General features: G+C 53.9%; 58 protein-coding genes. 32 read left to right on the top strand and 26 right to left on the bottom strand.

Features of this window, described 5'->3' with window-relative positions:
* The first annotated feature begins 200 nt into the window (after positions 1–200).
* From ACOTXL_RS14380 to ACOTXL_RS14365, 4 genes are all read left to right on the top strand, one after another.
* Positions 201–386, top strand: a complete 186-nt coding sequence (locus ACOTXL_RS14380) for a hypothetical protein (RefSeq protein WP_045350893.1) — start codon at positions 201–203, stop codon at positions 384–386.
* Positions 387–707: 321 nt separating this feature from the next.
* Complete coding sequence (locus ACOTXL_RS14375; RefSeq protein WP_045350892.1) at positions 708–1,166, top strand: Panacea domain-containing protein; 459 nt, start codon at positions 708–710, stop codon at positions 1,164–1,166.
* Between the two features lie 2 nt (positions 1,167–1,168).
* Positions 1,169–1,606: a hypothetical protein gene (locus ACOTXL_RS14370; RefSeq protein WP_045350891.1), complete on the top strand. Its 438-nt coding sequence runs from the start codon at positions 1,169–1,171 to the stop codon at positions 1,604–1,606.
* Positions 1,607–1,649: 43 nt separating this feature from the next.
* Positions 1,650–2,192: a plasmid pRiA4b ORF-3 family protein gene (locus ACOTXL_RS14365; protein WP_045350890.1), complete on the top strand. Its 543-nt coding sequence runs from the start codon at positions 1,650–1,652 to the stop codon at positions 2,190–2,192.
* On the opposite strand, the gene ACOTXL_RS14360 is transcribed toward ACOTXL_RS14365, so the two are convergent.
* Complete coding sequence (locus ACOTXL_RS14360) at positions 2,185–2,544, bottom strand: hypothetical protein (RefSeq protein WP_045350889.1); 360 nt, start codon at positions 2,542–2,544, stop codon at positions 2,185–2,187. The two genes, ACOTXL_RS14365 and ACOTXL_RS14360, sit on opposite strands and share 8 nt — an antisense overlap.
* A gap of 748 nt (positions 2,545–3,292) precedes the next feature.
* On the opposite strand from ACOTXL_RS14360, the gene ACOTXL_RS14355 reads away from it, so the two are divergent.
* The gene (locus ACOTXL_RS14355) at positions 3,293–3,607 is read left to right on the top strand and encodes a hypothetical protein (RefSeq protein ID WP_003862882.1); all 315 of its coding nucleotides are present in this window, start codon (positions 3,293–3,295) and stop codon (positions 3,605–3,607) included.
* Here ACOTXL_RS14355 and ACOTXL_RS14350 read toward each other — a convergent pair.
* Positions 3,604–4,413: a DUF4225 domain-containing protein gene (locus tag ACOTXL_RS14350; RefSeq protein ID WP_045350888.1), complete on the bottom strand. Its 810-nt coding sequence runs from the start codon at positions 4,411–4,413 to the stop codon at positions 3,604–3,606. The two genes, ACOTXL_RS14355 and ACOTXL_RS14350, sit on opposite strands and share 4 nt — an antisense overlap.
* A gap of 412 nt (positions 4,414–4,825) precedes the next feature.
* On the opposite strand from ACOTXL_RS14350, the gene ACOTXL_RS14345 reads away from it, so the two are divergent.
* The 5 genes from ACOTXL_RS14345 (at position 4,826) to ACOTXL_RS14325 (ending at position 8,701) form a co-directional block, all read left to right on the top strand.
* The gene (locus ACOTXL_RS14345) at positions 4,826–4,969 is read left to right on the top strand and encodes a hypothetical protein (RefSeq protein WP_015571788.1); all 144 of its coding nucleotides are present in this window, start codon (positions 4,826–4,828) and stop codon (positions 4,967–4,969) included.
* 259 nt (positions 4,970–5,228) lie between these two features.
* Positions 5,229–5,897 carry an isochorismatase family protein gene (locus tag ACOTXL_RS14340; RefSeq protein WP_017382881.1) on the top strand — a complete coding sequence of 223 codons (669 nt, stop codon included), beginning with the start codon at positions 5,229–5,231 and terminating at the stop codon, positions 5,895–5,897.
* A 223-nt stretch (positions 5,898–6,120) separates the two neighbouring features.
* Complete coding sequence (locus ACOTXL_RS14335) at positions 6,121–7,296, top strand: OmpP1/FadL family transporter (RefSeq protein WP_045350887.1); 1,176 nt, start codon at positions 6,121–6,123, stop codon at positions 7,294–7,296.
* Positions 7,297–7,359: 63 nt separating this feature from the next.
* A complete protein-coding gene (locus tag ACOTXL_RS14330) occupies positions 7,360–7,989 on the top strand; it encodes a helix-turn-helix domain-containing protein (RefSeq protein WP_045350886.1) in 630 nt (209 codons plus the stop codon).
* A 100-nt stretch (positions 7,990–8,089) separates the two neighbouring features.
* Entirely contained in the window at positions 8,090–8,701 is a 612-nt protein-coding gene (locus tag ACOTXL_RS14325; protein WP_045350885.1) for an outer membrane beta-barrel protein, read from the top strand.
* A 59-nt stretch (positions 8,702–8,760) separates the two neighbouring features.
* Here the strand turns inward: ACOTXL_RS14325 and ACOTXL_RS14320 are convergent, their stop codons facing one another.
* Positions 8,761–9,159, bottom strand: a complete 399-nt coding sequence (locus tag ACOTXL_RS14320) for a hypothetical protein (protein ID WP_023323707.1) — start codon at positions 9,157–9,159, stop codon at positions 8,761–8,763.
* A gap of 171 nt (positions 9,160–9,330) precedes the next feature.
* Between ACOTXL_RS14320 and ACOTXL_RS14315 the strand changes: the two genes are divergently transcribed.
* Positions 9,331–11,313, top strand: coding sequence for an alkyl/aryl-sulfatase (locus ACOTXL_RS14315; RefSeq protein WP_045350884.1), 1,983 nt, complete (start codon positions 9,331–9,333; stop codon positions 11,311–11,313).
* Between the two features lie 33 nt (positions 11,314–11,346).
* On the opposite strand, the gene ACOTXL_RS14310 is transcribed toward ACOTXL_RS14315, so the two are convergent.
* The gene (locus ACOTXL_RS14310) at positions 11,347–12,231 is read right to left on the bottom strand and encodes an SDR family oxidoreductase (protein WP_003862870.1); all 885 of its coding nucleotides are present in this window, start codon (positions 12,229–12,231) and stop codon (positions 11,347–11,349) included.
* Positions 12,232–12,292: 61 nt separating this feature from the next.
* On the bottom strand, positions 12,293–12,682 hold the full coding sequence (locus ACOTXL_RS14305; RefSeq protein ID WP_003862868.1) for a YdeI family stress tolerance OB fold protein: 390 nt from the start codon (positions 12,680–12,682) through the stop codon (positions 12,293–12,295).
* Between the two features lie 139 nt (positions 12,683–12,821).
* Here ACOTXL_RS14305 and ACOTXL_RS14300 point away from each other — a divergent pair, with 139 nt between their 5' ends.
* Genes ACOTXL_RS14300 through ACOTXL_RS14285 form a run of 4 tightly spaced genes read left to right on the top strand, consistent with a single transcriptional unit; the run spans position 12,822 to position 15,313 of the window.
* Entirely contained in the window at positions 12,822–13,325 is a 504-nt protein-coding gene (locus ACOTXL_RS14300) for a hypothetical protein (protein WP_045337139.1), read from the top strand.
* 9 nt (positions 13,326–13,334) lie between these two features.
* On the top strand, positions 13,335–13,781 hold the full coding sequence (locus ACOTXL_RS14295) for a DUF421 domain-containing protein (protein WP_006811854.1): 447 nt from the start codon (positions 13,335–13,337) through the stop codon (positions 13,779–13,781).
* Between the two features lie 10 nt (positions 13,782–13,791).
* Positions 13,792–14,310, top strand: coding sequence for a 2-oxo-tetronate isomerase (locus ACOTXL_RS14290; protein ID WP_003862863.1), 519 nt, complete (start codon positions 13,792–13,794; stop codon positions 14,308–14,310).
* Positions 14,311–14,326: 16 nt separating this feature from the next.
* Positions 14,327–15,313 carry an SDR family oxidoreductase gene (locus ACOTXL_RS14285; protein WP_023314787.1) on the top strand — a complete coding sequence of 329 codons (987 nt, stop codon included), beginning with the start codon at positions 14,327–14,329 and terminating at the stop codon, positions 15,311–15,313.
* On the opposite strand, the gene ACOTXL_RS14280 is transcribed toward ACOTXL_RS14285, so the two are convergent.
* From ACOTXL_RS14280 to ACOTXL_RS14250, 7 genes are all read right to left on the bottom strand, one after another.
* Complete coding sequence (locus tag ACOTXL_RS14280) at positions 15,314–16,939, bottom strand: alpha-amylase family protein (RefSeq protein WP_032610073.1); 1,626 nt, start codon at positions 16,937–16,939, stop codon at positions 15,314–15,316.
* A gap of 8 nt (positions 16,940–16,947) precedes the next feature.
* Entirely contained in the window at positions 16,948–17,958 is a 1,011-nt protein-coding gene (cydB, locus tag ACOTXL_RS14275; RefSeq protein WP_015571779.1) for a cytochrome d ubiquinol oxidase subunit II, read from the bottom strand.
* A complete protein-coding gene (locus tag ACOTXL_RS14270; RefSeq protein WP_003862857.1) occupies positions 17,958–19,361 on the bottom strand; it encodes a cytochrome ubiquinol oxidase subunit I in 1,404 nt (467 codons plus the stop codon). The genes cydB and ACOTXL_RS14270 overlap by 1 nt, the downstream gene beginning before the upstream one ends.
* 70 nt (positions 19,362–19,431) lie before the next feature.
* Positions 19,432–20,304 carry a manganese catalase family protein gene (locus tag ACOTXL_RS14265; protein ID WP_023314785.1) on the bottom strand — a complete coding sequence of 291 codons (873 nt, stop codon included), beginning with the start codon at positions 20,302–20,304 and terminating at the stop codon, positions 19,432–19,434.
* A gap of 17 nt (positions 20,305–20,321) precedes the next feature.
* On the bottom strand, positions 20,322–20,828 hold the full coding sequence (locus ACOTXL_RS14260; protein ID WP_003862853.1) for a ferritin-like domain-containing protein: 507 nt from the start codon (positions 20,826–20,828) through the stop codon (positions 20,322–20,324).
* A gap of 62 nt (positions 20,829–20,890) precedes the next feature.
* A complete protein-coding gene (locus ACOTXL_RS14255) occupies positions 20,891–21,388 on the bottom strand; it encodes a ferritin-like domain-containing protein (protein ID WP_003862851.1) in 498 nt (165 codons plus the stop codon).
* Positions 21,389–21,478: 90 nt separating this feature from the next.
* Positions 21,479–21,667 (bottom strand): general stress protein, encoded by a 189-nt coding sequence (locus ACOTXL_RS14250; RefSeq protein ID WP_022651794.1) that lies wholly within the window; start codon positions 21,665–21,667, stop codon positions 21,479–21,481.
* Positions 21,668–22,120: 453 nt separating this feature from the next.
* Between ACOTXL_RS14250 and yjdI the strand changes: the two genes are divergently transcribed.
* Positions 22,121–22,354, top strand: a complete 234-nt coding sequence (gene yjdI, locus ACOTXL_RS14245) for a 4Fe-4S mono-cluster protein YjdI (RefSeq protein WP_045350883.1) — start codon at positions 22,121–22,123, stop codon at positions 22,352–22,354.
* A 6-nt stretch (positions 22,355–22,360) separates the two neighbouring features.
* On the top strand, positions 22,361–22,633 hold the full coding sequence (locus ACOTXL_RS14240; protein WP_003862848.1) for a GNAT family N-acetyltransferase: 273 nt from the start codon (positions 22,361–22,363) through the stop codon (positions 22,631–22,633).
* Positions 22,634–22,666: 33 nt separating this feature from the next.
* Here ACOTXL_RS14240 and ACOTXL_RS14235 read toward each other — a convergent pair whose 3' ends face one another.
* Both ACOTXL_RS14235 and ACOTXL_RS14230 read right to left on the bottom strand, forming a co-directional pair.
* Positions 22,667–23,896, bottom strand: coding sequence for an amino acid permease (locus tag ACOTXL_RS14235; RefSeq protein ID WP_023323700.1), 1,230 nt, complete (start codon positions 23,894–23,896; stop codon positions 22,667–22,669).
* A 114-nt stretch (positions 23,897–24,010) separates the two neighbouring features.
* Positions 24,011–24,475, bottom strand: coding sequence for a multidrug/biocide efflux PACE transporter (locus ACOTXL_RS14230; protein ID WP_022651793.1), 465 nt, complete (start codon positions 24,473–24,475; stop codon positions 24,011–24,013).
* Between the two features lie 101 nt (positions 24,476–24,576).
* Between ACOTXL_RS14230 and ACOTXL_RS14225 the strand changes: the two genes are divergently transcribed.
* From ACOTXL_RS14225 to ACOTXL_RS14215, 3 genes are all read left to right on the top strand, one after another.
* Entirely contained in the window at positions 24,577–25,443 is an 867-nt protein-coding gene (locus tag ACOTXL_RS14225; protein ID WP_003862845.1) for a LysR family transcriptional regulator, read from the top strand.
* A gap of 92 nt (positions 25,444–25,535) precedes the next feature.
* Positions 25,536–26,714, top strand: a complete 1,179-nt coding sequence (locus tag ACOTXL_RS14220; protein ID WP_003862843.1) for an acetyl-CoA C-acetyltransferase — start codon at positions 25,536–25,538, stop codon at positions 26,712–26,714.
* A 318-nt stretch (positions 26,715–27,032) separates the two neighbouring features.
* A complete protein-coding gene (locus tag ACOTXL_RS14215) occupies positions 27,033–27,716 on the top strand; it encodes an oligogalacturonate-specific porin KdgM family protein (RefSeq protein WP_045350882.1) in 684 nt (227 codons plus the stop codon).
* Between the two features lie 187 nt (positions 27,717–27,903).
* On the opposite strand, the gene ACOTXL_RS14210 is transcribed toward ACOTXL_RS14215, so the two are convergent.
* A complete protein-coding gene (locus ACOTXL_RS14210; RefSeq protein ID WP_045332841.1) occupies positions 27,904–29,079 on the bottom strand; it encodes an oligogalacturonate lyase family protein in 1,176 nt (391 codons plus the stop codon).
* Positions 29,080–29,379: 300 nt separating this feature from the next.
* Between ACOTXL_RS14210 and kduI the strand changes: the two genes are divergently transcribed.
* The 3 genes from kduI (at position 29,380) to ACOTXL_RS14195 (ending at position 32,769) form a co-directional block, all read left to right on the top strand.
* Positions 29,380–30,216, top strand: a complete 837-nt coding sequence (kduI, locus tag ACOTXL_RS14205) for a 5-dehydro-4-deoxy-D-glucuronate isomerase (RefSeq protein ID WP_003862837.1) — start codon at positions 29,380–29,382, stop codon at positions 30,214–30,216.
* Between the two features lie 63 nt (positions 30,217–30,279).
* Positions 30,280–31,041, top strand: coding sequence for a 2-dehydro-3-deoxy-D-gluconate 5-dehydrogenase KduD (gene kduD, locus ACOTXL_RS14200; RefSeq protein ID WP_003862835.1), 762 nt, complete (start codon positions 30,280–30,282; stop codon positions 31,039–31,041).
* A 312-nt stretch (positions 31,042–31,353) separates the two neighbouring features.
* Positions 31,354–32,769, top strand: a complete 1,416-nt coding sequence (locus ACOTXL_RS14195) for a sugar porter family MFS transporter (protein ID WP_023314780.1) — start codon at positions 31,354–31,356, stop codon at positions 32,767–32,769.
* A gap of 82 nt (positions 32,770–32,851) precedes the next feature.
* On the opposite strand, the gene ACOTXL_RS14190 is transcribed toward ACOTXL_RS14195, so the two are convergent.
* The 4 genes from ACOTXL_RS14190 to ACOTXL_RS14175 are packed head-to-tail and all read right to left on the bottom strand — an operon-like array spanning position 32,852 to position 37,077.
* Complete coding sequence (locus ACOTXL_RS14190; RefSeq protein WP_003862832.1) at positions 32,852–34,138, bottom strand: ABC transporter substrate-binding protein; 1,287 nt, start codon at positions 34,136–34,138, stop codon at positions 32,852–32,854.
* A gap of 13 nt (positions 34,139–34,151) precedes the next feature.
* On the bottom strand, positions 34,152–35,279 hold the full coding sequence (locus ACOTXL_RS14185) for an ABC transporter ATP-binding protein (protein WP_003862829.1): 1,128 nt from the start codon (positions 35,277–35,279) through the stop codon (positions 34,152–34,154).
* Between the two features lie 12 nt (positions 35,280–35,291).
* Positions 35,292–36,194 carry a carbohydrate ABC transporter permease gene (locus tag ACOTXL_RS14180; RefSeq protein WP_003862827.1) on the bottom strand — a complete coding sequence of 301 codons (903 nt, stop codon included), beginning with the start codon at positions 36,192–36,194 and terminating at the stop codon, positions 35,292–35,294.
* On the bottom strand, positions 36,187–37,077 hold the full coding sequence (locus ACOTXL_RS14175) for a carbohydrate ABC transporter permease (RefSeq protein ID WP_003862825.1): 891 nt from the start codon (positions 37,075–37,077) through the stop codon (positions 36,187–36,189). Before ACOTXL_RS14175 ends, ACOTXL_RS14180 begins: the two co-directional genes overlap by 8 nt.
* 544 nt (positions 37,078–37,621) lie before the next feature.
* On the opposite strand from ACOTXL_RS14175, the gene wzz(fepE) reads away from it, so the two are divergent.
* Complete coding sequence (wzz(fepE), locus tag ACOTXL_RS14170) at positions 37,622–38,758, top strand: LPS O-antigen length regulator Wzz(fepE) (RefSeq protein WP_023314779.1); 1,137 nt, start codon at positions 37,622–37,624, stop codon at positions 38,756–38,758.
* 33 nt (positions 38,759–38,791) lie between these two features.
* Here the strand turns inward: wzz(fepE) and ACOTXL_RS14165 are convergent, their stop codons facing one another.
* Positions 38,792–39,115 carry a cupin domain-containing protein gene (locus ACOTXL_RS14165; protein WP_003862821.1) on the bottom strand — a complete coding sequence of 108 codons (324 nt, stop codon included), beginning with the start codon at positions 39,113–39,115 and terminating at the stop codon, positions 38,792–38,794.
* Positions 39,116–39,250: 135 nt separating this feature from the next.
* Between ACOTXL_RS14165 and ACOTXL_RS14160 the strand changes: the two genes are divergently transcribed.
* On the top strand, positions 39,251–39,943 hold the full coding sequence (locus ACOTXL_RS14160) for an aspartate/glutamate racemase (RefSeq protein WP_023323698.1): 693 nt from the start codon (positions 39,251–39,253) through the stop codon (positions 39,941–39,943).
* On the opposite strand, the gene ACOTXL_RS14155 is transcribed toward ACOTXL_RS14160, so the two are convergent.
* Positions 39,938–40,864 carry a LysR family transcriptional regulator gene (locus ACOTXL_RS14155; RefSeq protein WP_023295367.1) on the bottom strand — a complete coding sequence of 309 codons (927 nt, stop codon included), beginning with the start codon at positions 40,862–40,864 and terminating at the stop codon, positions 39,938–39,940. The two genes, ACOTXL_RS14160 and ACOTXL_RS14155, sit on opposite strands and share 6 nt — an antisense overlap.
* Before the next feature lie 120 nt (positions 40,865–40,984).
* Here ACOTXL_RS14155 and lysA point away from each other — a divergent pair, with 120 nt between their 5' ends.
* Positions 40,985–42,247, top strand: a complete 1,263-nt coding sequence (gene lysA, locus ACOTXL_RS14150; RefSeq protein ID WP_045350881.1) for a diaminopimelate decarboxylase — start codon at positions 40,985–40,987, stop codon at positions 42,245–42,247.
* Here the strand turns inward: lysA and ACOTXL_RS14145 are convergent.
* Positions 42,217–43,254: a LacI family DNA-binding transcriptional regulator gene (locus ACOTXL_RS14145; RefSeq protein WP_003862814.1), complete on the bottom strand. Its 1,038-nt coding sequence runs from the start codon at positions 43,252–43,254 to the stop codon at positions 42,217–42,219. The two genes, lysA and ACOTXL_RS14145, sit on opposite strands and share 31 nt — an antisense overlap.
* A gap of 299 nt (positions 43,255–43,553) precedes the next feature.
* On the opposite strand from ACOTXL_RS14145, the gene ACOTXL_RS14140 reads away from it, so the two are divergent.
* The 4 genes from ACOTXL_RS14140 to ACOTXL_RS14125 all read left to right on the top strand — a co-directional run bounded on the left by ACOTXL_RS14140 (position 43,554) and on the right by ACOTXL_RS14125 (position 47,639).
* Positions 43,554–44,879, top strand: a complete 1,326-nt coding sequence (locus ACOTXL_RS14140) for a PTS sugar transporter subunit IIC (RefSeq protein ID WP_003862812.1) — start codon at positions 43,554–43,556, stop codon at positions 44,877–44,879.
* A 7-nt stretch (positions 44,880–44,886) separates the two neighbouring features.
* Positions 44,887–46,314, top strand: a complete 1,428-nt coding sequence (locus ACOTXL_RS14135; protein ID WP_045350880.1) for a glycoside hydrolase family 1 protein — start codon at positions 44,887–44,889, stop codon at positions 46,312–46,314.
* 78 nt (positions 46,315–46,392) lie between these two features.
* The gene (locus ACOTXL_RS14130) at positions 46,393–47,166 is read left to right on the top strand and encodes a GntR family transcriptional regulator (protein ID WP_045350878.1); all 774 of its coding nucleotides are present in this window, start codon (positions 46,393–46,395) and stop codon (positions 47,164–47,166) included.
* Entirely contained in the window at positions 47,163–47,639 is a 477-nt protein-coding gene (locus ACOTXL_RS14125; RefSeq protein ID WP_003862808.1) for a GNAT family N-acetyltransferase, read from the top strand. The genes ACOTXL_RS14130 and ACOTXL_RS14125 overlap by 4 nt, the downstream gene beginning before the upstream one ends.
* Here ACOTXL_RS14125 and galR read toward each other — a convergent pair.
* Positions 47,594–48,616, bottom strand: coding sequence for an HTH-type transcriptional regulator GalR (gene galR / locus ACOTXL_RS14120; RefSeq protein ID WP_003862806.1), 1,023 nt, complete (start codon positions 48,614–48,616; stop codon positions 47,594–47,596). The two genes, ACOTXL_RS14125 and galR, sit on opposite strands and share 46 nt — an antisense overlap.
* Positions 48,617–49,233: 617 nt before the next feature.
* Between galR and aas the strand changes: the two genes are divergently transcribed.
* Both aas and lplT read left to right on the top strand, forming a co-directional pair.
* Entirely contained in the window at positions 49,234–51,393 is a 2,160-nt protein-coding gene (gene aas / locus ACOTXL_RS14115; RefSeq protein WP_023314771.1) for a bifunctional acyl-ACP--phospholipid O-acyltransferase/long-chain-fatty-acid--ACP ligase, read from the top strand.
* Positions 51,386–52,579, top strand: coding sequence for a lysophospholipid transporter LplT (gene lplT / locus ACOTXL_RS14110; protein WP_045350877.1), 1,194 nt, complete (start codon positions 51,386–51,388; stop codon positions 52,577–52,579). Before aas ends, lplT begins: the two co-directional genes overlap by 8 nt.
* Before the next feature lie 93 nt (positions 52,580–52,672).
* Here the strand turns inward: lplT and ACOTXL_RS14105 are convergent, their stop codons facing one another.
* The 3 genes from ACOTXL_RS14105 to mutH form a co-directional block, all read right to left on the bottom strand.
* Positions 52,673–53,713 (bottom strand): NADP(H)-dependent aldo-keto reductase, encoded by a 1,041-nt coding sequence (locus tag ACOTXL_RS14105; RefSeq protein ID WP_003862795.1) that lies wholly within the window; start codon positions 53,711–53,713, stop codon positions 52,673–52,675.
* A 132-nt stretch (positions 53,714–53,845) separates the two neighbouring features.
* Complete coding sequence (locus ACOTXL_RS14100; RefSeq protein ID WP_003862794.1) at positions 53,846–54,064, bottom strand: YgdI/YgdR family lipoprotein; 219 nt, start codon at positions 54,062–54,064, stop codon at positions 53,846–53,848.
* Positions 54,065–54,192: 128 nt separating this feature from the next.
* Positions 54,193–54,885 carry a DNA mismatch repair endonuclease MutH gene (gene mutH / locus ACOTXL_RS14095; protein ID WP_003862792.1) on the bottom strand — a complete coding sequence of 231 codons (693 nt, stop codon included), beginning with the start codon at positions 54,883–54,885 and terminating at the stop codon, positions 54,193–54,195.
* Between the last annotated feature and the right edge of the window lie 226 nt (positions 54,886–55,111).

Raw genomic sequence — 55,111 nt, 5'->3', positions numbered from 1 at the left:
CGGGATAGACTTCTGCGACAATTTGCATTCGCCGCCAACATAGCAAGCCGTCCACATCAAGCAATAAACTATCACCGGGAGGGGGAGGCCAAATCTCTGCAACCCTGAGCCTTACTGACTGCCCGCCTCATCGAATGTTTATACGCGCGAAAAATAAAATTTAATCCGGGCGTGTTTCATCCTTCCAGAGGGTATGACGTATGACACCACGCGAAATAGCTTTATTGACCACCGCCAAACTGGAGCACGAAGGCCACCAGCTTACCCCGGCAGATCAACGGGAGATAGAACGCTCAGTTAATGCCGATATAGCCCGGCGTGACAAATTCCGCGAAATGATGCGATCACCCGCCTACCAGTGGAAGAAGCCCGCGCCGCGCAGGTAGATTACCTTTATTCACCTTTATATATTCGAACAACAAAACCCCTCGCAGGTCTCGCCAATAAAGGGATATAGCAGTAACTATGACTACCGAATGGTAAAGCTACGATGCCAGTCGCTGGTTTCCAAACTTGAGGTTTCCAGGACAGTTTCAACCAAATTGCGGATTATCAGTCAAACGCACCGGGTATCTTGCGCGGTGGATGGTGAGCCATCACGCAGAATCTTTAAATGGCATTTTACGATGGGCAATACCCGTGGTTATATGCGATTATTAACGAGAGTGGACAGTTATAGACGAAAACATACGGCAGGAGATTGGATAATGGCAGTTACAACCCTTAACAGCGTAGCGGATTACCTGCTTTGCTTTGCTCAAGAGCATGGGGATGTTATGACGCCGCTGAAATTACAAAAGATGGTGTTTTATGCTGATGCCTGGTACATGGCTCTCAATGATGACAAAGAATTGATCGCTGACCAGTTTGAAGCATGGGTACATGGCCCCGTTGCACGAGATCTATACATTCGATTTGCTGACTACAAATGGCAACCGATCACCAGCGAAATAAAATGCCCGGAACTTCCGGACGATGTTTCAGAGCACCTGAGCGAAATCTATAACGTATTCGGCAGGTTTTCGGCCTATGAGCTTGAGCAGATGACCCATCAGGAAAAGCCCTGGCTAATTGCTCGTGGTGATACTCCATCTGATGCCCCGTGTCGTAACGGCATAGACAAAGGTGTCACTGCTGAATTTTACCGCAGCATGATGGATGCTTAACTATGGCTAAAGGGAAGATTAAAGCGGGGAAACTTCCGGTAGCAGATAACAAAATTGTTGCCGGAACGCCCAATCCGACGACAACAACCCTTAGCTTTTCTTTCCAGTACATTGATCCAGCACATGCGAAATTTGGTTTCTCCGGTCAGACAGCGGCTTACTTTTGTAAAGTACTTGAACGGCTTAAAGATATATCGAGCCTGACATCACTTGAGTTTACGACAAACCGGAATGCGGCGCTCAAATCCCACTGTATTGAGTGGAAAACGACCTCTGAGCCTGACGGTTTTACCCACCTTAACGAGCAATTCCAGAGTTTTACACCTTATCAGTTTGCGATATCACGTAATGAGTACGGCCGTATACATGGTTTTTTCATAGGCAACGTGTTCCATGTTGTATGGCTTGATCCTGACCATCAGCTTTATCCCGGTCAGTAGCAGCAAAACACCCACCTAAACCTACACTATTTGTTCACGACGCATGTACCAGCTAAAGATAACCATCCGAGACAGCAAACCACCAATATGGCGGCGTGTGCTGGTTCCAGAGCAAATCCCCTTTAGTAAACTTCACGCGGTGATCCAGTTGGCTTTTGGGTGGAATGACGAACACCTGTACATGTTCGAGAAAGGGCGTAAAGGTGATCCAGGTCGCGAGTATCGCGTATGGGGTGAGGATGAAAGCATGGGTAACGCGGCAATCACGCCATTATGGGCGGCGCTCCAGAACGAGGGTGACAAGCTGGTTTACACGTATGACTTTGGCGACTGGTGGGATTGCCTTATTGTACTGGAGAAGCAAACACATGATACTAGTATCCAGCCTGTTAGCTGTTTGCGCGGGAAGGGGACTACCCCGGCGGAAAATTCGGGTGGTTTGCATGGTTACAATGAATTGCTCTTACAGGCCAGAAAGTCTGATAATCCTGAACAGGCAGAGATCCACGATTTCCTGATGCTGGATATTGAACGCCGGGTTTACGACCTGAACAACATTAACGACAGATTGCAGGCTCTTAACTGACCCGCATGTATTCGCCTGATATTGCGTTATCAGCGCCGCCAGTATCGCGCATAACAGCGCACTGACCGGGTAAACCGTAGCGCACGACCATTGCGTTGGTTTCACCGCCGCGCCGTACCTGACGCGACTCATACACTGTTACACGCTCCAGCAGCCCACCAGCAACCATGCTTTCCAACGTACGCCGGGTTGATTCTAGCTGGTGGCGCTTATCGAACGACATCATGCCATGAAGCAGGTAGGCCACGCCCGACACATCGAACGGCGGCGCACCAATTTCACCTGTCACCCATTCGAGGTTATCCGGTTCAAAATAGCTGAGTATCTCTTTTTTGCGGTTGGTCATTCTCATGGCTGGCTGATTCCTTATTGTGGGATAGAGGTGTCATACAATAAGATGTGCGGCGGCAAGATTGTAGCCGTGAAGTTTAAGCCATCAATAGAGAGGGAAAGCGCCTACGAACAGCCCTAGCGAGAGATAAATGTGTATAGGAATGTGTATAGGCGCAAAAAGAAAAACTCGTGAAAGGGCTTTTGGTGTGGCTTTGCTATGGTTTGTTCTACTCCCTTCGCCGCTCCAGTCTCCTCATAAATTAACAAGTTATAATTTATCAGTTAGTTACTTTGCTCCGCTTTAGCAGGTACAACTAAAACTACCCAATGTTCTATGCCCGTATCTGGCGTCGCGTGACAGGGTCTGTAGTACAAGGAAACATATCATCCACGCTGGCGGTGGTTCCAGTTTCTTACCGCGACAGCACAACAACGAACTAAAAGCCGCATATCTGGCATAACTCCCGAAAACAGGTTTATGGTGATAACGTACCTACAAACGACATGTAGGATCTATCAGCGTTTCAGCCACGCTCCCGCAAGGGTACACGGTTATCCTGATAAGGTGTGATCCCTCTGACAGTCTGATGTTGTCGCCTAACGGCTCCACTTGTTGCTGTATCACCAACGGGGCTTTATGGCTTCTATTGTCTGAAATCTGATTCATTGGACAAACATCATGTGGATTGCTGTAAAGTTCATCAGTATGATTGCTTGCACAATCAGCGATTGGGAAAACACTTCTGGGAGATAAGGGACGAGACGATATGAAAGTGACTGATGAGGCTTTGTTACGTTCAGGGTTTACGCAGCCCGAATTGCAGAAGATAAAAAGCAACATTGAAAAATATGGAGGAACGCTTGGAGAGGCCATAAATGACCTCGCTAGGCGATTTGTTACCTTGGCGGGAGTGGTGGCTGTGTGTGCCTTAATCCTACTGCTACTTATCGTCTTCAGCTCACCTGATAGAGCAGTTGCATGGGGGCTGGCGATGATCTTTGGGGTTGCCATTATGTCCTTCGCGCAGCCGCCGGTAATTTCCTATAAATCCTGGCGTTACCGAAAAACTATCAAGGATTAACTGGTTCCATTTTCGGTTGTCAATAGATCGAAAATCACTTTTGCTTTAACACCATAACCGACAATCTTCATTGTTAGCTTAGGAGTGCTCATTGTGCTGACTTTGCGATAGTAATCGTGTGGAAGCCAGCGAAATAATCTCCAGGCTCCAGTTTTTCGAGCGAGTCCTACAATGCTGTACACACTGGCACCGAGAGTAACACCATTATAGAGAGCCAAGCCCGTGTTAGGATTAAATCCCATGAACTGGGCCGTATGCATCGCGGAGTCAGCAATGATACCTTGCGAGGGTTTATGTCCTTCTGGCTGATCAAAGTTGAGCACTTCTTTCGTTAATCCGTTCATTCCATCGGCAATCAGGACTGCCCCAGCCAGCATACCAATCGGCCCCATAGTGGATAACATCATAAAGCCACCAAAGAGAACCACGCCTGATAGCACCACGTTTACGGCGGATATAACATAACCGACGATTTTATTATTTTCCTTAACAAACTCGACCTTCGCGTAAAGCTGTGCGGCTCTGGTTCTTAACAGGCGTTCTTGTTCGTGTAGATTATCTGTTTCAGCACGCAGATTTTTGATGCATGCAATGCATTCTTCATCGGTTTTAGCTCGTCGTGCTGTTTCAAATTCTTTATCTACAACCTGTTTTATCTCTTCGACAAACTTGATACGTGTAAGACCATCTTGCAAATAGAATGCTGACAGCCGGTTTGCTGTTTCGACGAGTTTCCGGGCCTCTAGATTCACCATGGTATCTGACCATGTTCTGTTCCTGCCCCTGTTAAGCAACGCAATATCCATTAAAGACTCCTTCCCAAAATGTGTCTGGTCATTTTAGGTGCAATAAGGTCGAAGACCATAGGAAATACTTTCACAACCCACCCCCGTGGGTGTCCCGTCTCTTTATCCTCCCAGTTTACTTCCTCCTGCTTAAAATATCCCCGGCTCTATTATAGATCCGCTGAGTGGAACGATTAACCGCCTAATAATTTCACTGGATCTGCATGAAATATTCTGGTGTTGCCACTGCGTCACACCGCTTTGCTTACGTTGCAATTTGCCTCGCTTTATTGCAACAGGCACAAAGCTCTCTTTTCGTAGTAAAAAGCCTTCTTTTGCTAAACAAGGAATCACCCATGGCATAACACGCTAAGTTGCACATTTCCTGTACCCTGGATACCCTGAGATTAATCCTAATAACTCAAGGGTGAGTATGGCTACCGGGAAGAGAAAGAACCAAAAGGAATCACCTGAAGAAGAGTTAGATCGCTTGCTGGATGAGCTTGAACTCACAGAGGAGCAACGGGAGTTTATCGAATCCATGCGGGAGGATAAGGGCGATCCCAGTAGTGAGTAACGCTTGCCTTCAGCCGAACGAATACGAATGGCCGCATAACGGCATTGTAAAGATCTTTTCTCCTCACGAGGGCTTTCCGTCAGCGTCGATGGCTCAGCGTACCGTGCCAGAAATTGTCCTGAAATGATGCGGTATTCAGACCGGATCGAACTACTATTCATTATGATTTATCAATGCATTATACCCTGACCATGTGCATGTAAAATCGCGGAGCCGGGAGAGTTGACGGCAATGTAAAAGAAATCATGAGGAAAGAAATATGGCTGCTACAAACGGTATGATTGATACTGATGACGCTGTAATTTTACTCATCGACCATCAGAGTGGCTTATTCAACACGGTACGTGATGTGCCTGTACCAGACCTTCGTAATTATGTGACAGCGATAGCCAAAGTTGCCACGCTTTTAAATATCCCGGTGATCACCACGGCCTCTGTTCCTGACGGTCCCAATGGCCCGCTCATCCCGGAAATTCACAAATATGCACCCCATGCCGTGTATGTTCCACGCACCGGGCAGATTAATACCTGGGATAATCCGGCGTTTGTGAAGGAAGTGGAAAAGACGGGCAGAAAGACCCTGATTATTGCCGGCACGCTCACCAGCGTCTGCATGGCGTTCCCTGCGGTTAGCGCTGTCCAGGAGGGGTATAAGGTTTACTGTGTTGTGGATGCCTCGGGGAACTGGTCCAAAATCGCGACCGATACCACCATCGCGCGCGTGGCTCAGGCGGGGGCGATCCCTACCGATACGTTTGCCATTGTCGCTGAATTAATGAGAACCTGGAACCGCGAGGAAGGTTCTCGCTTTGCTGAGATCCTGGCAGAGCATGTCTGTCCGGAATATAAGTGCCTGATTGAAAGTTTCGGCAAAGCTCAGGAAATTGCCAGAACGGGCCCGGAAACCAATCTGGAGCATTATAAGTAAGTCCTAATAAACCTGTATAAAAGTTGCTGGATTTTATCGTCCTGTACCTGAGCGTATTACAGGTGCAGGACGTAGCGGCGTCGTATTCCGGACGTCGCTGAATTGTCAGAGATATTAAGAGGGGCTGAACCGCGCATAATTTAAAATTAAACCCTCTTTCTTTTTACGTAATCAATCGCCCCTGTTATATCTGTCGGCAAATTTTTTATTTCCCGGACCACAGATGAAAACACGACTCCTCCTGTGCGCTGGCGTATTAGCTGCCTCCAGTGCCCATGCCAGCGCCCTCTATTTTTATGAAGCCGGCACCGAAGATACCGCGCTTGCCGGAGCAGGGCAGGCGGCTCGTGCGCAGGACGCCTCGACAATCATGACCAACCCGGCTGGCATGACGCGCTTACCGGATCATATGGTCACCGGTGGGTTACAGGTTATGGATGGCTCCATCGACAACCAGCTGGATAACGATGCCCATCAAAGCCCCGGCGATGTGATGAAAACCATCCCGAATGCCAGCGCCTTTTATAGCCAGAAGATAAACGATGATCTTTATGCCGGGATCGGGCTTTACGGTAATTACGGCCTGGGGATCGACTACGGCAGCTGGGCGGGCGACAGGCTGATTAAAAAGAGTACCATGGTAGCCATGACGCTCAGCCCCTCGCTGGCCTATAAGCTTAACGACCGTCTTTCGATTGGCGCGTCCGCCAACGTTAACTACGGTTACTTCTCGCTGACTCGCAGCGTTAACGATGATGACTACCAGCGACGCGATGAAGACCTGGCCATGAGCTATCGGCTTGGGCTGCTGATGCAGCTAACTGACCAGACCCGAGCCGGTATTACCTGGAACAGCGAAACGGACTACAGCTTCAATATTGACGGCAACGCGCGTCTACAGAACGGCACCTACGACCTGCCGGTGTCGGCACAGATCAGCGCGCCGCAGCAAATCATGCTCAGTCTGGTGCATGATATTAACCCGCGGTGGTCGGTTATGGGCGATCTCGGCTGGCAGGACTGGAGCCAGTTCGGCGCGCCGAAAATCGTCGTCGGGGACCAGCAGCTGAACAACGTCAGCCGCCTGAAGGACACGTGGCACGGTGCGGTGGGCGTGCAGTATCGTCCAACGCCTCAGTGGCGACTGAATGCCGGTGTGGCGTTCGACAGCTCGCCGTATGAAAGCCAGAGTGATGTGGCCTTAACCTTACCTACCGGCGATGAGTGGCGATTTGGTACGGGAGCCCAGTATCAGATCACCCCGGCCAGCAATATTGGTATTGCCGTGTCGTATCTTCATATGCAGTCGTCGCATGTGAAATCGCCGGTGGCGTTTGCCGGAAGTTACGATCATCCTTATCTTTGGTTTGCCAGCGTCAACTACAGCTATCAGTTTTGATCGGCTAACCGCTTAAAATATATGGTCTATAATGGCAGATACTGAATGTCAGAAGGTTGTACCATGCATATTTTACCGCCTGTTCGACCCGAAAAATCCATCGAACGACTGACCGCCATCCTTGAGCCGATAGCGGAGAAAGTGCACGTTGTTCCGCGTAAGCGACTCACCTGGTTACGGAAGGGGAAACAGCAGATGTACCTCTTTCTGGAAGGGGAGTTATCCCTGCTGCGGGCTTCGGATGGACTGGTGGTAGTGACCGTTTACGAGCCGCATTTGTTTGGTATTGCAGAGATGATCCAGCCCACGCACGGGCATCTTCTCCGTGCGGAAAGGGAGTCGACTATTTTACGTCTCGATGCGGACAAGGCGGCTGAGTTGTTTCGCGCCGAGGGCGTCTGGGAGGATGTCGCCGCGCTGCTCTCATACCATACGGCCTATTTAATATTTCGTGATGCACAGGTACTTCAGCAGCGTACCTATTCCGTTATTCGTAACCACCTTCAGGAAATGATTTTGCTCCCGGAAGAGACGCGTCTGCGTACCACGATTCTGGAATATATTCAGGATCGTACGCTGCTCTCTCGCAGCAGTATACTCAATGTATTATCCGCCCTTAAGCAGGGCGAATATATTTCCTTTAAGCGCGGTGGATATCTGCTTGACGTCAGGTATTTACCCGAATCATTCTAGCGGAAGTTTAAAATTAAACAGAAATGGAATTAACGCTGCCGTTAATTTTCTATATCGTTTGCTTTCTCAGATTTAACTTTATCAAGTAAACGGTATTTTTATGAAAAAGACAGTTATCGCATTGATTATGGCTAATGTATTTACCGCCACTTCCGCCTTCGCCGCTGCGGATGCGGGCACCTGGTATAGCGGGGCGAAATTCGGCTGGTCTCACTATTTTGATACCAATATGGGTTCAAAAGCGTTTGAGAACACGCATTCCGATCACTTCGATTTTGACCATGATAATGTCGGCGGGGGTGTTTATACGGGTTATCAGATTACCCCATGGCTTGCGGTAGAAGGTGGTTATGATTATTTAGGCAACATGCAGATTAAAGGCCAGCATGGCGCAGGGGCGCAAATGAAAACTCAGGGCCTGCAACTGTCTCTGAAGGCCAGTTATGCCCTGACCAATGACTGGGATATTTACGGCCGTGCCGGCGCAATGGGCTATCGCGCTGAATCCGATGTAAGTGGTCACAATCGTTTTGAAACCGGTGTGCGCCCGCTTGCTGCCGTGGGTACTGAATACGCCTTCAATAAAAACTGGGCGGGCCGCCTGGAGTATCAGTGGGTAAGCAACGTGGGCAATGTTAACCAGATCGGCGTGAGCAGCGACCTGAGTTCCGTCACCGCAGGGCTTAGCTATCGCTTTGGTCAGTACGACTGATGCCCGTGATATGCCCATTAATAAAAACCCGGCTGCTTAAGTTGCCGGGTTTTTTGTTTTCAGCTGGTGAATAACGGTTCAAGAACGATATGAATATTTTGCAGACCCGTGACATTATTATCTTTCAGATATTGCTGATTAACCATATCTAACTGTTCCAGCTTGGTCAGCGAGGCATAGACGCGTTGAACGGCACTGTCCGCAACAAAAATTTCTTTTGCGGTGGTGTCCTGTAGATACTGTGATTTTACGCTGCGCGTTAGGGTCTCGATCTGCTGTTTATTTTCCTGATAAAGAGACGCGATATGCGATATCTGTACCTGCGGCGATTTTTCCCCCGGCAACACCAGTGGAATTTGCAGATGATTGATTTTTTCAACATTGTCTGGTTGGGGAGAACTACAGGCTGTTAATGTGCTGAGGGTTAATACAGCGAAAAAGAACGGCAGGCTCTTCATCGAATCACTCCGGGGAAATAACTGGACTCAGCATTATCCCTGAAGGCCGCAGCGACGAAAGAATTAACTTATTTATTTATAAACGTTAATTTCATAGGTTAAAGATAAGCCTGGTGATAGCCTCCTTTCCCCCCATGTACCGCCAGCGTGAATATAACTCCTCGAGGAAGTATGAAATTTAAAACTCTCGTTAGTGCGATGGCCGTTGCTGGTCTGCTATTAGTTTCGTTGACCTCATTGCCTGTCCTGGCACAAAAGGAAGGGAAGGGAGCCACTGCCCATACGAAAGAGATGAATGATGCACTTTATGGTCAACTGCCCTTCTTTGATAAGACCGATTTCCGAAATGCGCACAAAGGCTTTATTGCCCCGCTGCCAGCCGCGGTGATTAAAGACGAAAAAGGCGCCGTTATCTGGAACCCCCAGAAATACGCTTTTATCAAAGAAGGGCAAAAAGCGCCGGATACCGTCAACCCGAGCCTGTGGCGTCAGGCGCAGCTGAATAATATTGGCGGTCTGTTTGAGGTCACGGAAGGCGTCTACCAGATCCGCAACCTCGATCTGTCGAATATGACGATTATAGAGGGCAAAGAGGGGATCACGGTTATCGATCCGCTGGTGTCTGCGGAAACGGCCAAAGCGGGCATGGATCTTTACGTTCAACATCGTGGCAAACACCCGGTTGTTGCCGTTATTTATACCCATAGTCATGTCGATCATTATGGCGGCGTGCGTGGCGTGGTCGATGAAGCGGGAGTGATGACCGGCAAAGTGAAAGTCTATGCTCCAGCAGGTTTTATGGAAGAGGCAGTATCGGAAAATATCATGGCCGGAAATGCCATGAGCCGCCGTGCCAGTTATATCTACGGAAACCTGTTAAAGGCCAATGTAAAAGGTCAGATAGGGGCAGGTCTGGGGACGACCACCTCAGCGGGGACGGTCACGCTTATCGCGCCCACTCACGCCATTACCAAAGACGGGCAGAAAGAGATCATCGACGGTCTCACCTATGATTTTATGCTGGCGCCGGGGTCGGAAGCGCCGTCTGAAATGCTCTGGTATGTGGAAGAGAAAAAGCTGATTGAAGCAGCAGAGAACGTCACTCACACCCTGCACAATACTTATTCGCTGCGCGGGGCGAAAATACACGATCCGCTGGCATGGTCAAAATACATCAATAACGCTCTCGATCGTTGGGGGGATAAAGCGGAAATTATTATCGCGCAGCACCGCTGGCCCACATGGGGTAATAAGAAAGTGGTGAAGCTGATGAAAAGCCAGCGTGATATCTACCGCTATATCAACGACCAGACGCTCAGACTGGCGAATAAGGGGCTGACGAGGGATGAAATAGCCGCAAATTTCGCCCTGCCTTACGGACTGGCTAAATCCTGGGCAGGCCGTGGCTATTACGGCTCGGTAAGCAACAACGTTAAAGCCACCTATGTCTACTATCTTGGCTGGTTCGACGGCAATCCGGCGACGCTCGATGAACTGCCTCCGGTCGAGGCGGCGAAAAAGTATGTCGATTACATGGGCGGAGCCCGCGCGATCCTTGAAAAAGCCCGTGTCGATTATGCCCGGGGGAATTATCGCTGGGTGGCTCAGGTGGTCAGTAAAGTCGTTTTTGCCGATCCGAATAATAAGGCGGCGCGCGAACTGGAAGCCGATGCGTTTGAACAGCTGGGATACCATGTGGAGTCAGGGCCGTGGCGTAACGCCTACCTCACCGGTGCGCAAGAGTTGCGTAACGGCGTGAAGATAAAGCCGACGCCCAAAACCGCCAGCCCGGATGCGGTCCGTGCCATGTCGACTGAGATGATTTTTGACTACTTCGGCGTTCACCTTAACGGCGTCAGAGCGGCGAATGCCAGAGGTATTTTTAACGTTGATTTAGGCCGCGAGGGCGGCAGGTATAAGCTGGAGCTGGAGAATGGCGTGCTGAACCATAGTGCCAATATCCAGGCAGAAGATCCGGATGCAACCATTACGCTCAGCCGCGAAACGCTGAACAAAATCATCCTTAAGGAAACCACGCTGAAAAAGGCGCAACAGGCAGGAGAGGTGACGATCGTCGGCAACGCCGCGAAGGTAGACGAAATGCTGCGCTGCATGGAGAGCTTCAGTTTCTGGTTTCCTGTCGTCACCCCTTAAAAGTAAAAAAGGCTGCTTTCGCAGCCTTTTTCGTCAAATGACGCCGTCGCCGCCGTCTGAACACCAGACCTGCCCGGAGGTGTATGAACACTCATCCGAGGCCAGAGTGACATACAGCGGTGCGATCTCCACGGGCTGTCCCGGGCGTCCCAGAGGGGTACTCTCGCCAAAATGTTTCACTTTCTCCTGTGGCTGCCCACCGCTGGGCTGGAGCACGGTCCAGTAAGGTCCGGGCGCTACCGCGTTCACGCGGATCCCTTTCGGACCCAGCTGTTTCGCCAGCGCTTTGGTAAACACCGCGAGGCAGGCTTTGGTCTGCGCATAGTCAAGCAGTACGGCGCTCGGTTTTACCGCCTGAACGGAGGAGGTGTTAATAATGGATGCAGGGGCTTTCATGTGGCGCAACGCCGCCTTTGTGATCCAGAAAGGCGCATAGACGTTGGTCTTAAAGGTCGCGTCAAAATCTTCCGTAGTCAGTTCTTCCAGCGACTCACGATACTGCTGGCGGCCTGCGTTATTCACCAGGATATCCAGCCCGCCCAGTTTTGAGACGGCCTGCTCCACCAGGTTCTGACAAAAAGTTTCGTCGCGCACATCGCCCGGAAGCGCGACGGCGTTCCGTCCTTCCGCTTTAATCAGGGCGATGACTTCCGCTGCGTCTTCTTCCTCTTCCGGCAAATAGTTAATGGCGACATCTGCCCCTTCGCGGGCATAGGCAATAGCTACCGCGCGTCCGATGCCGGAATCGCCCCCGGTAATTAGCGCCTTCTTACCGGCAAGACGTCCATGCCCTTTGTAGCTCTTCTCGCCGTGGTCGGGTACGGGTTCCATTTCTGAGGACAGGCCCGGCGGCGTCTGGGGTTGCTTCGGGAAAGGTGGCGTTGGGTAAGCGTTCGTACGTTGTTCATTATCACTCATAGCTAACTCCTTGTTAGGGGTGAGATTTGATGGATAGTTACAGCGTTAACGCTTCGCTGAATTATTTTTGCAAGTGGCTGACCCGGACTACGGGTGGGGATGATTTTTTATCGAGCGAGCCGCTAATACTGATCATGTTGTCAGGTTCCACGGTTCTGTCGTCAAATACGGCTTTCGGGATAATAACGTCGATTTTCCCGGTTTTATCCTGGAATACGTATTTATCGCCATTGCCATCAATAAGATTGCCGCGCAGTGAAATAGAGGCGCCATCATGCATCTCTTTCGCCTGAGTAATGGTCATAATGCGCGCATCATCGGTACCACGATAACCGCTGTCCAGCGCATGCGGCGGTGGCGGCGCGTCACCCTTTTGTAACCCGCCGTTATTATCTGCCCAGGCAGTAGGGATAATTAATATTAACAAAGCTGAAATCACTGATAATTTCATCTGATATCCTTCATTTTGGATGTCTTGACTTATTAAGTATTGTTGCTATTTCTTTATGTGGCAAATGTGATAAGTCTTAAAAGCATTTTCACAGAGAAATCAAAAATTTCGGCAATTAAGCGAAACGGTGACGACTGCCATGGAACCAAAAAATGAAAAAGTGCCTGGGATAAAAGAGAGTTATCGTTTACTGACGTTTGAGTACGCATTTCGTCAGGTGGGTTTTATTGTGCTGTTAGCTATTATCGTGGCGGCAATTGCCGGGCTGTTTTCAAGCGGTGTGGTCAGTGACGTGGAGAAAACAAACGATGCAAAATCCCTGACCCTGAGCTATGAGCGCTTCGGTCGCCGCCAGACCGAATCGCGGATGGCGCTGACGTTTCCGGTGACGTCTGAGAGGAAATATACCCTCAGCCTGACCAGCGAAAGCAGCGACGCGTATGAGCCCGGCAGCGTCTGGCCACAACCGGACAGCATGTACAGCCGGGGGAATACCCTGTTTCTCGTCTACGATCGTTTACAACAGACCGATAAATTTACCGTTCTATTATTCATCACGCCGTCAAAAGCAGGGAAGTGGACAAACAGCATCCGCGTAAACAACGAGCCAGATATCCGTTTCTGGCAGTTTATTTACCCCTAGGAGTCGAATATGGACATGGTTTTTCGTGCCCTGGCAATTTACCTGTTTCTGGTCATTGTGTTTAAAGTTGCCGGGCGGCGCGCCCTGTTACAAATGACCAGTTTTGACCTTATTTTGCTCTTAATTATCAGTGAGGCGACACAACAGGCGCTGCTTGGCGAAGATTTTTCCGTCACCGGTGCGATGATTACAATAACAACGCTGGTGGTGGTGGATATTATTTTTGGCCTCCTGAAAAAATATTTTTCCACTGTTGAGAATATTCTTGATGGCACACCGGTGATATTGGTGGAGAACGGTGTCCCCCTTGCCGATAAACTGAAAAAGGTCGATGTATCCTGTGATGATATATTGGTATCAGCCCGCCAGAATCACGGTATTACAGAATTGAAGGAGATAAAATACGCTATTCTTGAGCGTAATGGTCATATTTCTATTATTCCTGACGAAAATTAAGGGCAACGCGATGAGCAATCTTATTCACGACAGTAACAGCACCATCAGCGAGCTGACGAAAAAGCTCGCCACTCAGCTTACGGACAGAGGTTTGCGGTTAACTACCGCAGAGTCCTGTACCGGCGGCAATCTCGCGGTTGCGCTTTGTGCCGAAGAGAACACCGCGGAATTTTATGACGTTGGCATGGTGGTGTTCAGCGATGCGGCGAAGGAGAGGATCCTCGGCGTGCGGCACGAAACCATTGAGCGCTTCACCGCCGTCAGTGAACAAACGGTGACCGAGATGGCCGCTAAAATTCGCGAAATTGCCGAGGCGGATATTGGCCTTGCCATCAGCGGCTATGCGGGACCGGAAGGCGGAGACGATGGCACCGCAGCCGGTACGGTCTGCTTCGGCTGGAATATTCGCGGACAGACGGAAACCCGCACCGTGCTGTTTTCCGGTGAATGTCAGGATGTGGTGGATAAGGCGGTGCGTTATTCCCTGTCTGAACTGATCGAAATACTCTCCGGCTGGGATAACGTCTGAAACAAGGGGAAAGGCTATGGCTGTCATCGTTATTACCGGCGGTACGGCGGGCGTGGGGAAGGCCACGGCGCTGCACTTTGCCAAAGCGGGCTACGATGTGGGCATCATTGCCCGCGATGAGCAGAGTCTGCGCTCCACAGAAGAGGAGTTGCGCCGTTTCGGGATCAACGCCTGTGCCGTTCAGGCCGACGTGGCGGACAGCAAGGCGGTGACCGATGCTGCTAACGAGATTGAATACCGGCTTGGGGCCATCGATGTGTGGATGAATAACGCCATGGGCGGGATGCTGGCGCCGTTTCGCACCATGTCGCCTGAGGAGTTTCGCCGCGTCACCGAGGTGACCTATCTGGGCTATGTTAACGGTACCCGCGCCGCGCTGGAGTTAATGACTCCTCGTGACCGGGGGACGATTATTCAGGTTGGCTCCGCGCTGGCCTACCGCTCCATTCCCTTGCAGTCAGCCTACTGTGGGGCGAAAGCCGCGATCCGCGGGTTTACTGACGCCGTGCGCACCGAGCTGATGCATGAAAACAGCCGGGTGCAGATCGCAATGGTACAGATGCCGGGCCTCAACACGCCGCAGTTCGAGTGGGCGAGGAATAAATTTTCCTGGGCGATGCGCCCGGTTCCTCCCGTGTTTCAGCCGGAAGTGGCTGCCAGCGCGATTTTCAAGGTAGCGCAAAAACCGGTGCGGGAGCTGTGGGTGGGCAGCAGCACCGTCCAGTCGATTGTCGGGCAATTTCTTTTTCCCGGCTTTCTGGATCGGCTGATGGTTAAAAAGGCCTGGGAAGGGCAGATGACCGATACGCTAAATGCGGATGACCGTCAGGACTATCTGGATCAGCCGGTTAACGATCTGCATAAAATCCACGGGCACTTCACCGACGAAGCAAAAGAGCGCGCCACCAGCGTTACCTCCGGCATGCCGGGGAAAGTGCTGCTCGGCTCCCTCGCCGTCACGGGTGCGATCGTGGCGCGTCTTCTGCTCTCGCGGAGACGATAATCAGCGCAATGCGGTACGATCGGTCCAGAACCAGCGGTAGCCATAGCCGCTGAGGTTAAGCGCGACGGTTTTGCCGCACACCAGCGCGTCGTTGTAGCGTTTGTCCGCCAGGCAGGCGGTCCAGGTCGCATGCCGGATCCCTCTGGCGGTAAAATTAACGGGCTTATCGCTAAAGTTAACGAAGGTCAGAATGCTGCGCGTGTCGGTTTCGTAATAGATCCCCAGCACCGCATCGCTGTCGATATTAATAAGACGAAACGGCGCGACGCCGATCTCAGGGAACTCCGAGCGCGTATTGGCGATATCGATAATGCAGTGCAGGAGTGAGTTGCGGTGCAACAGCGAATCCGCCACGTTGATTTTTTGATAGCGGTACGGGCCGCGGTCAATCATCGGGGCGATAAAAGTTTCCGGGTCGGCGTCTGAGAAACCGCCGCCTTGCGATCCGGCCCACTGCATCGGGGTGCGTACGGCGTAACGCTCCTCCAGTTCCAAATCATCTCCCATGCCAATCTCATCCCCGTAGCGCATGACCGGTACGCCCGGCAGCGAAAACAAGACCGCATGGCAAAAGGCCAGCCGCTTACGATCGCCATTAAGCATCGGCGCCAGACGGCGGCGGATACCTCGCTGATACACACTCATTTCTTTGTCAGGGGCAAAGGCATCAATGACGGTCTGCTTCGCTTTTTTTCCTATCCCTTCCAGATCCAGCTCATCATGATTGCGCAGCCAGTTGGCGAAGCAGCAGGAGTCAGGCGGCACAATCATCTTCTTTACCGCGTTGCGCAGCGGTCGTGCGCTTTTCTCCGCAAGGCTGACGTAGAAGTACTTATTGAGCCAGAAATTCAGCACCAGGTTGAGCCGGTCGTTCTGACCAAAATAATCTTTGTAGGCCTCGACCTCCACGTCGACTTCGCCGAGCAGGATCGCATCCGGGTTACGCTGCTCGATAAGACGGCGCAGATGCTCCAGGATCCACAGGCCGCGTTTTTCATCCCCACGTCCGGCCTGTTTTGTCAGGTGCGACGCCGCATCCAGGCGAAAGCCCGACACCCCGAGCTTTAGCCAGAAGATGATGATGTTCTCAACCTCCTTCAGCACCGCAGGGGAGGCCAGATTGAGATCCGGCTCGTGGTGATAAAACATATGCCGATAGTATTGCCCCGCCTCGTCGTCCCATGTCCAGATACTCTTCTCCACGCCGGGGAACATCGGCGGCGTATCGTCGTCGTCCGTGTCGGACCACAGGTAATAGTCACGATAGGGTGACTGAGGGTTGCGGCGGGCCTGTTGAAACCAGGGATGCGCATCCGAGGTATGCTGGATCAGCAGCTCAATAATGACCTGCATCCCCAGCTCCCGCGCCTGTTCAATAAAGGCGATGATATCGTTGAGCTTGCCGAAGCGGGGATCGACCTGCAAATGGTCGCTCACGTCATAGCCTTCATCGAGAAAAGGCGTGAGGTAAAACGGAGTGATCCAGATAACCGTCGCGCCCATCCGGCGGATGTAGCGTAGCTTCGCGGCGATCCCGGCGATGTCGCCACAGCCATCGCCGTTCAGATCGTAAAACAGGGCAGTATCTATCTGGTAAATAATGGCGCGTGTATGCCAGCCTGCCATAGTAATCCTTAGTGATAACCTTCGGTATCAGACACTTTGCCCCGGAAGACGTAATAGCTCCAGGCGGTATAAACCAGGATCACCGGGATGATTAACAGCGTGCCGATCAGCATAAACAGCTGGCTGGCAGGCGGCGCGGCGGCTTCCCACAGGGTGATGTGCGGCGGAATTATGTGTGGCCACAGGCTGATGCCCAGGCCGCTAAAGCCGAGGAAGATCAGGCCCAGCGTTAACAGGAACGGACGGGCATGGCTGTCGGGATTACGCGTCAGCCGCCAGATCCACAGGCTGAATACCGCCACAAGAACCGGAACCGGCAGGAACCAGAAGAAGTTAGGCAGAGTAAACCAGCGTTCGGCGACAAACTGCCAGCCGAGCGGGGTCCAGATACTTACCACCGCAATGACGGCAATCAGCGCCAGCAGAACGTGGCGGGTCAGCTCGCGCATCCGGTTTTGCAGCGCGCCTTCGCTTTTCATGATCAGCCACGTGGTGGCCAGCAGGGTATAGGCGACAATTAAGCCCAGCCCGCAGAACAGGTTAAACGGGGTGAACCAGTCCAGCGAGGAGCCCACAAAGCGACGCCCTTCCACGTCAAAGCCGTTGATCATCGCGCCAACCACGATCCCCTGGCTGAAGGTTGCGAGCAGGGAACCGCCAGCAAAAGAATAGTCCCAGAATTTGCGGTGGGAAGGGGTCGCCTTAAAGCGAAACTCAAATGCCACGCCGCGGAAAATAAGCCCGATCAGCATGGCCGTCAGCGGGATGGTCAGGGCATCGATTATTACCGCGTAGGCCAGCGGAAACGCGCCGAACAACCCTGCGCCGCCGAGAACCAGCCAGGTTTCATTTCCGTCCCAGACCGGGGCGACGCTGTTCACCATCACGTCGCGCTCTTTGGCATCACCCACAAAGCTGAACAGCATGCCGATACCGAGATCGAAACCGTCCATGATGATGTACATCAGCGTGGCGAAGACAATAATGGCAAACCAGATGACCGGGATATCGACGCCCATCAGATCTTCTCCTCTTCCGGAACAGACTCGGCGGCGGACAGCGGACGGGCAGGGGTACCCGATGTATTAGACGTTAGCGTGCCCACAGGCTGCGGACCTTTCTTAATCAACCGGGCGAGATACACATATCCCACGCCAAATACCGAACAGTAGACCACGATAAAGGCCAGCAGGCTGATGCTCATCTGCAACGTGCTGTGCAGAGACACCGCATCTATCGTGCGCAGATAGCCGTAAACGACCCACGGCTGGCGGCCCACTTCGGTGGTGACCCACCCGGCGAGCAGCGCGAGTAGTCCGGCAGGCCCCATGCAGAGGGCAAACCAGTGGAATGGCCGTGAGTGATAGAGTCGACGGCGATAGCGCAGCCAGACGCTCAGTACGCCAAGGGTAATCATCAGCAGCCCCATGCCGACCATAATGCGGAAGGACCAGAAGACGATGAGCGAGTTAGGGCGGTCCTCTTTCGGGAAATCCTTCAGCGCCGGGACCTGTTTATCCAGGCTGTGCGTCAGGATCAGGCTGCCGAGCGCGGGAATTTCAAGCCCGTATTTGGTGCGTTCCTCTTCCATATCCGGTACGCCAAACAACAGCAGCGGGGTGGCCTCGCCGGGCGGGTTTTCCCAGTGGCCTTCAATCGCGGCGATTTTGGCAGGCTGGTGCTCAAGCGTATTCAGCCCGTGCATATCCCCAACCACGGCCTGAATGGGCGCGACCAGCAGCGCCATCCACATGGCCATGGAGAACATCTTGCGGATCGCGGGCGTATCGTTACCGCGCAGCAGATGCCATGCCCCGGACGCGCCCACAAACAAGGCGCTGCACAGGAAGGCGGCGATGGACATATGGATCAGGCGGTAAGGGAATGAGGGGTTAAAGATAATGGCCAGCCAGTCTTCGGGAATGACCTGACCGTTCTGAATACTGAAGCCCTGCGGGGTGTGCATCCAGCTGTTAGAGGCGAGGATCCAGAAGGTGGACATCAGCGTGCCCAGCGCCACCATGCAGGTGGCAAAGAAGTGCAGGCCGGGGCCAACCTTGTTCCAGCCGAACAGCATCACGCCTAAGAAACCGGCTTCCAGGAAGAAGGCGGTTAAGACTTCATAGGTGAGCAAAGGGCCGGTTATGCTGCCCGCGAACTGGGAAAAGCCGCTCCAGTTAGTCCCAAACTGGTAAGCCATCACCAGCCCGGAAACCACGCCCATACCAAAGTTGACGGCGAAAATTTTTAGCCAGAAATGGTACAGCGAGCGCCAGACATCATTTTTTGTGCGAAGCCACATGCCTTCGAGAACCACCAGATAGCTCGCAAGCCCGATGGTGATCGCCGGGAAGAGAATATGAAAAGAGACGGTAAAGGCGAACTGTATCCTGGCCAGATGAAACGCATCAAGCTCGAACATGCTCCGTACCTCTGGAACTGATAGCGCACAAGGCATTGCCAGACAGCCTCAGGCTGCCTGGCAAAACCGGTTACGGTTTTTTCTTACCTGCGCCAAGCTCGGCACCGGTAAGCGGATCGGCGTTAGGGTCGGATTTCGTACGTGCGCACATCGCTTTGACCAGCGTGGCCTGCTCTGTCGTGAGCGTTACGCTTGCGCCGCCGTCACCGCCATCGACCGCGGGCTGAGGAGATTCCACGTAGTCGAAGTGCTTATCGCTGTTCCAGCTACCGCGAACTTCTCCCCCCTCAGACATATTGTAGTACTTATTAGTGTACTCTTCGATTGGCGGCAATTTACCCGGTGGGAAATTGTTACGGATCGACTGGAGCGCCTTCTCAAATGAGAGCTGGTGTGCTGCCTCACGCGTCATTAAAAACGCCAGCGCATCTTTAACACCCGGATCGTCCGTTACGTTAATAAGCCGTTCGTAGATAATTTTGGCGCGCGCCTCGGCCGCAATGTTAGAGCGCAGATCGGCGGTGGGCTCGCCAATAGTATCCACATACGCCGCCGTCCATGGTACGCCCCCGGAGTTGGTCAGTGGAGTACCGCCGCCGTAGAGCAGGGAGGTGATATGACTGTCGTTGCCGTTCTCGGTCATGGAGCGGTACAATTCCGCTTCATTTTCAACGCCTTCCGCCAATTCACCTTTCGCACCCTTATTCAGCATACCCACCAGGGTGCCGATAATTTCCAGGTGACTTAACTCCTCGGTCGCGATATCCATCAGCATATCTTTACGACCGGGATCGTCGTCGCTCAATCCTTGCGTAAAGTAACGACATGCCGCGGCAAGTTCGCCCTGTGGCCCGCCAAACTGCTCAAGCAGAAGATTGGCCAGGCCCGGATTCGGTTCGGCTACGCGTACCGTGTATTGCAGCTGTTTTACGTGTCGAAACATAGTTTCTCCCTCTTTCGTTATTTTTTCGCTTCAACACCGTCCGCATCGGAGCGCAGCAGGAACTGTTCCGTCGTCTGTGGAATATGCTGGAGCAGCCAGTCAGCCATCTGGCGCTCTTCTTCCAGAATGGACTCAATGGCAGGAATGGAGGCGGTATCGCCCGCTTGTTTGGCCGCAGCCAGCAGAGAGGTGTAGCAGGCAATTTCAAACTGCTCAAAAACGTAGCCGCTGATGGAGCCTTTAACAATTTCGTCGGAAGGGAACATGCCGCCAATGGACTGGCCGAGCGCCGCCATTTTGCTCATGGAATCTTTTATGACCGAACGGGAAATATCATTGCGGTCGAGAATTTCTTCCAGCACGGTAATTTGGTGTTTAGTCTCATTAACGTGTTGTTCAATTCGTGCACGTAAGTCGGGATAATTATCAATACGGCTGGCCATAGATTCCAGCATGGATTCGGCTTGCTTTTCCATCGCATGGGCATCGCGTAGCCAATCATGGTAGTGTTCTACATGATTCATAATTAACTCCTGTGATTTATTATCTGGTTAATTTTTGTTGCTGATGCTCATCAAATTAATATTTATCCTTTCTGGGCTTTTTGATTAATATTGCCGACAGCCAGATCGGTTAATTTGAGATCGGTTTCTTTTTCTTCTTCCAGCGTTTCGGCAAGAAGTTTAACGGCTTTTTTATAGCCTAATTGTTCAGCCAGGGTGGCCAGGGTGCCGTAGCTGGCAATCTCGTAATGCTCGACTTTTTGTGCTGCGGCAATTAATGCAGCGTCACGCACTTCATTTTTCTCAGTGCTCTCAATAACTTCGTTGGCTTCTTCAATTAAGCCTTCCATCGCAACGCATTTCATGCGCTTCAGTTTGAGGCCGGATTCCTGCTCAATAATCTGATCGATACGCTCGATTTGTCCCTGAGTCTCTTCGAGGTGGGCCGTGAACGCGGCACTCAACTTCTCGCTGGATGCGGCGCGAGCTAACTTGCTTAGAGCGCGGGTCAGCTGCTTCTCAGCGCTGTAGGTGTCGGATAACAGGTGAATAAATACATCTTCAACAGTTTTCATATTCATATTTTCGCTCCAGTGAAATAAAGGGAAGGTACTGCGAGCCGACGGGCCCGCAGCATGCTCTCGGTATATTTATAAGAGCTTTAAATAAGATCAGGAGTTATCAGATTTACGGCCTCCGCCGTGACTGTTCTGGCCCCCTTTCTTACCCGCTTCAGATGCGCGTTGCGGATCGTTTTTGAAATTACCGCCGCTGTGCTGGCCGCCTTTACGTCCAGCTTCTGATGCCTTTTCACGGTCTTCAGCGAAATTACCGGAACCACCACGATGTTGCTCTGCCATATATCAACCCTCATGTTGCGTTTATGTCAGGAGATACGATAAGTAATTCGTATCAGTTGTCGTTCAGGAATTAACATTAGTCGTTATGTGAGAAGAGTCAAATTTCATGTCTGGGTTGTTTTGCGGTAATTTTGCAGGTGTTCAGGAAATACCGCTTCGTTACGAACTTTAAAAACGGACGGTAAATCCACTGGTTAGGGCGAAATAAATCTGGATGTTGGGAGTTCGCTTAGCTAATAATCCTAATGTGAACGTGGCGTGAATTATTACAAGAGTTGACACAACGCAAAAATATATCGTCGCAACGGGCGCTTCTGTATTCGGAATAATCTTAAGTGTCTGGCGAAATAACGTGTTGAAAAGAGGGTGGCCAAACCTCGTTTTTGACGTGGTCAGGCGGATCGGCTGAGGGTATGCTTCTTTTGTCACCACAATAATTACAGAGGCAATATCATGGATCAGGAGCTACTGGATGCGGGGTACCGGGCCTACACCGGTGAGAAAATTGATGTTTACTTCAATACCGGGATCTGCAAACACTCGGGCAACTGCGTGCGCGGCAGCGCGGCGCTGTTCGACCTGAAGCGTAAACCATGGATCGCGCCGGATGAAGTAGATGCAGAAACGGTTGTGCGCGTAATTGATACCTGCCCGAGCGGTGCGCTGAAGTACCGCCAAAATAAGTGAGGAACCATGGAAATTCTTGAAGGCCATAACAAGTTTTACGTCAACGACGCCGAAGGCAATCAGGTAGCGGAGATTGTCTTTGTCCCGACCGGCGAGCATCTGAGCATCATTGAGCACACCGATGTTGATCCAAGCCTGAAAGGGCAGGGTGTGGGTAAGCAGCTGGTGGCGAAGGTGGTTGAGAAGATGCGCGGGGAGAACCGTAAAATTATCCCGCTGTGTCCGTTTGCGAAGCATGAGTTTGATAATACGCGGGAGTATGACGATATTCGGGCGTAAAACAGATGCCCGGCATTGCGCCGGGCAGCACACTCAACCGACAAACATCACCGACACACACAGCACACCCACAATCAGCGTCAGCAGGTTACCGATGGAGCGGTACGGTTTTAACGACGGGATCAGGTACGTCGACAGCGTCGGCATGATGAACAGGATCATGGCGATAAGCGGACCGCTGATAGCGTAAATCATTGAAATGGCGTTCGGGTTGATGCAGCAGACCGCAAAGGTAATCAGCGACACGCCGAGAATAGAAACCGCGCGGTTAAAGGCGCGACTTTTTTTCACACCCACCTGATTCAGAGACGATTTCACAATTTCCGTTGCACCTTCAATCACGCCAAAATAGGTGCCGAGGAACGATTTCGACATCGCTATAATTGCCACGATAATGCCGGAAATGCCCAGCCATGACGGGGACGAAGGCATCATCGACAGCGCGGACAGGATCGTCACCCCTTCCTCTTTTGCCGCCACGATATACGACGGTGGAATCGAAAGCAGGCAGCTGAACACAAAGAACAGCACGCTGAGGCAGATGATCAGATACGCCACTTTCATGATTTTTTTGCATTTACCCATCGCCTCTTCACCGTATTTCTCGCGACGGTCCACGGCGAAAGTCGAGATGATCGGAGTATGGCTAAAAGCGAAAACCATCACCGGGATCGAAATCCACACCTGGTGCAACGTATGCTGGTCGAAGGCCATCTGGCTCGTCAGAAGCGACGGCTGCCAGCTGCCCGTCAGATACAGCGAGACAAACAGGAAATAGGCGATCAGCGGAAAGACAAGGAAACCCATCACCTTAATGGTGATGTGCCGCCCCATCAGGAAGATCAGATTCAGAATCAGCACCACGCCAAAACTCACCAGCATCCGCATGCCGGTATCCACCGTCATCCGTTTCGCCAGCTGTTCAGTGAGTGAGTTAGTTATCGCCACCGCGTAAATCAGAACCACCACAAAGAAAGCCACAAAATAGAGCGTGGTAATGAGGTTGCCGATCTTTTTGCCGTAGTAATGGGAAACGGCACCAGTGATCCCTTCGTTGCCTTTCGTCTTCGACGACAGAATAAATTGCGCCAGCGCTTTATGCGGCCAGTAGGTTAAGGGATACGCCACAAGGGCGGTGATCAGCAGGACAATCGCGCCAGCAGAGCCGAGCTGAATGGGCAAGAACAGGGTTCCTGCGCCCACGGCAGTGCCGTAGAGGGCGAAACTCCAGAGAGTCTCTTCTTTTGACCAAATTTTCGACATTAGAGCAACGTATCAACTATAAAACGAACAAAAAGGAGTGCAATTTACCATAATTATGCGTTGAGGTCGCCGTTGCTTCGCAGGGGGGGCCGGAGCAGGTCTCCGGCCGGAAGGTTATTCGCTTGCCAGGGCGCGTCGTTGCTGGCGGCGCTTGATGATTTTCTCCCGCAGGGTGTCGTACGCCCAGTTGTAGAGCATGGTGTACGGCAGGAAGAACAGGAAGAAACCAATTTCCAGCGTAAAGGCCTGGAGCAGCGTCACGCCCAGCACGGCGGCAACGATGGTTACGCCAATCACAATAAAACCGCATTCAAAACCCAGCGCATGCAGGGCGCGCACTTTCGCCGTGCGCTTCACCCGCTGGACGGGCCAGAAACGGTCGAAGCCAAAGTTATAGATAATGTTCCAGAGCATTGCCGTGGTCGCCAGAATTATGGTGAGACCCCCCATTTCAACCACCGAGCGCTGCATTAGCCACGCGGCCGTCGGGGCGAGGATCGCCGTAGCAATGCCTTCAAAACAGACGGCATGGAAGATCCGCTCCGGCAATTTACGTTGGAGTGCATCCTGATGTTGCATATTTACCTCATATTGACGCCAGTATGGGCGTTGATGCGGTCTATTCTTATCGTTTAAGGTGATATATAAAAGATGGTATCCATCGATAAAGCAGATACATCATGCGTTATTCTCCCGAAGCACTGACCGCGTTTGTTGAAACTGTCGCCGCAGGTTCGTTTTCTGCTGCGGCACGGCGGCTGCGTAAAAGCCAGTCCACCATCAGCACCTCCATCGCCAACCTTGAAGCTGACCTTGGCTTTGAGCTGTTCGATCGCTCGGCGCGTCACCCGGTGTTGACCGCCCAGGGTGAACAGGTGCTGGGCTATGTCCAGTCGATACTCGCCGCCAGCGCGCGCCTGGATGAGCTGGCCGTATCCTTAACGGCGCAAACGGAGGCGCGTTTTACCTTTGTTCTCTCCGATACGCTTAACCCGGCCGTGCTGGAACAGATGATGAGCCAGTTCGACCAGCGTTTTCCGCACACGGAATTTGAGTGCCTGATTGGTGAAGAGGAGGACGTGATCGATCTGCTGCAAAAGGAGCGGGCGCAAATTGGCCTGACGGAAGCGCGCGACAGCTACCCGACCGATATTGGCGCGACCCGTCTGCCTATGCAGACAAGGATGGCTATTTACGTTTCTGCCGGACATCCTCTGGCAGGGCAACATGAGACGCAGGCGGACGAGCTGCATGGCTGGCGCGAGCTGCGGCTGAGTACCTATCTTGAACGGGAAGCGCCCCTTGCGCGCGGGCCGGTCTGGTCTGCGCCGAATTACCTGTTACTGCTGAGTATGGCGGTACAGGGCTTTGGCTGGTGCGCGTTACCCTGCGCGCTGGTCGACGAATTTGCCGCGTCGAAATCGCTGGTGCAGCTGAACGTGCCGGGCTGGCCGAGGTCGATTGCCATCGATCTGGTATGGAACAAACGAACCCCGCCCGGCGTCGCCGGAAGCTGGCTGCGCCAATACTTGCAGGACGCACGATAATCCTGTGACTAAACTCACTAATTTTAAACATTTGCGTCAATTGTTGATAACAATCCTCTACTATCGTCATGTCATTTTGCACAGAGGTCGTGATGAAAGATGTCGTTATAGTGGGTGCGTTACGTACGGCTATCGGCTGTTTTCAGGGAGCGCTTGCGCGTCACTCTGCGGTTGATCTCGGCAGCGTGGTGGTAAGAGCGCTGGTGGAACGCAGCGGGATTGCCGCACATGAAATTGATGAGGTGATCCTTGGCCAGGTGCTGACCGCTGGCGCGGGACAAAACCCTGCGCGCCAGGCAGCGCTGAAGGGCGGCCTGCCCAATACCGTTTCGGCAATTACCATCAACGACGTCTGTGGTTCAGGTTTGAAAGCGCTCCATCTTGCGACGCAGGCCATCCAGTGCGGTGAAGCGGACGTGGTTATTGCCGGCGGGCAGGAGAATATGAGCCGCGCCCCGCACGTCCTGACCGACAGCCGGACCGGCGCGCAGCTCGGGAACAGTCAGCTGCTTGACAGTCTGGTTCACGACGGGCTGTGGGACGCCTTCAACGACTACCATATGGGCGTAACGGCGGAAAACCTGGCGCGGGAATACGGTATCAGCCGCGAGCTTCAGGATGCATATGCCCTCAGCTCACAGCAAAAAGCGCGTGCAGCGATCGACTCCGGGCGTTTTCGCGATGAAATTGTCCCGGTCAGTACCCAGCGCCAGAACGGCGAAGCGCTCATCGTCGATACCGACGAGCAGCCGCGCACCGATGCCAGCGCAGAAGGGCTGGCAAAACTCGATCCGGCCTTTGAAACGCTCGGTTCTGTAACGGCAGGCAACGCCTCATCCATTAACGACGGTGCGGCGGCGGTGATGATGATGAGTGAAAGCAAAGCCCAGGAGCTGGCGCTGCCGGTGCTGGCGCGCATCAAAGCGTTTGCCAGCGTGGGTGTGGATCCTGCGTTAATGGGGATCGCCCCGGTCTATGCCACGCGCCGCTGCCTGGAGCGGGCGGGCTGGGAGCTGAGCGATGTGGATCTGATTGAGGTCAACGAAGCCTTTGCTGCACAGGCGATCTCGGTCGGGAAAATGCTGGAATGGGATCCGCTGCGGGTCAACGTCAACGGCGGTGCAATTGCGCTGGGTCATCCCATTGGCGCCTCCGGCTGCCGCATTCTGGTGTCGCTGGTCCACGAAATGAAAAAGCGTAACGCCCGAAAAGGGATCGCAACGCTCTGTATTGGCGGAGGGCAGGGGGTGGCCCTGGCTATCGAACGGTAGTTTCCCCTCTCTGTGCACAGAAAACCTCCCACGGGAGGTTTTTTTGTGTCCGCAGAATCCTTTTTTAACACTTCTGCGTTCTTTCTGATGCCCGCAATAATTATTGCGCGGTTAATTATTTGCTTTGTGAAGTGCTTAATGTGATCTCCACCCTGAAATTTACGGTTAATGCCCTTTTTTTGTTGATGGGGTTCACGTCGATCTTTGCCAAAAAAAATGAAACAAATAATTTCGATCCTTGTCACTAAAATAGAGGTGCATAAAAAATAAACTCAGGTTTCATAAAAACGAAACGTTATTTTAATTGAGGGTTTTTTCATGTTTAAGAAATCTCTGCTCCTTGCTTCCCTTATTAGTGCCTCTTTTGCGGCTAGCGCCGTTACCGTCGATCTGCGTCACGAATATATTGACAGCGGCTCGAATGCCGACCGTGTTGCCGTCTCGCACCGCTTTGATAATGGCTTCGGTTTTTCAGTCGAGGCGAAGTGGAAATCAGGCGGGGACAAGGTAGATCAGCCATTCGCGGATGTAGTGGGGAACGGTCACGAAGATCAGATTAGCTGGCGCTGGAAAGCGACAGACAATATCGCCCTGACCCCTGCGTTTACGATTGAAAGCACAGACAGTCGCACCATTTATAAACCGAATCTGCATGTGCAATATAGCTTCGATAATGGCTTCTACGTGGCTGCGCGTTACCGTTACGAATATACTCGCTACCCGTCAAGCTCAAATAAGGACGATGATAAAGTTAACCGAGGCGATGCGTGGGTCGGTTGGGTATTAGGTGACTGGCGTACCGAGCTGAACTATGTTTACGCGAAAAGTTCTGAAGGCGTGGCCCGAAATAATAATAAAGATTATTCCAACGAATATAACGCCAAGCTGGCCTACAAATGGGATAAAAACTGGGCACCGTATGTGGAGGTGGGGAACGTGGGGGTTAAAGACACGGACGAACGCCAGACCCGTTTCCGTTTAGGTGTGGCGTACTCCTTCTGATAATTCAGTTCCTTCGCTAAAAACCGCCGGGTGGCGCTAACGCTTACCCGGCCTACACATTCTTTCCAATCCATTTTTTCGTAGGCCGGGTAAGCGAAGCGCCACCCGGCAAAAAGCGCCGCGCAATCACCCAAAAAAAAGCCCTCCGAATCGGAGGGCAAGGCCAGTTACAGAAACACTAACTCATTCAGGCATGCAACATTTCAGGTTGCTCGGGGAGTTTCGCGATATAGAGGGCCGGTTTGCCGTCTTTATCGGAACTGTACAGCACCGCTTTTTCGTCCGGGGTGAAGGACGGATGCGGGTGGGTTACCTGGCGGCTGTTCGCCACCGTAGCCCATGAGGTGTCATGACGGGCGATGCGGTAATAAGATTTCTTCGCCACGTCAAAGGCATACAGATAAGGATCGTTATCAATGGTGTAGCCGCCGGTGTCTTTCACGTCAACAGGCGTACCGGAACCGTCGCCAACCAGCATGCTGCCGTCAACGTTGCTCATCAGATGCGAACAGGCGGGCATGTTCATTACCGCTTCATTCACGCCGGTGTCCGGGTTGAAGCGGGAGATGGTACGCCCTTGCTGACCTTTCAGATAAGAGACGTAGATCAGCGCGGACCCGTCCGGCACCCAAAATTCATGTGTACAGCTTTCACCTTCCGCGTGCGTTTTCACTTTCCGCACGTTGCTGCCATCTTCGTTGACCAGCCACATGCGGGCGTCGACCAGGTCGTGCGGCCCTTCATGACAGAAGGCCACGGTATTGTCATCGAACGGACGATAAATCGGATGTCCCAGCCAGATCTTCTCGTCATGAATGGTGGTGCTTTCACCCGTTTTCAGATCAACGCGCAGCAGGCGGCAGTGCGGCCCTTTGTGGAAGAAGTCGTGGAAAATTTTCCAGTCGTTGAGTGGCGTCCAGTCACATCTGGCAATCTCAATACCCACCAGTTTGGTGCAGTCGCTGTTCGCGACCCAGGTGCCGTAGCCGACCCACTCTTCCGGAACGCGGTACACTTCGCGCTCTGCCAGCGTCTGTAAATCCACCTCCAGCAGGGTGCGATCGTTCTTCACATAGTAGAGGGATTTATCGTCCGGAGAGAGGAACCCGCCAAAGGTATTATCGCCCGCGCCTTCGGTCAACTGTACCGCTTCGGCGTTTTTCAGATCCAACAGGTAATAGTTCCAGTGACCGTCGAACTCCCCGGCGAACAGCAGGTGGCTGCCATCGTTAAAGAAGCACTTCTGGTAAAAGTAGTTGCGATGACAGGTTACTTCCGGTGGGGTCAGGCGGGTGACTTCCACGCCTGTATCCGGATCGCGGCTGACCTCATAGTTCAGCTTGACCCGCATACCTTTAGCCATAATGCACTCCTTTGAACGCGTAATGTAGGTTGAAAACTAGGTTATAAATTATCAAAACGTTGTTTCATTATGTGTGACTGACAGCGCACTTTCTCATTTTCATTAACCAGATTGAGGGTCTTAAAGATTTATCGTGATCGAAACTCCATTTCTGGCATAAACAGGCAGAAAAAATGAAACGTTGTTTTAAATGCAATTGAAAACCCCGTTGTCAGGGGATAATATGTGTTCATCACGAAAACGGAACATTGTTTCGTTATTTATCTTTGCCTTCGGGCACGATCAATTCTGGAGGTTTACGTGGACGTCAGACAAAGCATCCACAGTGCGCACGCTAAAATGCTGGATACTCAGGGGCTGCGCAGTGAGTTTTTAGTTGAGCAAGTGTTCGAAGCCGACAAGTACACCATGGTCTACAGCCATATTGACCGCATTATTGTGGGCGGGATTATGCCGGTGGCGAAAACCGTCTCCGTGGGCGGTGAAGTGGGCAAACAGCTGGGCGTGAGCTACTTCCTCGAACGCCGTGAACTGGGCGTGATTAACATCGGCGGGCCGGGCACCATTACCGTCGATGGCCAGTGCTACGAAATTGGTCACCGCGACGCGCTGTACGTCGGCAAAGGCGCGAAAGAGGTGGTGTTCGCCAGCATTGATGCCAGCAAACCGGCGAAGTTTTACTACAACTGCGCCCCGGCTCATACGACTTACCCAACCAAAAAAGTCACGCCAGCGGACGTTGCCCCGGTGACCCTTGGCGATAACCTCACCAGCAACCGTCGCACCATCAACAAATACTTTGTTCCGGATGTGCTGGAAACCTGCCAGCTCAGCATGGGGCTGACCGAGCTTGCGCCGGGCAACCTGTGGAACACCATGCCGTGCCATACCCACGAGCGCCGCATGGAAGTCTACTTCTATTTCAACATGGATGAAGACGCCTGCGTGTTCCACATGATGGGACAGCCGCAGGAGACGCGCCATATCGTTATGCACAACGAGCAGGCAGTCATTTCGCCGAGCTGGTCCATCCACTCTGGCGTGGGAACGAAAGCCTATACCTTTATCTGGGGGATGGTCGGTGAAAACCAGGTCTTTGATGACATGGACCACGTCGCTGTTAAGGATCTGCGCTAGTCGCAGGCAGTTAAGCATACATCTGCCTGTTGCTGACAGGCGCTGAACGATTAAGGAACAAACATGATTCTGGATGCATTTTCTCTGCAAGGTAAAGTGGCTGTGGTTTCCGGTTGTGACACCGGGCTGGGGCAGGGTATGGCGTTAGGTCTGGCGGAAGCGGGCTGCGATATCGTCGGGATTAACATCGTTGAGCCAACGGAAACCATCGAGCGCGTCACCGCGCTGGGCCGCCGTTTCCTGAGCCTGACCGCGGACCTGCGCAAAATCGATGCGATCCCTGAGCTGCTGGATCGCGCGGTGGCGGAGTTTGGGCATATCGATATTCTGGTCAACAACGCCGGCCTGATCCGTCGTGAAGACGCGATTAACTTCAGCGAAACGGACTGGGACGACGTGATGAATCTGAACATCAAGAGCGTGTTCTTTATGTCCCAAGCGGCTGCGAAGCACTTCATTGCTCAGGGGAAAGGTGGCAAGATCATTAATATTGCCTCCATGCTCTCTTTCCAGGGCGGCATCCGCGTGCCGTCTTACACCGCATCGAAGAGTGCCGTGATGGGCGTGACCCGTCTGCTGGCGAACGAGTGGGCGCAGCACAACATCAACGTCAACGCGATTGCGCCGGGCTACATGGCCACCAACAATACCCAGCAGCTGCGTGCGGATGAAGAGCGCAGCGCGGCAATCCTGGAGCGTATTCCAGCGGGTCGCTGGGGTCTGCCGAGCGATCTGATGGGCCCGGTTGTATTCCTGGCGTCCCCGGCTTCGGACTACATTAACGGCTACACCGTTGCCGTAGACGGCGGCTGGCTGGCACGTTAAGTCAGCCCGAATAAAGAACCTCTGCCCTCGGGTAGAGGTTTTTTTTGCGCCAAAATTGGCTTTATCCATATCCATAAAGATGAAAAATCCATACTGAAAAGGAATGAATGACGGGTGTCACACATTTATTGCTTAAATATTAACTAATTAATCAAAAATAAGGTTAAACCATCCTGATTTGAAATTGTAATGTCCATCACAGATCGGTGTGTCGTAGCGAAATAATCCATATCTTCACCATTTCCGGCCTGACACTTTCTTCCGGTATCTCGTAATTTCACTTAACGAATTTCGCTGTTGAGGCAGGAAACAATGACATCTGTAAATGACTCTACCCTTATGCCCGCTGCGCTGCGCGATACCCGACGCATGAACCAGTTTGTTTCTGTTGCGGCCGCCGTAGCCGGTTTACTGTTTGGTCTGGATATCGGCGTTATCGCGGGCGCACTGCCCTTTATTACCGACCACTTTACGTTAAGCAACCGCCTGCAAGAGTGGGTGGTGAGCAGCATGATGCTGGGTGCGGCCATCGGCGCACTGTTTAACGGCTGGCTGTCGTTCCGTCTCGGGCGCAAATACAGCCTGATGGTCGGGGCGATCCTGTTTGTTGCTGGCTCTCTTGGTTCGGCGTTTGCCACCAACGTTGAAGTGCTGCTGCTTTCTCGCGTGCTGCTGGGCGTGGCGGTGGGTATCGCGTCCTACACCGCGCCGCTTTACCTCTCCGAAATGGCGAGCGAAAACGTGCGCGGGAAGATGATCAGCATGTACCAGCTGATGGTGACGCTCGGTATCGTGCTGGCGTTCCTGTCGGATACGTACTTCAGCTACAGCGGCAACTGGCGGGCAATGCTTGGTGTGCTGGCGCTGCCTGCGGTGCTGCTGATTGTGTTAGTCATTTTCCTGCCGAACAGCCCGCGCTGGCTGGCGCAAAAAGGGCGTCACGTGGAGGCGGAAGAGGTGCTGCGCATGCTGCGCGACACGTCTGAAAAAGCGCGTGAAGAGCTGAACGAAATCCGCGAAAGCCTGAAGCTGAAGCAGGGCGGCTGGTCCCTGTTTAAGGCAAACCGCAACGTGCGCCGCGCGGTGTTCCTCGGCATGCTGTTACAGGCGATGCAGCAGTTCACGGGGATGAACATCATCATGTATTATGCCCCACGCATCTTTAAAATGGCTGGTTTTACCACCACCGAACAACAGATGATCGCCACGCTGGTGGTGGGGCTGACCTTTATGTTCGCCACCTTTATCGCGGTGTTCACCGTCGATAAGGCCGGACGTAAACCGGCCCTGAAAATTGGCTTTAGCGTAATGGCGCTCGGCACCTTGATCCTTGGTTACTGCCTGATGCAGTTCGATAACGGCACGGCGTCAAGCGGCCTCTCCTGGCTCTCCGTTGGCATGACCATGATGTGCATCGCCGGTTACGCGATGAGCGCCGCACCGGTGGTGTGGATCCTGTGCTCTGAAATTCAGCCGCTGAAATGCCGCGACTTTGGTATCACCTGTTCCACCACCACCAACTGGGTGTCGAATATGATCATTGGCGCGACCTTCCTGACGCTGCTGGATGCGATTGGCGCGGCAGGCACCTTCTGGCTCTATACGGTGCTGAACGTGACGTTTATCGGCGTGACATTCTGGCTGATCCCGGAAACCAAAGGCGTGACCCTGGAGCATATTGAACGCAAGCTGATGAAAGGGGAGAAACTACGTAATATCGGCGTGTAATGTCATTGCCCGGTGGCGCTTCGCTTACCGGGCCTACGATACCGTGTAGGCCGGGTAAGCGAAGCGCCACCCGGCTTTGTTTTTACCGCATCGCACGTCTCAAAATACGCTCCGCCTGACGCTGGAAGTCAGCGGCCGTCTCTTCCACGGTTTTCTGCCCGTAGTCGATATACTGCAAAGAGGTACCGAACTGCGCCACAATCTGTGGGTCGTCAAAGTATGGCGAGACGGTGAGTTTCGCCGGCAGCGACTGCGCCAGGCGCAGGCCCGCCACGGAAGGATCGTCCTCTTTAATGGTGCCGTCTTCGGTCAGATACTGCACCGCCACTTTGCTCAGCGGCACGCCGCGCTCAAGACCCAGCGTATCGACCCCTTCTTTGCTGTTGAGCAGGAAGTTAATCAGCTTCGCTGCCGCCTCTGGGTTTTTGGTCGTCTTACCAATCGACAGCATCTGCGCCGGTTTGAAGAACAGACCTGCGTCGGTGGCGCCCGGCAGCATTGGGTAGTTGCCCAGCTCCAGTTTCGCCGGTGGCTTCAGGTTGTCGGAATATTTGTTGATGGTGGAGTTCCACATGTAGGTGCCGCCCCATTCACCCTGGATCCACGGCTTCATTTCATACATGTTGCTCTTACCGAACGAGGCATAGTATTTGGTGTCTGGCATGACGTGGCTGTCGATCAGCTTTTTGTAGGTCTGGAAAAACTCTACCCACTGTTCCTTTGTGTAGCTGAACTTTTTGGTTTTCTCATCCACCGCAGGAATGTTGTACTTCTGGATCATGTACGAATTCAGCAGCGCCAGCGTATCCTGATGCTCCAGGATCACCGGATAGTATTGCTTGCCGAGCTTGCTCTCGAAGGTTTTACCGGCCGCCATCAGCTCGTCCCAGGTTTTCGGGTACGCAATACCCGCTTTTTTCCAGGTTTCGTCATTGAAGTAGAACACGCGCGCCGTCACCGAGATCGGAATGCCGTTCAGCTTGCCGTCCACGGTGGTGGTTTGCAGCTCTTTGGGATCGAACTGCGACAGGTCAATCACGTCCTTCATCTTGTTCAGATCGTAGAAGCCGTCACCGGTTTTCGAGAAGATCGGCAGCCAGTTCCAGTTCGTCTGCATTACGTCCGGCTCGGTGCCGCCCGCAATCTGGGTGGTCAGACGGGAGAGGTGACCATCCCAGCCGGTGTATTCCGCTTTCACGTTGATGTCCGGGTTCTGCTTATGGAACTCTTCCAGCGCTTTCAGGGTGACCTGGTGACGGCCGTTGCCGCCCCACCAGGACATCCGTAAATCCACATTCTGCGCCATCGATGGCAAAGCGGTAAGACCCAGGGTCGCGGAGATTGCTGCGCTTAAAAGCACTTTTTTCATTTTTATCACTCCATCAGAGAGAGAGGTTCTGTTCAGTTTTTGCGTCAAAAATATGACACTTGTTCATCTCAAACGTGAAATACACCTTACGATGAAGCCCCTTATCAATCATTGGTTTAGCTTCATCGGACGGGATTCGGGCGGTCAGTTCGTAGTCCGCGACCTTCAGGTACACAAAGAATTCGTGGCCCATGTTCTCAACGCGCACCATCTCCCCGCTACAGCCGCCGTTCGGGAAGGGCTCATCAGAGAGCGACACAAATTCCGGACGCACGCCGTAGTAAATCTCCTGACCCGCGTAGGCCGCGACTTTCTCCTGCTTCTCCGCGTTCAGCGGCATGGTTTCATCGCCAATGGCGATGTGCAGCTGGCCCGCTTTTTCGACCAGCACGCTTTTGCGTATATTCATCTCCGGCGCGCCGATAAAGCCCGCCACGAACATGTTCCTCGGCCTGTGGTAGAGGTTGTCCGGCGTATCCACCTGCATGATATGGCCGAGCTTCATCACGCAGATGCGGTCGCCCATGGTCATCGCTTCGGTCTGGTCGTGTGTCACGTAAACGGTGGTCGCCGGTTTTCCTGACTTCTTCAGTTGCTTATGCAGGTCGGAAATACGAATACGCATCGAAGCGCGCAGTTTGGCGTCGAGGTTTGAAAGCGGCTCATCGAACAGGAACACATCCGGTTTTTTCACAATCGCACGGCCTACCGCCACGCGCTGCGCCTGGCCGCCGGAAAGCTGGCGCGGCAGGCGGTCGAGCAGCTCTTCCAGTTCAAGAATTTTGGCAGCTTCATTCACCTGAGACTCAATCTGATCTTTCGGCAGTTTGCTCAGCTTGAGACCAAAGGCCAGATTCTCGCGCACCGTCATGTGCGGATAGAGGGCATAGTTCTGGAACACCATTGCAATACCGCGCTCTTTCGGCGCGAGGTTGTTCACGATCTTGTCGCCAATGCGCACCTCGCCGCCGCTGATGGTTTCGAGCCCCGCCAGCATGCGCAGGGTCGTGGATTTGGCGCAGCCAGATGGGCCGACGATCACCATGAATTCCCCTTCAGCAATTTTAAGATCGATAGCGTGTACCGCTTTAAAGCCGTTGGAGTAGACCTTTTCCAGCTTGTTGAAAATAACTTCAGCCATGGTATTTCCCTCTTAACCTTTAATTCCGCTGCTGGTGACGCCCTGTACGAAGTAGCGCTGTGCCAGGAAGAAGACAATGATGGATGGCAGAATGGAGATGCTCGCCATTGCCAGAATTTCGTTCCACGGCGCGCCTTCGGTGACATCGATGGACATTTTCAGCGCCAGTGCGATGGGGTATTTATCCACGCTGTAGACGTAAATCAGCGGCCCGATAAAGTCGTTCATGGACCACATGAACTGGAACAGGGCGACGGAGATAATGGCCGGTTTCAGGATCGGCACTACCACGTACCACAGCACCTGAATGGAGTTACAGCCGTCAATCTGCGCCGCCTCTTCCATGTCACGCGGGACGCCGCGCAGGAACTGGATCAGCATGAAGACGAAGAACCCCTGAGTGGCGAAGGCCAGCGGCAGGTACAGCGGCATATAGCTGTTGAGCATGCCCATTTCACGGAACATCAGGTACTGCGGGATCAGCAGCACGGTGCTGGGCAGCAGCATGGTGGTGATGAGCGTGGCGAACCAGAACTTCTTCCACGGGATCTCGAAGCGGGCAAAGCCGTACGCCACGATGGTGGAGGAGATAATGGTCAGGATCACTTTCGGGATCACATACTTAAAGGTGTTCAGCATGTAATGGCCGAAGTTGTACTCGGTGCCGGTTTTCCAGCCGTTTACGAAACCATCCCAGGTGGCGTGGGCAGGCCACAGGCTCAATGTGGTGAAGATCTCGTGGTTCGGTTTGAACGACGCGGAGAACATCCACACCAGCGGGTAAAGCATCAGCAGGCCGACAACCAGCAGAATCACATAGCGAACGGAGGCGTTGATTTTCTCTCTGCGCAGCGTGCGGGCCACTTCGCGTTCGGCGACGCTTCTTGCCGTGGAGAGTTGTTGAATATCAGCCATTTTTGCCTCCTTTATCGGCGGAGTAGAACACCCAGTATTTCGACGACTTAAAGGCGATACCGGCGAAGACGGCCACCACCAGGAACAGGATCCACGCCAGCGCCGCGCCATAGCCCATATCGAAATACTTAAAGGCGGTGTCGTAGATGTAGAGCGAGAACAGATAGGTCGAATAGGTTGGCCCGCCGCCGGTAATCACGTACGGCCCGGTAAATTCCTGGAACGCCTGCGTGGTCTGCATGATGAAGTTGAAGAAGATCACCGGCGTAATCAGTGGCACGGTCACCTTCATGAACATCTGCCATTTCGATGCGCCATCGATCATTGCCGCTTCATACTGGGACTGCGGTACGTTTTGCAGCGCGGCCAGGAAGATGACCATCGCGGAACCGAACTGCCAGACGCGCAGCAGGGTAACGGACATCAGCGCCAGCGACGGCTCGCCCAGCCAGTTCACCGGATCAAAGCCAAAAACGCCGATAAAGCTGTTCAGCAGGCCATCGATGGCAAATAAGGCGCGCCACAATACGGCAATGGCGACGGAGCTGCCGAGGATCGACGGAATATAGTAGGCCGTTCGGAAAAAGCCGATGCCGCGTAATTTAAAGTTCAGGACAAAGGCAATTCCTAATGCAAAGGCGAGCTTTAGCGGGATGGTTAAAAATACATAGGCAAAGGTCACGCCCATGGATTTCCAGAAGAGCGTGTCTTCGGTAAACATGTAGCGATAGTTTTCGATGCCGTTAAACACCGGCGGACTCATCAAATCGTAATCCGTAAAGCTGAGGAAAAACGATGAGACGAAGGGGAATGCCGTAAAGAGTATCAGCCCGATGATATAGGGTGATATCCATGCGAGCCCCAGCAGCTTGTTTTCATTCATACATACCTACCTGGCAATCAATGGTTTAATACGAAATCTGCTTTGTTACATTTTCCCAGGCCTGCGATGCGCGGCATGGGAGCTGAAATTCAGGGTGCAACGTCTGGCAACGGCAAAACCTACGTTTGTTTTTTAACGCTTTTTTGTCTTTCGTCGTGGTGTAAGCGCTTCGGGTTTCAAAAGAGCTGAACCGGTGTTCTTGGATACTAAAACATCGTTTTATTTTATATTATTGCGATTTATTTCTGCGTCATTCGCTTAATGGTGGAAATGTGATCAGCGTCGAAACGCTGTTTCAATATAGTGAGGGAGGTGGCATTTTTGACTTTCCACGGACGTTCGCCGCGGCCCATGAGGAAGAGATAATGAAGCAAAAGGGGAGCAGGAATAACAATAGTCACGCAGCGTGGCTAACTACCGGATCTGATAGCAGGTCTACAGATGTACCAATTCGTCATTCAGATAATTCTTACATTCTTGTATGATTTGTTACACCGGAACCAGTCAGGCAGAATTTCACTGCATCCTTAAAAGAAGAACAGTTATGTCAGCGATGGATTTCAAAAAACATACGGATCTCAATTTTCCTCACTATGCTCCCCCGGCGGTCAGCGCTAAAGAAATAGATCTTCTGGGTCTGCTGGACGTCCTGCTGGCAGCAAAAAAACGCATCATCACCATTGTCTTTGCATTTGCACTGGTCGGCCTGGCAATCGCCTTTCTGATACCGCAAAAATGGACCAGTAAAGCGGTCATTACGCCCGCGGAACAGACGCAGTGGAGTTCGCTGCGCCAGATGATGGTGGCGCTCCAGGTGCTTGATGTCGACGTGAAAATTACCCGTGCGGATGTGTTTAATCTGTTTATCAAAAAGTTTCAGTCCCAGTCTCTGCTTGAAGAGTACATGAAGAGCTCACCTTACGTGATGGCTCAGCTCGATGGCGCTGAGGTTGACCCGCTGGAGCTGCACCGCGCGGTGGTCAATATTGCCGAAAAGATGAAGGCTGTTGATAACACGCAGGAAAAAAATGCCGATAAAGCACCATACCTCTCCTGGACGTTAAGCTTCACAGCCCCAACGGCAGAGGATGCGCAGAAAGTGTTGAATGGTTACATTCAGTACATCTCCCGCATCGTCGAGCAGGAGACCATGCAAAACATTCGCGATCAGCTGATCCTGAGAACCAAAACGGTACAGCAGCAGCTGGAGTTGGATCGGGTCCGTCTGACCAATATCCACAATACCAACCTGCAACGCCTGAACTACTCGCTGGAAGTGGCGAACGCGGCTGGGATCAAAAAGCCGGTTTACAGCAATGGACAGGCGGTGAAAGACGATCCGGATTATTCCGTCGCCCTCGGTGCGGACGGGATTGCGCAGAAATTGCAGATTGAAAAAAATCTCAAGGACGTTTCTGAGCTGAACGCCGATTTCCAGAACCGCGAATACTATCTGGCACAGCTGCAAAAACTCTCCTTCGAAGATGTGAGCCTGGAGCCGTTCAAATACCAGCTTTCACCTTCTATGCCGGTGAAAAAAGATGGCCCGGGCAAAGCCCTCATCGTGCTGCTGGCGTGTATTCTGGGTGGACTGTTCGCCTGTGGCAGCGTGCTGCTGCGCGAGGCTATGAGCACCCGCAACCCGCTGCCGGAACAACTTCCTGAGCCGGTAACGGAATAACATCAAAAAAGGCGCTCAACTGAGCGCCTTTTTTTATTTCAGGAAATCTTCGCGTACCGGCGTAAAGGTATCCAGCAGGGTGCCGGGTTTCAGGCAAACGCAGCCGTGCATCACGTGCGGCGCTTTATAGAGGGTGTCGCCCGCGGTCACCACATGCTTCTCCTCGCCAATGGTGAACTCAAATTCCCCCGAGAGAACGTAGGTGAGTTGCTCATGCGGGTGGTTATGCATCGGGCCAATCGCGCCTTCCTCGAAATTCACTTCCACCGCCATCATCCTGCCGTCGTGCGCCAGAATACGACGCGTCACGCCGTTGCCCAGATCCTCAAGCGTGGTCTCTTTATGGAAAATAAACATATTTTCGCCCTGTTATGTAATGAAACATTGTTTCAATTAACTTATCTCACCCGCCGAGAAAAGGAAACGTTTAGCCAAATAACTGGAAAGGCGATCACAAGTTTGCTTCACTGGGTGAAACGCACAGGAGGAAAGATGAAAACGATCGGTCTGTTAGGGGGCATGAGCTGGGAATCAACGATCCCGTACTACCGCCTGATTAATGAAGGCGTTAAACAGCGTATGGGCGGTCTGCATTCGGCCAGCCTGCTGCTGCACAGCGTGGATTTCCATGAAATAGAAGCCTGCCAGTCGAGCGGGGAGTGGGACAAAGCGGGGCAGATACTGGCGGACGCCGCGCTCGGGCTGGAGCGTGCGGGCGCGCAGGGTATTCTGCTGTGTACCAACACCATGCATAAGGTGGCGTCGCACATTGAAGACCGCTGTTCGCTGCCGTTCTTACATATCGCGGATGCCACCGGGCGTGCCATACGTACCGCCGGCATGACGCGCGTGGCGCTGCTGGGGACGCGCTACACCATGGAACAGGATTTTTACCGCGGGCGGCTGAGCAGCCAGTTCGGGATTGAAAGCCTGATCCCGGAGGAGGCTGACCGGGCGCGCATTAACCAGATTATTTTTGATGAGCTGTGTCTGGGCACCTTCAGCGAAGCTTCGCGCGCCTGGTACGTCAGCGTGATAGAGAAACTGGCGCAGCAGGGAGCGGAAGGGGTCATCTTCGGCTGTACCGAAATCGGTCTGCTGGTGCCGGCAGACCGAAGCCCGATACCGGTCTTCGATACCGCCGCCATCCATGCCGCGGATGCGGTGGAGTTTATGCTGTCATAAAGGTTTTTGCAGGTCAGGTAAGCGAAGCGCCACCTGACGCGCGTGCGCAATCAGATGTTCACTAAAGGCATCAACCAGCGCTGAGGCGGGCCGGTGCAGCGGGCGGATCAGGCTCACGGTAAAGGGAACGGAAACGCTAAAACGGCGCAGAACCACACCGCTGCTGGCGTAGTCCATGGCCGTGAGCGGGTTCACCACCGAAATACCCACGCCCGCGCGCACCATCGCGCAAATTGACGCCGCACTGTGCGTTTCCATCACCATCCGCCGCTTCACCTGATGTTCGGCAAACAGGCCATCCAGAAGCTGCCGGTAGCTGTCGGTCTGCGACAGGCTGATATAGTTCTCACCGTGAAAATCCGCCGGTGTCAGCACGGTTTTGTGGGCAAGCGGGTGGCTGGCAGGCAGCACGCAGACCTCATCCAGCGACAGCAGCTCCGTGCGTTCCGTTCCCGCTGGCGTGACGAGGGTTTCAGTCAGACCCAGATCGTGGCGCTGGGCCGAAAGCCACTCCTCCAGCAGCGGCGACTCCTGCGGCACGATGGTCAGGCTGACCTCCGGATAGCGGGCCAGAAACGGCTGTAACAGTACCGGCAGGAATGACTGGGAAAAGACCGGCAGGCAGACGATGGACAGTTCGCCCTGGCGGAACTCCCTCAGGCTCTCTGCCGCGCTCACGATCCTGTCCAGCCCGTACCAGGAGCGCTGAACCTCCTCAAACAGACGTAAACCCTGCACCGTTGGATGCAGCCTGCCGCGGGTGCGTTCAAACAGCTTCAGCCCCAGCACTTTCTCAAAACGCGCCAGCTCGCGGCTGACCGTCGGCTGCGAGGTGTGCAGCATGTGCGCGGCTTCAGTGAGATTGCCGGTGGTCATCACCGCATGAAAAATCTCGATATGGCGTAGGTTAACGGCGGGCATAGGGCACCTGATGGCTGAGCGTGTTCCATATCATTTTTGCATAGACTCACGATAAAACGATATTTTTTATTCTCTTCAGGCTATGGCGTAATGATAAAAAACAGATTTCCGGAGACGACCATGCCACGCCCGCTCAACCAGACCGAAACCGATTTAAACGCCGATAATCTGCTGCGCCTGCCTGCCGAATTCGGCTGTCCGGTGTGGGTCTACGATGCGCAGATTGTCCGCGAGAAGATCGCCGCGCTGCATCAGTTTGACGTGGTGCGTTTTGCGCAGAAGGCCTGCTCCAATATTCATATTCTGCGCCTGATGCGCGAGCAGGGCGTGAAGGTTGACTCCGTATCGCTGGGTGAGATCGAACGTGCGCTGGCGGCCGGGTTTGATCCGAAAGCCGACAGCGACGCGATCGTCTTCACCGCTGACCTGATAGACGACGCCACGCTGGCGCGCGTGCACGAGCTGCAAATCCCGGTCAATGCTGGTTCGGTGGATATGCTGAAACAGCTTGGGCAGGTCTCTCCTGGCCATCGCGTCTGGCTGCGCGTCAACCCGGGCTTTGGTCACGGCCACAGTCAGAAAACCAACACCGGGGGCGAAAACAGTAAACACGGGATCTGGTATGCCGATATGCCTGCGGCGCTGGAGGTTTTACAACGCTACAACCTCAAGCTGGTGGGCATTCACATGCATATCGGGTCCGGCGTGGATTATGGCCATCTTGAGCAGGTCTGTGGCGCAATGGTGCGTCAGGTTATCGATTTTGGTCAGGATCTGGAGGCGATCTCCGCCGGGGGAGGGCTTTCGATCCCTTACCGCGAAGGAGAAGAGGCGATCGACACGGATCACTATTACGGCCTGTGGAGCGCCGCGCGTGACAGGATCGCTGCCCATCTGGGCCATGCGGTGAAGCTGGAGATTGAGCCGGGTCGTTTCCTGGTCGCCGAAGCTGGCGTGCTGGTGGCGCAGGTGCGGAGCGTGAAGGAGATGGGAAGCCGTCACTTTGTGCTGATTGATGCTGGCTTCAACGACCTGATGCGCCCGTCCATGTACGGCAGCTATCATCACATTACCGCGCTTGCCGCCGATGGCCGCGATCTGGTCAACGCGCCGCGCATCGAGACCGTTGTTGCCGGCCCGCTGTGTGAATCCGGTGACGTCTTTACTCAGCAGGAAGGCGGTAAAGTCGAAACCCGTTCGCTGCCAGAGGTAAAACCGGGAGATTATCTGGTGCTGCATGATACCGGTGCGTACGGGGCGTCTATGTCTTCCAACTACAATAGCCGCCCGCTGCTGCCGGAAGTGCTGTTTGATAACGGCGTGGCGCGGCTGATTCGCCGTCGCCAGACCATTCAGGAGCTGCTGGCGTTAGAGCTGGTCTGATTAAACCACGGCCCTGTTGTCACCGAATCGCGTAACACCAGCGTGCCGGTGAACGGCGGGATCGCTTCAACCGGCTGGTTTTTTGCCAGCCGGATCGCCTGGTCGATTGCCGTGACGATCATGTTGTCGATCGGCAAATATACCGACGACAGGGCAGGCTCCAGCCACTTTGCGCTGGGGGCATCGTCAAAACCAAACAGCGAAATATCCTGCGGGATCTTCAGCCCGGCCTGGTGTAATGCTTTGGAGGCGCCCAGGGCCATATCATCATTACAGGCAAACAGGGCGCTGAACGATGTCTTTTCCGCAATCAGCTCCTTGCACAGCTCGTAACCCCGCGTCATGCCTGCATCGCCGTATTTAATCCGCCGCTCGTCGAGACGAATACCGTGCTTCTCCAGCGCCTTACGGTAGCCCATCAGCCGCGCTTTACCCGTTGGGGTGTGGATCGGGACGGTGATACAGGCGATCTCCCGATGACCCTGGCTTATCAGGTAATCCACCGCTTTGAAGGCCGCGTCCTGCTGTTCAAAGAAGACGCAGCGATCCGCCGCCTGGCTCACTTCACGGTTAATGATCACCAGCGGCGTCTGCACGCTGTTGATCAGCTTCAGGATCGTCTTTTCGCTCATGTATCGCGTGTACAGCACGATGGCGTCGCACTTGCGGTCGGCGAGCATCTGCACCGCCTGTTCTTCCTGTTCAGGGGCGTCGTGACCGTCGGTAACAATCAGCTGTTTTCCGTGCTTTTCGGTCTGCCGTGACGCCTGCTGTAGCAAACGACCAAAGTAAAAACCGTCGAACGTCGAGACGACAAGACCAATGCTGTTGCTGGTCTGGTTAGCCAGCGAACGCGCGAGAAAGTTCGGACGATAGCCCAGCTCCTCCATCGCGCGAAATACCTGCTGACGCGTGCTCTCTTTAACCTGACCTGTGCCGTTCAGCACGCGCGAAACGGTGGCCTTCGACACGCCCGCACGCAGTGAGACATCCAGCATTGTTGCCATTCGAAATTCCTGTTTCCACGTAATGGTTTGCAGTTTAACACAGACCATCCGGCGCATAAGCGACGTGGTAAGGGCAAAACCCCATAACGATCACGCTTTTCGGTAACGATCCTCGCCAGCGGGATAAATGCCTGTCATTGGCATGCCAAAATGGTGATAAATCGCAATCTGGAATACCTCTTACCTCATTGAGAGCTTAATCACAGAACAAAGCGCCTGTGGGCGCTATTTTTGGCATACCAATAGTATCCGGCTGTCCATCTTATTCAATAAAAGCCCTTTTACTGAGGTATTACCCTATGGCATTTCAGGAAAAACTGATCGACGCTCTGGGCAGTTTTGCCACCACGTTCAACAGCTATCGCTATATCCAGGCGATCAAGTCTGCGTTTATTACCTTAATGCCGGTCATCATTGTGGGGGCGTTCTCGGTACTGATCTCCAATATGGTGCTGGATCCGAAAAACGGCCTGGCGAGCTTTCAGTCGCTGTCGTTTCTGGCGGCGTTAAAGCCGATCACCAGCGCGCTCAACTATGCCACGCTTAACTTTCTCAACATCGGTGCGGTGTTTTTAATCGGCATTGAGCTGGGGCGTATTAACGGCATTAAGTCCCTGTTCCCCGGCCTGCTGGCGGTGATCTGCTTTATCTGCGTGACGCCAACCACGGTGGAAATGCTGGTGGACGGCGAGATGCACGTGGTGAAAGACGTGCTGCTGCGCCAGTTCTCCGATACCCGCAGCCTGTTCCTCGGCATGTTTATCGCCATCCTGTCAGTGGAGATTTACTGCTGGCTGGAAAACCGCAAGGGGCTGAAAATCAGGATGCCGGACACGGTGCCGCCGAACGTCGCCGCGTCGTTCTCTGCGCTGATCCCGGCCATTATCACCACCACCGCCATCGCCACCTTTGGCTTCGTGTTTCATCAGATTACCGGCATGTATCTCTACGACGCGGTTTACCAGGTGGTGCAACAGCCGCTGGAGCGCGTGGTGCAAAGCCTGCCGGGGATCCTGCTGCTGATGTTTGTCGCCCAGCTGTTCTGGGTGATTGGTATTCACGGCAACCAGATGATCAAGCCGATCCGCGAGCCGCTGTTGCTGGGGGCAATCACCGTTAACATGAGCGCGTTCGAGCAGGGCAAAGAGGTGCCAAACATCATCACCATGCCGTTCTGGGACGTCTATATGAGCATCGGCGGCTCCGGCCTGACCATCGGCCTGCTGATCGCCGTCATGATTGCCACCAAACGTAAAGAGATGAAGGAGATCGCAAAGCTCTCCATCGGCCCGGGTATTTTTAATATCAACGAGCCGGTGATCTTCGGGATGCCAATCATGCTCAACCCGATCCTGGCTATCCCGTTCATCATCACGCCGCTGGTGACGGGCTCGATTGGCTACTTTGCCACCGTGACCGGATTTGCCGGGAAAGCCGTGGTGATGGTGCCCTGGACCACGCCGCCGCTGATCAACGCCTGGCTGTCAACCGCGGGCTCCATGGGGGCGGTGATCACCCAGTTTATCTGCATCGTGACCGCGGTGATTATCTATCTGCCGTTTGTGAAAATTGCCTCACGCCGCGCAGAGCAGGCCGCGCTGCAACAAGCCACCGATAACGCATGAGGACCGGATGAGCATAAAACAGATAACTATACCGCAGGATTTTATGCTGGGCGCGGCGGCATCGGCCTGGCAGACCGAAGGCTGGAGCGGCAAAAAGCCAGGGCAGGATTCGTGGATCGATCTCTGGTACAAGAACGATCGTCACGTCTGGCACAACGGCTATGGCCCGGCGGTGGCAACCGACTTTATTAATCGCTTCCGTGAAGATGTGGCGCTGATGAAGCAGGCGGGCCTGACGCACTATCGCACCTCGATCAACTGGTCGCGCTTTTTGACCGACTATGAAAACGCCACCGTAGATGAAGAGTACGCCGCCTATTACGACGCGCTGTTCGATGAAATGCACCGTCAGGGCATTGAGCCGATGATCTGCCTGGAACACTACGAATTGCCGGGCGTGCTGCTGGAAACCTACGGCGGCTGGGCGTCGAAGCACGTCGTCGAGCTGTTCGTTCGCTATGCGGAAAAAGTGTTTGAGCGCTTTCACGGCAAAGTCACCCGCTGGTTTACCTTCAACGAGCCGATTGTGGTCCAGACGCGCGTCTACCTTGACGCACTGCGCTGGCCCTATGAGCAGAACACCAGCACCTGGATGCAGTGGAACCACCATAAAGTGCTGGCGACGGCGAAAGTGGTGAAGCTGTTTCGCGAGAAAGGGTATGACGGCTCAGTGGGTTGTATTCTTAACCCGGAAGTGACCTATCCACGCTCGCGCGCACCGTATGACGTGCGAGCGGCAGAGATGTACGATCTGTTCTACAACCGCGTCTTTCTCGACCCACTGGTGCACGGGCGCTATCCGCAGGCGCTCTTTACCCTGCTGGCGCAGCATCAGGTGCAGTGGGACTACACGGCTGACGAGCTGGCGCTGATTGCCGACAACACCGTCGATGAGCTGGGAATTAACCTCTATTACCCGCATCGCGTTAAAGCGCCATCCCGCGCCTGGCACCCGGAGACGCCGTTCCACCCGGCGTACTTCTACGAGCCGTTCGAGCTGCCGGGGCGGAGGATGAACACCTCCCGAGGCTGGGAGATCTTCCCGCGCATTATTTACGACATGGCGATGCGGATTAAAAACGACTATCGCAACATTGACTGGTTTGTAGCGGAAAGCGGGATGGGTGTGGAGAACGAAGCGCAGTTTCGCAATCGCGACGGCATTATCGATGACGCGTACCGCATCGCGTTTATCAGCGAACATCTCTACTACACGCTGCTGGCGCGGGAGGCGGGGGCAAACTGTCACGGTTATATGCTGTGGGCCTTCACCGACAACGTCTCGCCGATGAACGCGTTCAAAAACCGCTACGGGCTGATTGAGATCGACCTTGAAAACCATCGCGCACGGCGGGCAAAGAAATCAGCGTCCTGGTTCCGCCAGCTGCGCAATGAGCGTGTGCTGACGCTCAGGGTAGACGATGAATGGAAGTAAGCCTTCTGGTAAAATAGCGCACAAACTGGCCGGGAGGACGTCCGGCCCGCGCATTAACTGAAAAACACAGGTGAAAACGTGGATAAGGCTGTCATCCTGCCGGAAAAAAAACAGTACCAGGAGATTGGCGAGGATTTACGGGCGCAGATTATCCAGGGGCATTATCCCGTGGGATCGCGTCTGCCGCCGGAGCGCAACATCGCCGAGACGTATGGCGTGAGCCGCACTATTGTGCGCGAGGCGCTGCTGATGCTTGAGCTTCAGGGGACGGTGGATATTCGCCAGGGGTCTGGCGTGTACGTGATGCGCATTCCGGAGGAGCATGAAAACGAGGAAGAGCGTTTTCTGAACAGTGACGTGGGGCCGTTTGAAATTCTCCAGGCGCGTCAGCTGCTTGAAAGCAACATTGCCGCCTTTGCCGCAAAAATGGCGACGCGGGCGGATATCGACAACCTGCGCCGCATCATCGAGCAGGAGCAACGGGCGATTGCCGCAGACGATCGCAGCCAGGACAACAACAAAATGTTCCACCTTGTACTGGCGGGGGCCACACAAAACCAGATGCTGCTGGCGACCGTTGAAAGCGTCTGGCATCACATGGACAGCAGCCCACTGTGGCAGCAATTCAACGGCCACATCGCCAGCCGCGCATGGCGGCTGAAATGGCTCGGCGACAGGCAAACCATTCTCGCTGCGCTCCGCCGCCGCGACGTGATGGGGGCGTGGCAGGCGATGTTCCAGCATCTTGAAAACGTCAAAAAGAGCCTGCTTGAGCAGTCAGACGAAGACGCACCCGATTTCGACGGCTATCTCTTCGAATCGGTCCCTCTTTTCCAGGGGAAGCTGGTGTGAATATACTGCCGCTTCACGCTGCGCCGCAGTTTACACAGCAGGTGATCGACTGGATCTGGTACGCGTTTGGTGAAGGTATGCCGCGTGCCTTTTTCCAGAGCATTGTCGAGCATAGCCTGACGCCGGGCGAGTTACCGCTCACCTTTATTGCCGTTGAGGATGACCAGCTGCTGGGCACCGTTGGGCTGTGGCGTTGCGATTTAATTTCCCGACAGGATCTCCACCCCTGGCTGGCTGCGCTGTATGTCGATGAAGCCGCCCGGGGAAACGGGCTGGCGGGAAAACTTCAGCAGCATGTTATCGGCTACGCGCGACGCGCCGGGTATCACGAGCTTCATCTCTGGTCTGCCTGCCGCGACTTCTACGAACGTTACGGCTGGCACTACATCGGCGATGCGCTGGAATACCCGGATAAAACCGTCCATCTCTATCGCTGTTCGCTCACGGCTTCCGCGGGCGATACCACCGAGTGACGGCGCACTAAGGTTGGGCTGAACAGGTGGGTAATTTCCGGCGGCGGGCGATGCTCGGCCAGCGCTAACGCCAGTTCTGCCGCCTGCGTTGCCATGGTTACAATCGGGTAACGCACGGTGGTCAGGCGAGGGCGCACGTAGCGCGACACCAGCACATCATCAAAGCCAATCAGCGAAATTTCTGCCGGGACGTCAATCCCGTTATCATTCAGCACGCCCATTGCGCCGGCGGCCATGGAGTCGTTATAGCTGGCCACGGCGGTGAAATTCCGCCCGCGTCCCAGCAGCTCGGTCATCGCCTGCTCGCCGCCACTCTCATCCGGTTCTCCGTACGCCACAAGACGATCGTTGCAGGGCAGACCGGCTTCGCGCAGCGCGTCGTAATAGCCCTGAAGGCGATCTTCCGCATCGGAAATTGGGTGGTTGGAACACAGATAACCAATTCGGGTATGGCCCTGCTGGATCAGGTGACGGGTTGCGAGCCATGCGCCGTAACGGTCGTCGAGCGCCACGCAGCGGGTTTCAAAACCGGGAATAATACGGTTGATAATCACCATCCCCGGCATCTGTTTCATCAGATGGATCAGCTCGGCGTCGGGGATCATTTTGGCATGGACCACCAGTGCCGCACAGCGATGACGGATCAGCTGCTCAATGGCCTGGCGCTCTTTCTGTTCATTGTGGTAGCCATTACCAATCAGCAGGAAATTTCCGGTGTGATAAGAGACTTGTTCTACGGCTTTGACCATCGCACCGAAAAACGGATCGGATACATCCCCGACCACCAGCCCGATGGTTTCTGTCGACTGCTGGGCAAGGGCGCGCGCGTTGGCGTTAGGGTGATAATTCAGGTTTTCCATGGCGTCCTGCACGGCCTGGCGCGATGCATCACTCGCTTTAGGGGAGTTGTTGATTACGCGGGAGACGGTCGCGACGGAAACACCGGCCAGACGAGCCACATCCTTAATTGTCGCCATTCAATACCTTCTTATAGGGGTAAGCGTTTACACACTAACTAGTGTTGCGGAAAAGCGGCGCGCATTCAAGGGGAGCGGGTGAGCGTCCTCTGCAAACGTGAAGCAGAACATCCCTCGCGGTGTAATCGTTACACGGCCAGTCATGTCTGAATAATGGTAATCTGAACCTTTAGTTACACTTTGCCTCAGGCTGTTGCGATTGTCCGTTAGCAACGATGCGTTATGAATTGCTAGAGTCGAGATCCCAGAGGTATTGATAGGTGGAATCAACTTCGGTTGATTAACACGATTTACACCAACCTGCGTTTTACGCAGGTTTTTTTTTGCCTGTAAGTTCAACCTGTAACAGCAAAAGAGAATATTCACACCTGGTTGCACTTCGGCTCATTCCCTTGCGTTTTCCCGCTGGCGAAGCCTGTCGCCGGAGGCCACAATCAAGATCCCAGAGGTATTGATTGGTGAGAATTCCTGGTACGTTTTCGTACTCTTCTCTTGCACCAACCTGCGCGGATGCGCAGGTTTTTTTTCGCCTCTGTTTTTGCTATCGCTCCCTCACTACTTCTCGTGTAATCTGCCACCATTTATACCTTTCACACTGGCTGGCAAAGGGAGTTGAAATGCTTTTTGGGTTCTTCCGCACACTGTTTCGTGTCCTGTTTCGCATCCGCGTGACTGGCGATACGCAGGCACTCTATGGCGAGCGTGTTCTTATCACACCGAATCACGTCTCTTTTCTTGATGGCGTATTGCTGGCGCTGTTTTTGCCCGTGCGGCCCGTCTTCGCGGTGTACAGCTCCATCAGTGAAAAATGGTACATGCGCTGGCTCAAACCGCTGATTGATTTTGTCCCGCTCGATCCAACCAAACCGATGATGATTAAACATCTGGTGCGTCTGATTGGGCAGGGGCGTCCGGTGGTTATCTTCCCGGAAGGGCGGATTTCAGTGACGGGCTCCCTGATGAAAATTTACGATGGGGCCGGTTTTGTCGCGGCGAAGTCTCAGGCCACCGTCGTGCCGCTACGCATCGACGGGGCTGAGCTGACCTTTTTCAGTCGTCTGAAAGGGCTGGTGAAGCAGCGTCTGTTCCCGAAAATTACGCTGCATATATTACCGCCGACGTCACTGCCGATGCCCGAGGCGCCGCGTGCGCGCGACCGCCGTAAAATCGCCGGGGAAATGCTGCACCAGATTATGATGGAAGCGCGCATGGCCGTTCGCCCGCGCGAGACGCTGTATGAATCGTTGCTGTCGGCCCAGTATCGCTACGGTGCGAAGAAAAACTGCATTGAAGACATCAACTTTACGCCGGATACCTACCGTAAGCTGTTGACCAAAACGCTGTTTGTCGGGCGTATCCTGGAAAAATACAGCAAACAGGGTGAAAAGATCGGCCTGATGCTGCCAAACGCGGGTATCAGCGCGGCGGTGATCTTTGGTGCCGTCTCCCGGGGCCGCATTCCGGCGATGATGAACTACACGGCGGGCGTGAAAGGGCTCTCCAGCGCGATTACCGCGGCGCAAATCAACACCGTCTTTACCTCCCGCCAGTTCCTGGATAAAGGCAAGCTGTGGCACCTGCCGGAACAGCTGACGCAGGTGCGCTGGGTGTTCCTGGAAGATCTGAAAGCAGACGTCACGACCGCCGACAAGCTGTGGATTTTCGCGCACCTGCTGATGCCGCGTCTGGCGCAGGTTAAGCAGCAGCCGGAGGATGATGCCATTATCCTCTTTACCTCCGGCTCTGAAGGCAACCCGAAAGGTGTGGTTCACAGTCACAAAAGCATTCTGGCGAACGTCGAACAGATTAAAACCATTGCTGACTTTACCGCCAACGATCGCTTTATGTCGGCGCTGCCGCTGTTCCACTCATTTGGTCTGACCGTGGGGCTCTTTACGCCGCTGCTGACCGGTGCCGAGGTGTTCCTCTACCCAAGCCCGCTGCACTACCGCATTGTGCCGGAACTGGTTTATGACCGTAACTGCACGGTGCTGTTCGGGACGTCCACCTTCCTCGGAAACTACGCGCGCTTCGCCAACCCGTATGATTTCTTCCGCGTGCGCTACGTGGTGGCGGGGGCGGAAAAACTCCAGGACAGCACGCGCCAAATCTGGCAGGACAAGTTTGGCCTGCGCATTCTGGAAGGCTATGGCGTGACGGAGTGCGCGCCGGTGGTCTCCATCAACGTTCCGATGGCGGCAAAACCCGGAACGGTTGGCCGCATTCTGCCGGGGCTGGACGCGCGTCTGCTGGCGGTGCCGGGTATTGAAGACGGCGGACGTCTTCAGCTGAAAGGGCCGAACGTCATGAACGGCTATTTGCGTGTGGAAAACCCGGGGGTGCTTGAGGCGCCGACGGCTGAGAACGTCAATGGCGAGGTTGAAACGGGCTGGTACGACACGGGCGATATCGTGCGCTTCGACGATCAGGGCTTCGTGCAGATCCAGGGACGCGCAAAACGCTTCGCCAAAATCGCCGGGGAAATGGTCTCTCTTGAAATGGTCGAGACGCTGGCGACCGCAGTCTCAGCAGAGAAAATGCATGCGACCGTGGTGAAAAGTGATGCCAGTAAAGGCGAGGCGCTGGTGCTCTTCACGACAGACGGTGAACTGAAGCGTGACGCGCTGCTCAGGTATGCACGCGAACACGGTATCCCCGAGCTGGCGGTCCCCCGCGATATTCGTTACCTCAAACAGTTACCGGTGCTGGGCAGCGGTAAACCCGATTTCGTGACCCTGAAGGGCATGGTTGAAGAGGCAGAACAGCAAAATGCGTGAGTCAGTGCACACTAACACTTCAATCTGGTCGAAAGGCATGATGGCGGTTATCGCCGCCCAGTTTCTTTCCGCGTTCGGCGATAACGCGTTGCTGTTTGCCACGCTGGCATTGCTGAAAGCTGAGTTTTATCCCGACTGGAGCCAGCCGATCCTACAGATGGTGTTTGTGGGTGCTTACATCGTATTTGCGCCGTTTGTCGGCCAGGTGGCGGACAGCTTCCCGAAAGGTCGTGTCATGATGTTTGCCAACAGCCTTAAGCTTCTGGGCGCGGCAAGTATCTGCTTTGGTATCAACCCGTTTGTCGGCTACACACTGGTGGGCATTGGTGCGGCAGCCTACTCCCCGGCGAAGTACGGTATTCTGGGTGAGCTCACCACCGGTGATAAGCTGGTGAAGGCCAACGGCCTGATGGAGTCCTCCACCATTGCGGCTATTCTGCTGGGTTCGGTGGCGGGTGGCGTACTGGCAGACTGGCATGTGCTCGCCGCGCTTGGCATCTGCGCCCTGATGTACGGTGGCGCGGTGATCGCCAACCTGTTTATCCCCAAACTGGCCGTGGCGCGTCCGGGGCAATCCTGGCGCTTCGGGCCCATGACCGGCAGCTTCTTCAACGCCTGCCGCGTACTGTGGCGTAACGGTGAAACACGCTTCTCGCTGATGGGCACCAGCATGTTCTGGGGGGCCGGCGTTACGCTGCGTTTCCAGCTGGTGCTGTGGGTGCCGGTGGCGCTGGGCATTACTGACAACGCCACGCCGACTTATCTGAATGCCATGGTCGCCGTCGGGATTGTTGTCGGGGCCGGGGCTGCGGCAAAACTGGTGACGCTGGAAACCGTCGCGCGCTGCATGCCTGCGGGGATCCTGATTGGCGTCGGCGTTCTGTTCTTCTCCCTGCAACATGCCCTATTGCCTGCCTATGCCCTGCTGTTGCTGATCGGCATGTTAGGCGGTTTCTTTGTGGTGCCGCTAAACGCGCTGTTGCAGGAGCGCGGCAAGCAGACCGTTGGGGCGGGTAACGCCATTGCGGTGCAAAACCTTGGTGAAAACATGGCGATGTTGCTGATGCTGGGGATTTACTCGCTGGCGGTAAAAGCAGGTGCGCCGGTCGTGGCAATCGGGGTAGGATTCGGCGCGCTGTTCGCGCTGGCGATTAGCGGGCTGTGGGTCTGGCAGCGTCGTCGTTGAATTGTGCTGCCTGATGCCCTCACCCCGGCCCTCTCCCACAGAGAGAGGGTGAAAACCCTAAAAACGGCAACGTGCGTTGCCGTTTTGCTTTTATTACGGTGCCGGGTAGGTATAAACCTGATGCACCGCTTCTATCTCCGCTAATACCTCTTCACTCAGGTTCAGATTGAAACTCTCAATATTGGTTTTCAACTGATCCATCGTCGTTGCGCCGAGCAGGGTACTCGCCACAAATGGCTGACGACGCACGAAGGCCAGCGCCATCTGCGCCGGATCGAGTCCGTGGCGTTTCGCGATATCCACGTAGGCCGCAACGGCTTTTTGCGTCTGCTCGCCGCTATAGCGGGTGAAGCGGCTGAAAAGCGTGTTACGCGCGCCAGCCGGTTTCGCGCCGTTCAGGTATTTGCCCGTCAGGGTACCGAAGCCCAGACAGGAGTAGGCGAGCAGCTCCACCTCTTCGTACTGCGTCACCTCCGCCAGACCCACTTCATAACTGCGGTTCAGCAGGCTGTACGGGTTCTGAATGGTCACGATGCGCGGCAGATCGTGTTTATCGGCCAGATGCAGATAGCGCATCACGCCAAACGCCGTCTCGTTGGAAACGCCGATGTAGCGGATCTTACCCGCCCGCTGGCACTCCGTGAGCGCTTCCAGCGTTTCCAGCAGGGTAACGGCCGGAGCACTTTCGTTCCAGGTGTAGCCAAGCTTACCGAAGCAGTTCGTCGGACGCTGCGGCCAGTGCACCTGATAAAGATCGAGATAGTCGGTTTGCAGGCGCTTGAGGCTTGCATCCAGCGCCGCACGGATATTCTTGCGATCGAGGATCTGATTAGGGCGGATCCCGGCATCGTTATTACGGGAAGGTCCGCTGACTTTGGAGGCGATGACCAGCTTTTCGCGATTGCCGCGTTTCGCCAGCCAGTTGCCGACATACGTTTCAGTAAGACCTTGTGTTTCCGGGCGGGGAGGAACGGGGTACATCTCCGCCACGTCAATCAGGTTAATGCCCTGGCTGACGGCGTAATCGAGTTGTGCATGGGCATCGGCTTCGCTGTTTTGTTCACCAAATGTCATGGTGCCCAACCCCAGTTGGCTGATCTCCAGAGCGCTGTGGGGGATACGATGATAATGCATAGCCGGTTTCCTTTTTTAGACATACAGACTGCGTCAGGAGCCTCCCGACAAAGGAATATAAACATGGCAGAGGGAAGGCAAAAGGGGAAGGAAAAAATCAAAAAGGCCAGCAAGCTACTGACCTTTATCTGTTTAACGCTCGATGATCTGGGAGACTTCGTCGCGATTAATCTGCATTTGATTGCCTTCGCGATCGCGGTAACTCACCAGACCGGTATCGTCGTCGACTTCGGGTTTGCCATCGGTCAGGATCATACGACCATCTTTCGTTGACATGACATAGTCGCTGCTACAACCCGATACCGCAAACGCTAAACCGACTGCTGAGATAATTACTGCCCATTTTTTCATCGTTCTCATCCTCACCTGGCTCGTATCAAATCATAGTGTAGTAATAACCTGATATTACGACAGGTGAAAGGGGGGAAATCTTAAAAAGGAGGAGATTATGTTAGCCGGAGCGCAAAATTAGTAAAAAACTATGTTTTCAACAGGAAGTGGCGTGCCAGCAGTGCCCCGGTGAAATTCTTTTTAAGATAGAAACCGCGCGGCAGCGTCAGGATCGGTTCGCCCTGTGCGCCTACCGCTTCAGTGAGCGCTTTGCTATTGGCGGCTTTAGGACGAAGTTGCAGCACTTCGCCATGCCGGGCGGTGATCCGCTCAACCTGTCCCAGCACAATCATGTCCATCAGCTCTTCCCAGTCCTGGGAAAGCAGTCTCTCCTCTTCATCATTCGGACTCCAGAGCAGCGGGGCGCCAACGCGACGCTCTGCCAGCGGGATCTGCCTGTCGCCCTCAACGGGTACCCACAACACCCGCTTCAGCTTATGCCTGACGTGGCTGGTTTCCCAGGTCACTCCGCTGTTACCCGTGAGCGGCGCAACGCAGACAAAGGTGGTTTCCAGCGGCCGCCCCTGGCTATCGATGGGGATCGTCTTCAGTTCCACCCCCAGCGCCGCAAAATCTTGCTCGGGTTTACTGCCCGCGCTTGCGCCCAGCCAGCGTTCCAGCAACACGCCGATCCAGCCCTTATCACGCTTTAGATCGTTGGGTATCGTCAACCCCGCCATCACGGCCAGCTCGCCCAGTGAATAGCCTGCCAGACGTTGCGCCTGCTGGAGCAACTGGGCTTCACTGACGGGAGGGGAGAGCAGTGGGGCGAGAGAATGCATACTAACAACCTTTTGATTAAAAAATGAGCTGATATTTTATCCCTTGTGGACAGAGTTTACCTTTTTCTGAGTGAATATCCCATGCGTATGATTTATTTCATCTTTTTTAGACTATAGCCCGTCGCGCCGCGGCTAAAAAACAGGTTGTGCAATTCTGGTCACTGACAATAAACAGGATCTTACACCATGTTATCCACAGAAAAATGGGATAACTGGGAATAACTGC

It is taken from the genome of Enterobacter cloacae complex sp. IR5402 (assembly GCF_049238125.1).
Lineage (GTDB): Bacteria > Pseudomonadota > Gammaproteobacteria > Enterobacterales > Enterobacteriaceae > Enterobacter > Enterobacter hormaechei_C.
The sequence above is the reverse complement of the archived record's forward strand: the minus strand, read 5'-3'. Positions and strand labels throughout refer to the sequence as shown.

Excerpts from the sequence above, each read along its gene's own strand:
- ACOTXL_RS14280 (WP_032610073.1), bottom strand. The coding sequence starts at position 16,939 with ATGGCAGGCTGGCATACACGCGCCATTATTTACCAGATAGATACTGCC.
- ACOTXL_RS14195 (WP_023314780.1), top strand. The coding sequence starts at position 31,354 with ATGACATCTGTAAATGACTCTACCCTTATGCCCGCTGCGCTGCGCGAT.
- ACOTXL_RS14350 (WP_045350888.1), bottom strand. The coding sequence starts at position 4,413 with ATGGATATTGCGTTGCTTAACAGGGGCAGGAACAGAACATGGTCAGAT.
- ACOTXL_RS14190 (WP_003862832.1), bottom strand. The coding sequence starts at position 34,138 with ATGAAAAAAGTGCTTTTAAGCGCAGCAATCTCCGCGACCCTGGGTCTT.
- ACOTXL_RS14140 (WP_003862812.1), top strand. The coding sequence starts at position 43,554 with ATGGCATTTCAGGAAAAACTGATCGACGCTCTGGGCAGTTTTGCCACC.
- galR (WP_003862806.1), bottom strand. The coding sequence starts at position 48,616 with ATGGCGACAATTAAGGATGTGGCTCGTCTGGCCGGTGTTTCCGTCGCG.
- ACOTXL_RS14220 (WP_003862843.1), top strand. The coding sequence starts at position 25,536 with ATGAAAGATGTCGTTATAGTGGGTGCGTTACGTACGGCTATCGGCTGT.
- ACOTXL_RS14335 (WP_045350887.1), top strand. The coding sequence starts at position 6,121 with ATGAAAACACGACTCCTCCTGTGCGCTGGCGTATTAGCTGCCTCCAGT.
- ACOTXL_RS14180 (WP_003862827.1), bottom strand. The coding sequence starts at position 36,194 with ATGGCTGATATTCAACAACTCTCCACGGCAAGAAGCGTCGCCGAACGC.
- aas (WP_023314771.1), top strand. The coding sequence starts at position 49,234 with ATGCTTTTTGGGTTCTTCCGCACACTGTTTCGTGTCCTGTTTCGCATC.
- ACOTXL_RS14210 (WP_045332841.1), bottom strand. The coding sequence starts at position 29,079 with ATGGCTAAAGGTATGCGGGTCAAGCTGAACTATGAGGTCAGCCGCGAT.
- ACOTXL_RS14100 (WP_003862794.1), bottom strand. The coding sequence starts at position 54,064 with ATGAAAAAATGGGCAGTAATTATCTCAGCAGTCGGTTTAGCGTTTGCG.
- ACOTXL_RS14260 (WP_003862853.1), bottom strand. The coding sequence starts at position 20,828 with ATGAATCATGTAGAACACTACCATGATTGGCTACGCGATGCCCATGCG.
- ACOTXL_RS14355 (WP_003862882.1), top strand. The coding sequence starts at position 3,293 with ATGAAAGTGACTGATGAGGCTTTGTTACGTTCAGGGTTTACGCAGCCC.
- ACOTXL_RS14215 (WP_045350882.1), top strand. The coding sequence starts at position 27,033 with ATGTTTAAGAAATCTCTGCTCCTTGCTTCCCTTATTAGTGCCTCTTTT.
- ACOTXL_RS14235 (WP_023323700.1), bottom strand. The coding sequence starts at position 23,896 with ATGTCGAAAATTTGGTCAAAAGAAGAGACTCTCTGGAGTTTCGCCCTC.
- ACOTXL_RS14330 (WP_045350886.1), top strand. The coding sequence starts at position 7,360 with ATGCATATTTTACCGCCTGTTCGACCCGAAAAATCCATCGAACGACTG.
- lysA (WP_045350881.1), top strand. The coding sequence starts at position 40,985 with ATGCCACGCCCGCTCAACCAGACCGAAACCGATTTAAACGCCGATAAT.
- mutH (WP_003862792.1), bottom strand. The coding sequence starts at position 54,885 with ATGCATTCTCTCGCCCCACTGCTCTCCCCTCCCGTCAGTGAAGCCCAG.
- ACOTXL_RS14285 (WP_023314787.1), top strand. The coding sequence starts at position 14,327 with ATGGCTGTCATCGTTATTACCGGCGGTACGGCGGGCGTGGGGAAGGCC.
- ACOTXL_RS14250 (WP_022651794.1), bottom strand. The coding sequence starts at position 21,667 with ATGGCAGAGCAACATCGTGGTGGTTCCGGTAATTTCGCTGAAGACCGT.
- ACOTXL_RS14105 (WP_003862795.1), bottom strand. The coding sequence starts at position 53,713 with ATGCATTATCATCGTATCCCCCACAGCGCTCTGGAGATCAGCCAACTG.
- ACOTXL_RS14305 (WP_003862868.1), bottom strand. The coding sequence starts at position 12,682 with ATGAAATTATCAGTGATTTCAGCTTTGTTAATATTAATTATCCCTACT.
- kduD (WP_003862835.1), top strand. The coding sequence starts at position 30,280 with ATGATTCTGGATGCATTTTCTCTGCAAGGTAAAGTGGCTGTGGTTTCC.
- ACOTXL_RS14160 (WP_023323698.1), top strand. The coding sequence starts at position 39,251 with ATGAAAACGATCGGTCTGTTAGGGGGCATGAGCTGGGAATCAACGATC.
- ACOTXL_RS14165 (WP_003862821.1), bottom strand. The coding sequence starts at position 39,115 with ATGTTTATTTTCCATAAAGAGACCACGCTTGAGGATCTGGGCAACGGC.
- ACOTXL_RS14225 (WP_003862845.1), top strand. The coding sequence starts at position 24,577 with ATGCGTTATTCTCCCGAAGCACTGACCGCGTTTGTTGAAACTGTCGCC.
- yjdI (WP_045350883.1), top strand. The coding sequence starts at position 22,121 with ATGGATCAGGAGCTACTGGATGCGGGGTACCGGGCCTACACCGGTGAG.
- ACOTXL_RS14185 (WP_003862829.1), bottom strand. The coding sequence starts at position 35,279 with ATGGCTGAAGTTATTTTCAACAAGCTGGAAAAGGTCTACTCCAACGGC.
- ACOTXL_RS14175 (WP_003862825.1), bottom strand. The coding sequence starts at position 37,077 with ATGAATGAAAACAAGCTGCTGGGGCTCGCATGGATATCACCCTATATC.
- cydB (WP_015571779.1), bottom strand. The coding sequence starts at position 17,958 with ATGGGCGTCGATATCCCGGTCATCTGGTTTGCCATTATTGTCTTCGCC.
- ACOTXL_RS14310 (WP_003862870.1), bottom strand. The coding sequence starts at position 12,231 with ATGAGTGATAATGAACAACGTACGAACGCTTACCCAACGCCACCTTTC.
- ACOTXL_RS14325 (WP_045350885.1), top strand. The coding sequence starts at position 8,090 with ATGAAAAAGACAGTTATCGCATTGATTATGGCTAATGTATTTACCGCC.
- ACOTXL_RS14300 (WP_045337139.1), top strand. The coding sequence starts at position 12,822 with ATGGAACCAAAAAATGAAAAAGTGCCTGGGATAAAAGAGAGTTATCGT.
- ACOTXL_RS14155 (WP_023295367.1), bottom strand. The coding sequence starts at position 40,864 with ATGCCCGCCGTTAACCTACGCCATATCGAGATTTTTCATGCGGTGATG.
- ACOTXL_RS14290 (WP_003862863.1), top strand. The coding sequence starts at position 13,792 with ATGAGCAATCTTATTCACGACAGTAACAGCACCATCAGCGAGCTGACG.
- ACOTXL_RS14255 (WP_003862851.1), bottom strand. The coding sequence starts at position 21,388 with ATGAATATGAAAACTGTTGAAGATGTATTTATTCACCTGTTATCCGAC.
- ACOTXL_RS14230 (WP_022651793.1), bottom strand. The coding sequence starts at position 24,475 with ATGCAACATCAGGATGCACTCCAACGTAAATTGCCGGAGCGGATCTTC.
- ACOTXL_RS14340 (WP_017382881.1), top strand. The coding sequence starts at position 5,229 with ATGGCTGCTACAAACGGTATGATTGATACTGATGACGCTGTAATTTTA.
- ACOTXL_RS14360 (WP_045350889.1), bottom strand. The coding sequence starts at position 2,544 with ATGAGAATGACCAACCGCAAAAAAGAGATACTCAGCTATTTTGAACCG.
- ACOTXL_RS14295 (WP_006811854.1), top strand. The coding sequence starts at position 13,335 with ATGGACATGGTTTTTCGTGCCCTGGCAATTTACCTGTTTCTGGTCATT.
- ACOTXL_RS14315 (WP_045350884.1), top strand. The coding sequence starts at position 9,331 with ATGAAATTTAAAACTCTCGTTAGTGCGATGGCCGTTGCTGGTCTGCTA.
- ACOTXL_RS14135 (WP_045350880.1), top strand. The coding sequence starts at position 44,887 with ATGAGCATAAAACAGATAACTATACCGCAGGATTTTATGCTGGGCGCG.
- ACOTXL_RS14375 (WP_045350892.1), top strand. The coding sequence starts at position 708 with ATGGCAGTTACAACCCTTAACAGCGTAGCGGATTACCTGCTTTGCTTT.
- ACOTXL_RS14380 (WP_045350893.1), top strand. The coding sequence starts at position 201 with ATGACACCACGCGAAATAGCTTTATTGACCACCGCCAAACTGGAGCAC.
- ACOTXL_RS14265 (WP_023314785.1), bottom strand. The coding sequence starts at position 20,304 with ATGTTTCGACACGTAAAACAGCTGCAATACACGGTACGCGTAGCCGAA.
- ACOTXL_RS14320 (WP_023323707.1), bottom strand. The coding sequence starts at position 9,159 with ATGAAGAGCCTGCCGTTCTTTTTCGCTGTATTAACCCTCAGCACATTA.
- ACOTXL_RS14270 (WP_003862857.1), bottom strand. The coding sequence starts at position 19,361 with ATGTTCGAGCTTGATGCGTTTCATCTGGCCAGGATACAGTTCGCCTTT.
- ACOTXL_RS14145 (WP_003862814.1), bottom strand. The coding sequence starts at position 43,254 with ATGGCAACAATGCTGGATGTCTCACTGCGTGCGGGCGTGTCGAAGGCC.
- lplT (WP_045350877.1), top strand. The coding sequence starts at position 51,386 with ATGCGTGAGTCAGTGCACACTAACACTTCAATCTGGTCGAAAGGCATG.
- ACOTXL_RS14365 (WP_045350890.1), top strand. The coding sequence starts at position 1,650 with ATGTACCAGCTAAAGATAACCATCCGAGACAGCAAACCACCAATATGG.
- ACOTXL_RS14240 (WP_003862848.1), top strand. The coding sequence starts at position 22,361 with ATGGAAATTCTTGAAGGCCATAACAAGTTTTACGTCAACGACGCCGAA.
- ACOTXL_RS14345 (WP_015571788.1), top strand. The coding sequence starts at position 4,826 with ATGGCTACCGGGAAGAGAAAGAACCAAAAGGAATCACCTGAAGAAGAG.
- ACOTXL_RS14370 (WP_045350891.1), top strand. The coding sequence starts at position 1,169 with ATGGCTAAAGGGAAGATTAAAGCGGGGAAACTTCCGGTAGCAGATAAC.